Below are 50,072 nucleotides of genomic sequence, written 5' to 3'. Positions count from 1 at the left end.
GCCCGCGGGGCGCGACGCGCTCGTGGCGCTGCTCGGCGCGCCCGGCGGCGCGGGGCACGTCGAGGCGATCGAGGCCCTCGCCCAGCTCGCGGGGCCCGACGCGGGCCACGCGATCGCGGCGCAGCTCACGAGCGATCGGCCCGAGGTGCGCGCCGCCGCGGCGCGGGCGCTCGGGCGGATCCGTCACGAGGAGGCCGCGGCGCGGCTCGAGGCGCTCCGGAGCGACTACGCGGCGCGCGTCCGGCGCGCGGCGATCGAGGCGCTCTCGAAGCTCCCCGGCGGCCCGCCGCGGCCGCGGCGCTGAGGCGCTGAGCCGTCGTCCCCTGGCGCGGTACTAGAACACCCCGAGCCGCCGCTCGAGGAGCAGGATGCCCAGGCCCGCGGCGAGGGTCGCCGCGGTGACCGCGGCCCCGATCCGGAAGAAGCGCCAGAACCCGATCCGCCCCCGCGACCCGGCGAGCTCGAGGACGATGATGTTCGCCACCGAGCCGATCACGGTGAGGTTGCCGGCGAGGGTCGCGGAGAGGGCGGTGGCGAGCCACAGGAGCGTCGGGTCCGCGAGCCGCGGGATCCACCGCCCGGCGAGGATCACGAACGGGACGTTCGAGACGAGCTGCGACGCGGCGACGGAGAAGAGGCCGAACACCACCGCCTGCCGCGGGGCGCCGGCGCCCAGGGCGGGCGCGACGCCGTCGTACATCCTGGACGCGACGCCGGCGCGGTCGATCCCGGCGATGACGACGAACAGGCCCGCGAAGAAGACGAGGAGCGGCCAGTCCACGCGCTGGAGCGCCTCCCGGGGTGCCCGCCCGGCGATGGCCATGCAGAGCGCGCCGGCGAAGAGGCTCGTCCAGGCGAGATCGAAGCCGAGGAGGAACCCCGCCACCGCGACGCCGAGCGCGGCGAGGGCCTTGGCGAGGAGCGGCCGATCCACCTGGGGCGCGGCGAGCGCGCCGGCGAGCCGGCGGCGAGGCAGGTGCCGGTGGAAGATCGCGTGCAGGACGGCGGCGACGAGGACGAGCGAGGCGAGGGCGGGGAGGGCCAGGGCCGCGGCGAAGCGCGCGTACGAGATCCCCGACAGGGTACCGACGATCATGTTCTGGGGGTTGCCGGTGAGGGTCGCGACGCTGCCGGCGTTCGAGCCGAACGCGACCGCGAGGAGGTACGGGATCGGCGGCAGCTCGGCGTCGTCGATGATCCGCAGCACCAGCGGGGTCATCATCAGGCACACCGTGTCGTTCACGAGCAGGGCGGAGAGCGCGCCCGCGGTGAACACCAGCGCCCAGAGCAGGGAGCGCGGCGTGCCCACCGCGTGGATCACCCGCCAGCTCGCCCACCGGAAGAAGCCCGCCTCCCCGAGGTACGCGGTGAGGATCATCATCCCGAGGAGGAGGCCTAGGGTCTCCCCGTTCACCGCGGCGGCGCCCTGCGCCGGCGTGAGGACGCCCGCGGCGACCATCAGGACGGCGCCGAGGAGCGCCGCCGCCGGCCGATCCACCGAGAGCAGCGGGAAGCGCCCGGCCGCGACGGCGAGGTACGTCAGGGTGAAGATCACGAGGGCGGCGGTCACGCCCGTTTCTAGTACCGCGCGTCAGGAGTTGGAAACCGGAGCCGCACGCGCGGTACGCGGGTGGGGGTTCGGGGGAGGCGGCGCTCCGCCTCCCCCGGTAGGGCTCCGCGGGGAGGGCCCAGGCCTTGCCGCTCTTCTGCAAGGTCTGGAGCCTTCCCCGCGACGTACTGCGGAGCACATCGAGTCGAGCGGGCTCATGAGTTGTGCGGAGCAGTACGAGCACGCCCCCGCCGGGGCGAGCGGGGCGTCCGGCCCGCGCGCGCCCTTAACGGCGCCCCCGCGTCGCACTAGATTGGCCCGGTGCCCACCGACCTTCCGATCGTCATCGACGGCAGCGAGGGGGAGGGGGGCGGCCAGATGCTCCGGACCGCGCTGTCCCTCTCCGCGATCACCCGGAAGCCCTTCTCCATCGTGAACGTCAGGGCGAAGCGGCTCAAGCCCGGGCTCCGGCCGCAGCACCGCGAGGCGGCGCGCGCCGCGGCCCGGCTCGTGGACGCCGCCCTCGTGGGCGACGAGGTCGGCTCGGACCGGCTCGACTTCCGGCCGCGGCGGAGCGCGCGCGCGGGCGAGTGGGCGCTCGACATCGGCACCGCGGGCTCCACGCCGCTGCTGCTCCAGACCCTCTGCTGGCCGCTCGCGCTGACCGGCGCCCCCTCGACCGTGACGCTCCGCGGCGGGACGCACCAGGATCACGCGCCGAGCTTCCATTACCTCGCGCTCGTGTGGGCGCCGGCCGTGGCGCGGCTCGGCTTCCGCGTCGAGCTCGCGCTCCAGGCCGCCGGCTTCTACCCGGAGGGCGGCGGGGAGATGACCGCCCGGATCGCGCCGGCGCACTCGATGCCGCCGCTCGATCTGGTGCACCGCGGCACGGTGCAGGAGGTCGAGGTGGTCTCGATGGTCGCCGGGCTCGGCTACGACGTCGCCGAGCGTCAGGCGCAGCGGGCGATCCGGTCCCTGCGCGAGGCGGGCATCTCCGCGGAGGCGGAGCGCGTCCCCGTCCCGGCGCGCGGCTCCCGCGGTGGCCACGTGCTGGTGGTGGCCTCCTTCGAGCGCACGCGCGCCGGGTTCGGCGCGGTGGGGGGGCCGGATCGCGCGCCGGAGGAGACGGCGGACGTCGCGGTGAACGCGTTCCGCGCCTATCTGGCCGGTGGCGCCGCGGTCGATCCGCACCTCGGCGATCAGCTCCTGCTGCCCGCGTCGCTCCTCGCCGCCGGGATGGTCGCGCCGGCGCCCGGCGTCGTGCCGGCGACGCGGTACACCGTGGGTCGCGTGACGAAGCACCTCACGACCACCGCCGCCGTCATCCGTCGCTTCCTCGACGTGGACATCTCGATCGAAGGGCGTGAGGACGCCGAGGGCGAGGTGCGGGTCCAGCCGGGGACCGCGGGCGCGGTCGTGGCGGGGTGAGATCGGGCGGAGGAAGGCCCCGGGCGCCAGCCCTCGCGTCGCTCGACGCCAGCGGGTGGCGCATGAGGTAGCGCCGCCCGGCCGGATCGGGTAAGCGGTCCGACATGCGCAGCCCGCTCGCCGCTTGTCTCCTGACCACGGCCGTCCTCGTCGCCTGCGCCGGCGGCGGCGCGGCGGCGCCCGAGCCGCTCCCGCGCGCCTCCTCGGAGGACCCGCGAGCGGTCCTCTCGCGCTTCGTGGGCGCGGTCGAGGCGGGGCGCTGGGCGGAGGCCCACGCGCTGCTCTCGGCGCGGTGGCGACAGGCGTACACCTCGGGTCGCCTCGCCGCGGACTACGCCGGGGCCGGCCCCTCGGCGCGGGAGGCGGCCGGGCGCGCGGCGGCGCGGCTCGAGGCCGGGACCCCGCTCCGCGTCGCGGAGGGGCGCGCCGTCCTCCCTGTGGGGCCGGATCGCGAGGCGGTCCTCGTCGCCGAGGACGGCGGCTGGCGGGTCGATGCCCTGGAGTGAAGGCCGAGCGCCCGCGCCGTGCGGCCGCTCGCGCCGTTGAGAAGGCCGGGTGACCCCGCTATAAAGGGCCGGCATGCCGCTCGACAACACCGCCGCGCTCGAAGCGCTGAAGAAGGTCATGGATCCCGAGCTGCACCGGGACATCGTCTCCCTCGGGATGGTGAAGAACCTCGCCGTCGAGGGCGACGCGGTGAAGCTCAAGGTCGAGCTCACCACGCCTGCCTGCCCGCTCCGGGAGACCATCGGGAAGGACGTGGAGGCCGCCCTCCGCGGCGCGGGGTTCAAGCGCGTCGAGATCGGCTGGGGCGCCCAGGTGCGCTCGGCGCCGGGCGTCGCGCAGGCGCAGCTCACGCCGGGCGTGAAGAACATCGTCCTGGTGGGGGCAGGGAAGGGCGGGGTCGGGAAGAGCACGGTCTCCATCAACCTCGCCGTCTCGCTCGCGAAGCTCGGGGCGAAGGTCGGCATCCTGGACGCCGACCTCTACGGCCCCTCGGTCCCGATCCTCACCGGGCTCACCGAGCGCCCGACCTCCTCCGACGGCAAGCGGCTCGATCCGCTCACGGCCCACGGCGTGAAGGTCATGTCCATCGGCTTCCTCATCGACCCGGACCAGGCGCTGGTGTGGCGCGGGCCGATGGTCACCGGCGCCCTGATCCAGTTGCTCCGGGACGTGAGCTGGGGCGAGCTCGACTACCTGATCCTCGACCTGCCGCCCGGCACCGGTGACGTGCCGCTCACGCTCGCCCAGAACGTCCGGGCGGCCGGGGTGGTCCTCGTCTCGACGCCCCAGGACCTCGCCCTCGCCGACGTGATCCGCGCCAAGCTCATGTTCGACAAGGTCTCGATTCCGGTGCTCGGCCTGGTCGAGAACATGTCCTCGTTCGTCTGCCCGCACTGCCGTCAGGAGACGCCGATCTTCGACAAGGGGGGCGCCCGGGCGGCCGCCGAGAAGATGGGGATCCGCTTCCTCGGCGAGGTGCCGATCGACCTGGCGATCCGCGAGGGCGGCGATCGCGGCGTCCCCGTCGTCGCGGGCGCGCCGGACAGCCCGCAGGCGCAGGCCTTCATCGCCATGGCCCGGAACGTCGCCGGCGCGGTGAGCGCCCAGGTGCTGAAGGCGCCGCGCCTGCCCGTCATCGGGGCGCAGCCGCGCGCCTGAGAGCTCGAGCGCCCGAATTCACTTCGGGCGCGAGGGGCGGGCAAGGGCCCGCCCCTCTGGCGTCGAGTGGGCGGGGAAGAAGTTCGACGAGCTCTCGGGACCGCCCCGCGTAGTGGGGCGGTGGGGTGGGGTGAAGCGCCCGAATTCACTTCGGGCGCGAGGGGCGGGCAAGGGCCCGCCCCTCTAGAATAGAGAGGAGTCGGCCGTGGAGGGGCGACCGCCGTTCGAGGACGAGGAAGCGGAGCTCCCACCGCTCGAGCCGGGGCCGGTCGGGGCCAGGCTCGAGGCAGAGGGCGGGCCCGAGGAGCTCCCGCCGCCCCCCGGCGGCGGGCGCGGCCTGATCCCCGACACCGTGAAGAAGGCCCTCCTCGCAGGGGTCGGCGCGCTCTTCATGACGGAGGAGGGCGCCCGGAAGCTCGCGCGCGACTGGAAGCTGCCGAAGGAGCTCATCGGCTTCATCGGCCAGCAGGCCTCGAGCGCGAAGGACGAGGTCCTGCGCGTCCTCTCCGAGGAGATCCGGCGCTTCCTCGAGTCGGAGTCGCTGCGCCGCGAGTTCTGGAAGGCGCTCTCGTCCACCGCCATCGAGGTGAAGGCGGAGATCAGGCTCGTCCCGTCGGGCGCGGAGGGGCGGCCGAAGCCGCGGGTCGAGGCCACCGTGCGCCCACGCCGCGTCCCACCGGAGAAGGGGACGCGACGCCGCCGGAGGAAGGCCCGGGAGTGAAGGCGCTCGCCCGCCTGGTCGCCGTGCTGGGGGCCGTCGGCATCGGCCTGTTCCTCTTCCGGGCCGCGCCGCGCGAGGTGGTCCTCGTCTACGATCTGTCGCGCGTTCCCGGATCGACCTCGGTCGCGGTCGAGCTGCGGCAGGGCGGCGAGGTGGTGCGCCGGGCCGAGCTGTCCGTCCCCGCCGCGGCCACCCAGGTCCGCCATCGCGTCCAGCTCCCGGACGGCGATTACGCCCTCGAGTACCGCGTCGCGACCTCGGCCGGGACGCTCCAGGGACGTCGCCCGCTCGCCATCGGGGAGAGCGGGACGATCGTCCTCCCCCTCGGGCCCTGAGCGGATGGCGACACGCTCGACGTGCCTTCCAGGCACGCCTGCGCTGCTCGCTCGTCGTGTGCCCACGCCCGGCGACGGCATCGTGTGCCTCGCGACGCTCAACGCAAGCGGGTGGCGCCATGGACGCCGCTCCGGGAGCGACCGGCGCGGCGTCCCGGGAGAGCCCGACCGTCGGACGCGGCGCTGCCCGGATTGCGTGGCGTGCCGCGGCACGCGCGCGGACGCAACGTACCGATCGTGATCGATCTGCACTTCATCGCGCCCGGGCTCGCGGTGGGCGCGCACTTCACCATGGAGGCCGCGGGCCGGCTCGCCCGGGTGCACGGGATCCGCCGGGTCCTCGACGTCCGGACCGAGGCCTGCGACGACGAGGAGGTCCTGCGGGCGCAGGGCATCCGCCTGCTGCACCTCCCGACCCAGGACACCTGCGCGATCTCGCAGGCGCGGATCGAGCTCGGCGTGGCTTTCGCGTCGGAGGGGCTCGACGGCGGCGAGCGCGTGCTCGTCCACTGTCACTGGGGCATCGGCCGGAGCCCGCTGCTCGCCCTCTGCACGCTCGTGGCGCGCGGGGCCGCGCCGCTCGAGGCGCTCGCGCAGGCGAAGCGCGTCCGGCCGGCCGTGAGCCCGAGCCCCGAGCAGCTCCAGGCGCTCGTGACGTTCTCCGCGCGGGTGAAGGCGCGCGCCGGCGCGACCTGGGAGGTCCCGACCGTGGACGAGCTCGGCGCCATCGCCTGGTGTCACCTCGCGCTCGAGCCGGAGGCGGTCGAGCCAGAGAAGGCGCGCGCCGCCTCGACGCGCTCCTGATCCCGGCCGTGCGCTTCTTCGGAGAGCGGAGCCGGCGGGTCGAGGCCCGGGCGGCGATGATCGCGCTCCGGGAGGAGGCGGCCGCCGTCGCGGGGGCGCCGGCGGGGCCGGGGCGGCACGGCGCCCTCGGCGGGCTGCTCGTGCGGGCGGGCTGCCTGGCGCAGGGGATCGCGGACGCGGAGCGCGGCGCCACCCCGTTCGACGACGCCGGCCCGGCGTCCGACCTCGCGCTCGCGGCGGTCGCGGAGATCGCCGCGGCGCTCTGGACGAGCTGGCGCGCCGGCGGGCGCGCGCCGGCCCCGCGCCTCGCCGGGCTCGAACGGCTCGCGGGGGCAACCTTCCCGGACTGCGTGGAGCTGCGCCGGCCGGAGGGCTTCGTCCTGTACGGCGCGTACCCGGAGAGCTGGGCCGCCGCGGGGAGCGCGCTCGCGGGGCAGGAGCCCGTCGTCCTCGGGATCCGGTCCATCGGGACCGCGCTCGCGGCGATGGTGGCGGCGGGCGCCGGGGGGCCCGCGCCCGCGGGCACCGTCCGGCCCACCGGGCACCCGTTCCGCCGGGAGGTGACGTTCGGCCCTCGCCTGGCCGCGGTCGTCGCCGCCGCCGGGCGCGAGCGGCCGGTCGCGGTCGCAGACGAGGGGCCGGGGCTCTCCGGCAGCTCCTTCGCGGCGGTCCTCGCCGCGCTCGAGGCGCTCGGCGTCCCGCCCAAGCGCGTCCAGCTGTTCCCGAGCCACGCCGGCGAGCCGGGCCCTCGGGCCACGCCGGACGTGCGGACGCGGTACGCGCGCGCGCGCCGGCACGTGGTGCCGTTCGAGGCGCTCTTCTTCGGCGATCATCCGCTCGCGCTGGGCCGCCTCGCGGAGGACGTGATCGGCCCCGCGGAGGAGCCGCCCGAGGACGTCTCCGCCGGCGCGTGGCGGCGCCACGTGGCCGGCGCGCCCGGCGGCTGGCCGCCGTCGCAGGGCTGGCGCGAGCGGCGGAAGCTCCTCATCCGCGCCGGTGGACGGCGCTGGCTCGCGCGCTTCGCCGGGCTCGGCGACGCGGGCGCCGCCGCCCTGGCGCGGGCGCGGGCGCTCGCCGCGGCGGAGCTCGCGCCGGCGCCGGTGGCGCTGCGGCACGGGTTCCTCTTCTCGCCGTGGCTCGCCGACGCGCGGCCCGCGGGGCACGCCCGGCCGGCGCGCCCGCTGCTCCTGAGGACCCTCCGGCGATACCTCTCGTTCGTCGCCGCCGCCTTCCCGGCGGGCCCCGACGACGGCGCGTCGCCGGCCGAGCTCCTCGACATGGCGCGGCAGAACGCGGGCGACGCGCTCGGCGGGGAGGCGCGGGCGGGGCTCGCGGGCGCCGAGCGGATGGTGCGCGAGGTCGAGGCGCGCGCGCGGCCGGTGGCGGTGGACGGGAAGGTGGACGCGTGGGAGTGGCTGGTGCTGCCGGACGGCCGGGTCCTCAAGGCCGACGCCCTGGACCACCACTGCGATCACGGGCTCCCGGGGTGCCAGGACGCGCTCTGGGACGTCGCCGGGTGCGAGCTCGCGTTCGACCTCGCGCCGGACGAGACGCGAGCCCTCACGGACGCCGTGCGAGCCGCCGCGCCCGGGGCGCCACCCCGCGTCCTGCCGTTCTATCGCGTGTGCCGCGCGGCGTTCGAGGTCGGCCGCTGGACGCTCGCGAGCGAGGACCCCGGGATCGACGAGCGCGAGCTCGCCCGGCGCCGCGCCGCCGCGAGTCGCGCCGTGCGCGGGCTCGAGCGCGCGCTCGCGGCGACCCACCCCGGATGAGGCGTCGCGCGGAGGTGGATCGCCCGCCGGCATGCGCCGTGCGTTGACAAGCCGGACGCCGCGTCGCTTACATGACGACACCGGCGGTCGAAACGACACGGAACCACCACACGGGAGCGCGCATGGGCATCGAGCGGATGGCGGTGATCGGTGCGGGGCAGATGGGGTCGGGGATCGCGCAGGTCGCTGCGCAGGCGGGGATCACGGTGGTCCTGGCGGACGCCTCCGCCGACCTGGCGCGGCGCGCGCTCGAGCGGCTCGGCGCGACGCTCGCGAAGCTGGTCGAGAAGGGGAAGCTCGGCGCGGCGGAGCGCGACGCGGTGCTCGGCCGGATCCGCCCGGCCACGCGCCTCGAGGATTGCGCCGGCGCCGACCTCGCCATCGAGGCGATCCTGGAGAACCAGGCGGCGAAGACCGAGCTCTTCCGCAAGCTCGACGCGCTCCTGCCGGCGCACGCGATCCTCGCCTCGAACACCAGCTCGATCTCGATCACGGCGCTCGCCGCCGCGACCCGGCGGCCGGGGCAGTTCGTGGGGATGCACTTCATGAACCCGCCGCCGGTGATGCAGCTCGTCGAGATCATCCGCGGCCTCCAGACCTCCGACGCCACCTACGATGCGGTGGTCGCCCTGGCGAAGCGGTTCGGGAAGACCACCGTCACCTCGAAGGACTCGCCCGGCTTCATCGTGAACCGGATCCTGATCCCGCTCCTGAACGAGGCCTGCTTCGCGCTGCAGGAGGGGCTCGCGTCGCCGGAGGACATCGACACGGCGGTGAAGCTCGGCCTGAACCACCCGATGGGGCCGCTCACCCTCGCGGACTTCGTGGGGCTCGACACCTGCCTCTACATCGCCGAGGTGCTCCACCGCGAGCTCGGCGACGACAAGTACCGGCCGGCGCCGCTGCTCCGGAACTACGTCGCGGCGGGGTGGCTCGGTCGGAAGACCGGCCGCGGCTTCTACGCGTATCCCTGAGGAGGCGCCGTGCCTTTCGAGAACCTGATCGTCGAGGTCGCGGACGGGGTCGCCACGGTCACGGTGAACCGGCCGAAGCAGCTCAACGCGCTGGACCGGAAGACGCTCGAGGAGCTCTCCGCCGCGATCGATCAGATCGGGCGCGACCGGGCGGTGCGCGCGCTCGTGATCACCGGCGCCGGCGACAAGGCGTTCGTGGCCGGCGCGGACATCGCGGCGATGTCGCGCCTCGGCGCCGCGGAGGCGCGCGACTTCGCGGCGCTGGGTCACCGGGTGTTCGCGCAGCTCGAGGCGCTGCCCGTCGTCACGATCGCGGCGGTGAACGGCTTCGCCCTGGGCGGCGGCTGCGAGCTCACCCTCGCGTGCGATCTCGTCTACGCGAGCGAGCGCGCGCGGTTCGGCCAGCCGGAGGTGAACCTCGGCCTGGTGCCGGGCTTCGGCGGCACGCAGCGGCTCACCCGTCGCGTCGGTCCGATGCGCGCGAAGGAGCTCGTGCTCACCGGCGACATGGTGGACGCCGCGACCGCGAAGGCGATGGGGCTCTGCCTCGAGGTCGTCGCGCCGGAGAAGCTCCTCGAGCACGCGCGCGGGAAGGCGCGGACCGTCGCGTCGCGCGGCCCGGTGGCGGTCGCCACGGCCAAGCGGCTCATCCAGCAGGGGGCGGACCTGTCGCTCGCGGAGGCGAACGGCCTCGAGCGCCAGGGGTTCGCGGGGCTGTTCGGCGGGGAGGACGCGAAGGAGGGGATGCGCGCGTTCCTCGAGAAGCGGCCGCCGCGGTGGAAGGGGATCTGATCTGAGCGAGGCGGCCGCTCGCTAGCCGGTCAGCCCCGGCCCGCGCCTCCCGGAGCGCGCCCGGAAGACGGCAGGGCGCTCCAGGGGCTCGGCGGAGGGCTCGCGCGCCTCGTCGTCGGTCTGGATGAGGTGGCCGGTGCGCTCGCGCTTCGTCCGCAGGTACTCGATGTTGAACTCGTTGGCCGGCGAGGGAAGCTGGATCCGCTCCTTCACCGGGATGCCGGCCTCGGCGAGGCCGGAGAGCTTGTCGGGGTTGTTGGTGATGAGCGCCACGGAGCGGACGCCGAGGAGGCGGAGCATCTCCGCCGCGACGTCGTACCGCCGGAGGTCGTCGGGGAACCCGAGCAGGCGGTTCGCCTCGTAGGTGTCGTGCCCCTGGGCCTGGAGGGCATAGGCGCGGATCTTGTTCCCGAGCCCGATCCCGCGCCCTTCCTGTCGCAGGTAGAGCAGGACGCCGCGGCGGCGCGCGGCGATGAAGTCGAGGGCGCGGTCGAGCTGCGCGCGACAGTCGCACTTGAGCGAGCCGAGCACCTCGCTGGTGAGGCACTCCGAGTGGATGCGCGCCGGCACGTCCTCGCCGGCGACGTCGCCCATGAGCATCGCCACGTGCTCGAGGCCGGAGTCCACCTCGCGGAACACGATCGTCCGGAACAGGCCGCGGGCGGTGGGGAGGGCGGCCTCTCCGTAGAGCTCGACGCGGATCTTCCTGGGCCCTGTACGCGCCGCCACCGCCACGACGTTCTTCATCCTCGGCTGCTCCTCGCGGTCCGCCCGGCGACCCGGACGCGTGTCCTTAATCGCCCCCGCTGACGCGGGTCAAGACGATATCGTGTTACCACCTGGACGGAAAAAGTGGGTCTGGGTGAGCGTTGACATGCTCGCCGCCGCCGATTAGGTGAGCGGAGCGATGAGGGCCCATCTCTCGTCTGGTGATCTCGCCCGAGCGACGGGAAACACGGTCCGCACGATCCGCTTCTACGAGGAGGAGGGGCTCCTCACGCCCGCGGTGGTGAGCGAAGGTGGTCACCGTCGCTACACCGAGGACGATCTCGAGCGCCTCCAGCTCATCACCGATCTGCGCGAGCTCGGCCTCGCGCTCTGCGAGATCCGGTCGATGCTGGACCTGCGCTCCGGCTGCTACAGCGCCGCCGAGTTCGCGCTCCGGTTCCAGGAGGTGCTCGCGGGGCACCTGGAGCAGGCGCAGCGCCGGCTCGAGCGCCTCAAGCGGCTCAAGGAGGAGCTGCTCCAGGGGCTCGCGGCGATCCAGGTCCGGCTCTCGTCGTCGGGCACCGAGCAGTGTCCGTGCGCCGTCGCCGAGGCCGCGAACGCGCCGCGCATCGTGAAGGTCCTCGCGCGCCAGCAGGGCTGCTGCGGGCACCATCACGGAGAGCACCACGCGCACGCGGGCGACGCGCAGCCGCGGATCGCCGGCGGCGCCGCTTCGACGGAGCCGAGCGACGTGGGCTCCGGGCCCGCCGCCGCGACGGCCTCCGGGCGGAAGCCGCCGTCGGCCTGAGCCCGGCGCGATCCGCGGAGCAAGCGGTCCGCAGTGTTCGTCAGCGTTCGTCGCCGCAGGGGCGGGCGTTCCCGTCGCGGTCGTCCGGGCATCGAGTCCTCGAAGCGCGCGTGAAGAGCCGTCCAGGGCATGGCGCGAGCCGCGTCTCTGCGGGAGAGACCGTCACACGCTTCTAGTTTCCATAATCTATATTATCGGACGTCCTATGGGGCCTCGGGGAACCCGCCGGAACCACGCCGATCCGGGCCGAATCCTGCTTGGACGGCCCGGAGCCGCTCCGTGACCCATGCCACCAGGCGATCGCGGTCGTCCCGCGTCAGCTGGATCACCTCCACCCCCGGCAGTCGCTTCGCCTCCGCGATGAAGCCGGCGCCGATCAGCGCGACGCTCCCGAGCACCGGCACCGGACCGCTGAGCGCGCGTCGCGCCGCACGCACGAACGCCGCCGCCATGCACTCCATCTTCCCGATCTCGTCGATCACGACGAGGTCGACGCCCAGCCTGGGCTCGAGCGCATCCGCCCCGATCGCGTCCAGCGCCTCGACATGGACACCGTACCGTCCGACCCGCGGCCCGCCGCGCCCGCCCGCCGTCGCGAGCTGCCCTTGTCCGGCCGTTGGCGGGCCCGTCACCAGGATCCTGGGCGGAGATCGTGTCTCCGGGCGCGGCCCGAACGTCACCTCAGCCTGGGGGCGACGCGCGCGCGCATGAAGGACATGTACTCGCGCTCGGAGGTCTGGCGGCGCGCCTCGACGAGCGGGAGAATGTCGCTCGTCGCGACGTACCGGAGCTGATCCGACTCGTCCGTCGTCGCCTTGAAGATGACCTCGGCGACGTGCTCAGCCGTCGAGTCCTTGGCGCCGCTCCGGGACGCACGCAGGCCCGCGAACACCTCGTCCGCCGCGGCGACGAAGGCGTCGTAGTCGTGGATGTCCGAGGAGAAGGCGATGGCTTCCCGGGCAGAGCGTTCGCCGAACCGCGTCGTCAGGACGCCCCCCGGCTCCACGAGCTTCACGCGGATGCCGAGCGCGACCGCGACCGACCGAGCTCGGAGCCGGAGGGACTCGTGGAGAGTCCGCTCGGAGACGAGGTCTCGCCAGTACCGCAGCGCGAGGGGTGCCGCCGCCTTCCACTCCGGGAGCGCGGCGGCGAGCGGGGGCTGCGGCGTGTACCGTCAAGAACAACCAGGTCGACATCGCCGCCGAGCTTCACCTCCCGATCGTTCCGGCCCGGTCGTTCCGCGTCGGCTGGAGCGCCTCCACCCCCGGCAGTCGCGTCACCTCCGACATGGGCGGGTCAGCCGGCGTGATCCCGTCGGTCCCTGTCAACGGATCGAACACGTGTTCCCTTCTTCGATGGTGCCGCCAAAGTGAGCGACGCGGCCGACTTTGGCCGCCGAGACATCGCACTGGATGTCCATCTTCGAACCAGGCCTGCCGATGCCGCCCTGTGTCAACAGGACCTTGCGTCCGCCTGGCGTGTCCACACAGAGCGTCCAGCCCGCGACCGGGTCCCCGTATACGAACTCGATCCACCTGAATTCCTCGACCGGACCGACGGCGAACTCTCCGTTCCGATCCGCCACCGCGGAGAGTTGATAGGTGTGGCAATCCTCATCATGGAGGCTCGCGTTCAGGTAGACGGTGGCGCCGCCCACCGGCGTGGCGCCGCTCCGAACCGCGCCGGTGATCGCCGGGGCGAGGAGATCGTGATGCGGTCACGGGATGCAGCCGGAGAGGAGGAAGAGCGAGGCCGCAAGCACGAAGGACGTTTCGCGGTGATGACGATTCATGATGACCTCGGCCCAGCATCGAGAGGAAGACCCGGGGTGCCTGCTGCTGCGATGGTGAACATATCGCTTCCCTGGTGCTGAGAGTGAAGCCATCCAGAACCATCACGAGTCTGGCTCCGCAGCCGACGCAGCCGACGGGCAACAGCATCGGAACGAGCGGCGAAAGAGGTGTTGCCGCGCGGGCACCGTGAGCTGATTCCTGAAACGATACGAGCCAGTAAATGGGTGCGGTTTTCAGGAGCTTGGGCCGCTTCGCCCGAGCGCACCTGAAACGATGCGCGACGCGACTCCGACAGGTACGGCGCGGCGGATGACCTGCCCGTCAGGTCGCGGGCGTAGCCCGGACGGACGTGGGACCCGGCTCGCGTCGCGACGGGAGGTCCGGGCACACGACGAGCTTGCCCTCGAGACCGCCCGCCTCGAGCCTGCGGTGGGCCTCGGGGACCTCGTCCAGGGAGATCCGCTCGGCGACGCGCGGCCGGATGGCGCCGCTCGCCAGCAGCCCGAAGAGGCGCTCCAGGTCCTCCCGGAACCAGGCGGGATGTCGTGCCCGCATCACGTTGATCGAGTAGCCGCGGGCACGCTTGCCGCCCGGCAACCAGCCCCACAGATACAGGCGCGCGATCCACCCGAGCATTGGGAGCATGCGGCGTCGCGCCTGCACGCCCGCCGTGTAGCCGTAGGCGCAGAGCAGGCCGCCCCGCTTGAGCGCCGCGAACGATCGGCGATAGCCCTCCTCGCCGATGCCGTCAAAGACGACGTCGAACCCGCCCGGCAGGACCCGCGTGAAGTCCTCGCGCCGGTAGTCGATCGGTGTGGCGGCGAGCTCGCGGAGCAGCGCCGCGTGCTCGCCGCGCGCGGTGCCCCATAGCTCGACGCCAGCCTGCCTGCCGAGCACGAGCAGCGCCAGGCCGACCCCGCCGGCGGCTCCCTGCACGAGCACGCGCTGGCCGCGCCGAATCCGGGCCGCGCGGTGCAGGAGCTGGTACGCGGTCGTCCAGCTCAAGATCAGCGTCGCCGCCTCCGCCGCGTCCACGCCCGCCGGCACGCGGGTCACGCGGTCGGCCCGGAGCGTGCGATAGGCGGCGTTCGACCCGAGGACCGTCATGTCGGCTACGCGGTCGCCGATCTGGAAGCCGCTCACGCCGTCGCCGAGCTGATCGATCTCTCCGACCACGTCGTAGCCCAGCACGAACGGCGGCCGGCGGAGCACCCACGGGTAGAGGTGGCGCCGGATCGTCACGTCCGTGTACTCCACGCTCGAGGCGAGCACGCGGACCCGCACCTCGCCCCGGCCGGCGGTCGGCAGGGGCGCGTCCACGACCTCCAGACCCTCGGGACCACCGAAGCGCTTGACTCGAACGACCCGGTTGCGCGGCTCTCTCATGGGCGGAGTCCTTACTGGTCGCCTCGAGCGCGAGCCAGGCCATTCCAGCGGGGCGCGTGCAGCCGGCCGCGTCGGCCGACCAGGCGGAATTCGTAACGCCGTGCCCGCTCGTCGAGCCGCGAGGAAGCTCCGGATTCGCTGTGGGGGGCAGCTCGGGTGCGCCCTCACCGCGCCCGCGTCGTCACGACGACCCCTACGCTCCCGGTGGCCCGTTCGCGCCGCACGTCGAGCTGCACCACCTCGACGGCGGTGAACTGCCCCGGCCTCAACGCGCTCCCGAGCTCCACTTGCAGGTATACCGGCCGCCGGGCGCCGCCCTCCAGCGCGAGCTGGAGCCTGCCATCCCGCCGTTTCTCGTCCGCGCCCGCGCGTCCGGGCGCGAGCATTTCCCCCGCCTCGCGCAGGGCGAGCCGGACCTCGGTTCGCACCGGCTCTGCGCGCACGATCCGTGCGACGCTCACCAGCGCCTCGTGGGTCACCTGTCGCACGCGGACCTCGAACACGGCCTGCTGCCGGTACGGACTGACGGCCCAGAACGAGAACCCGATCATCGACTGCCCCGGCTGGACGGTCACCACCGCGAGGTTGTGCTGCGCCCAGTGGCGATCGCCGATGGGGTCCGGCAGCGAGCCAGCCTGGTCGTCGGGATGGCTGACGCACGCGAGCAGGCAGACGTGCGGCGGAGCCGTCGGGGGGATCGCCGTCGTCATCGCCGGGGTCGAGGCGGTCCCGCCGCGCGGATCCACCGGGACGACGCACAGGCCGACGCGGTTGGACGGTCCCATCGCCGCGAACCCGGTCGACGGATCCATCCACCAGACCGTCACGATCGGCAGAGCGGTCGCGTTGCCGAGCCCCCAGTTCACGATGTCGACCTGGACGGTCAGCTCCGCTCCGGGCTCATACGGCGTCAACGCGCGGATGGCGGGGCAGAGCCACGACACGACGGGCGCGGACAGCGGCCGCTGCGAGCCGTCGTCCGGCGGGCCGCCGGGAACGAGCGGCGCTGTCCAGTACGGGATCACGAGCGCCGGCCGATCATCGACGGGGCCGACGTCGGATGGCTGATTCTCGGGCATGACCATCCTCAGGTCGCAGCGTACGGGAGCACGTCCACGGCGAGCGGCACGTCGTCGATCGACCCGCCCGTGCTCCAGCAGGCGTGGTGCCATCCGCGATCGGCGTCGAGATCGAGGTTGTTGGCGTCGAGGACGCCGCGCGCGAGCTGGTCCCAGACGCGGAGGGCGGTGTCGCTCGCCGTCTCGAGCGGCGCGCCGGCGACGCCGAGCAGCACGGCGTCCGGCGTGGCGCCGGCGGGCAGCGGCGACGCCGCCGCGGCGGGCTGCTCGATCGGCGTCGCCGGGAACAGGTGAACGGTCGGCTCCGGATCCGGCACCGGCACGTGCGGCCACGACCCCGGCGGCGGGATGGCCGTGAACTCCTGGTAGAGCGGCCGCGCGAGCAAACCGTCCGGGTAGATGATCCCGTACACCGCGAGGAACGTGTACGCTTGATCGAGCCCCTCCCAGACGCGCCGCTGGAGGTCGAACAGATATCCGACGAGCGCCGTCACCTGGTCGACCTGCGCGGCGGCGGCGAGCTCACCGGCGGTGAGCTGCTGCTGGCTGGAGCCGACGAGCGCGCCCTGCCCGGCCCCGCCTCCCGCCGCGAACGCGGTGTTCCAGTCGTTCACCATGTTGTCCCAGATCTCGCAGCGCTCCTTCTGCCCCCACTTGCCGATGCAGTAGATGAACCCGCCCGCGAGGAAGACCACGGCGAGCAGGATCAGCTCCCAGAACGATCCGCACCGATCGCCGGTGCTCGGCGGGCTGTCGGTCTTCGCGGGCTTTCCGCTGCTCGTCCACTGGGGCTTCACGCCGCCCGCGCCGGGCCCCCCTCCTGCCCCGGCGGGCGCCGGGACGAGCGACGGCGCGGGCCGGGTCGGATCGCCGTAGAGCGCGGTCAGGAAGGGCTCCATCGGCGGGACCGGGGCCGGCGGCATGGCGAAGCCGTCCAGCAGCTCGAGGTGGCGGATCAGCCGGCGATACCCGAGCTGCAGATCCGGCAGCGGCGGCGTGCGCGAGAGATCGTACGTGCTCGTGAGCGCCTCGGTGACGAGCTGCTCGACCGCGGCGGGCAGCGCCGGCGTCGCCCCACCGCCCGGCCGCATCGCGTTTGCGAGGTCGGAGAGGCTCCGGAGCGTGGGCCGGGACTGCGCGAGCCAGCTCCCCATGGTGTTCCGCGCGAGCCGGTCCCGGTGTCGGTGGCAGCGGCGCGGCCCACCGACGACCTGGCCGAGGTACGCGGAGCCGCAGGCGTTCGCGCCGTAGCTCGAGAGCGCGCCGAGCGCGAAGGCGCGCGTCGGCGGATCGGAGGCGCGCGCGTGGAGCGCCCGCGCGAGCGCGTCCGTCCGGCGTGCGAGGAACACGTCTGCCCAGGTCCAGTCATGCAGCTTCCGATCCTGCTGGCGCGGATGCGGCGGGAGGTGGGTGAGCGCCTCGATGTCGGCTCGGAGGGCCCCGAGCTCCCCCTGCCCGAGCGTCATGCCGTCGGCGAACGCCTTCATGTTGGCGCTGGCTGCGCTGAACTTCGCGACGGACGAGGGATCGGCCGGACTGGCGAGCGATTCCTCGAGGTCGGCGCGCACCTGCCCGAGCGCCGCGTACAGCGTCGCGCCCTGGCGCCAAAGGCTCGCGGACCGCTCGAGCAGCGCGAGCTCGGTCCCGTCGCTGGCGGCGTGCCACACCAGGTGATCGACGAGCGCCCCGAGCAGCGCGACGTCCGGTGCGGACGCGAGGTCCTGCATCGCGCGATCCCGGGTGCTCGCGAGCTTCGGATCCGAGATCGTCTGTGCGGCGAGCGCCGCGCGGAACGCCTCCAGCGCGGCCACGTGCGTGCGGTAGTCGACCATGCGGGCTCCCCTGCTCGGTCTGGCGCCGGTGAGACCGAGTTCCACCAACGGTAACGATGGCCGAGGCCGTTTCAAGGATGGCCGATCGGAGCCCCCACCAAGACGGAGGCGTACCCTGCGTACGGTGGCCCGTCAGCGTGGCAATCGCTCGGCGTGCGGCGGGAGAGCCGGTGCGTGTGCGCGCGGGCGATGCGGCGAGCCGACGGGCGGCGCGCATCGGCGTCAACGGCTCGAAGGATCCCGGCTTGCGCGCGCAGCGCCAGCGCGGAGCCGCTCCGCGATCGTCGTCGGCAGCGAATCCCGGTTGTCCCGGGACAGCGGGATCACCTCCACGCCGGGGAGTCGCTTCGCCTCCGGGATGAAGCCACCGCCGACCAGCGCGACGCTCCCGAGCACCGGCACCGGACCGGTGAGCGCGCGCCGCGCCGCGCGCACGAACGTGGGGGAGAGGCACTCCATCTTCCCGATCTCGTCGATCACGACGAGGTCGATCCCCGGCCCGGGCTCGAGCGCCTCCGCCCCGAGCGCGTCCAGCGACTCGAGGTGCACGCCGTACCGGCCGACGCGCGGACCGCCGCGCCCGCCTGCGGTCGCGAGCTGCGCCGACCGACCGTCGAGCGTCGAGAGCCGGAACCCGGTTCGGCCCGCGCGACCGCGGATCTCCCCCGTGTAGAACCCGGTAGCGCGGACGTCCGGGATCAGCTCGAGCACCCGCCGAACGAACGTCGTCTTGCCGACGCCCGGCGGACCCGTCACCAGAATCCGGGGCGGCGTCGTCATCAGGGCTCCCGGCTCGCCGCGCCCGCAGGCGCCACGTCGCCCCGGATGACGAGCGTGGCCGAGCGTGTCTCGCCCGCGCTGCAGCCGATCAGGAGCCCGGCCTGGCCGCTCGTCCGGACCCCCGGGGCATCGGCCGGAGGCGGCGGCACGGGGCGAGGCTCCGGGAGCGGACCGCACGTCGGCGCCGCCCCGGAGCGGACCGGGATCACCCAGCCGTCCACCGTCCTCGACGACGCGTCACCGTCCAGCCCGGAGAACGTGGACGTGAAGACGAGCGGCGCGCTCGAAGGCGCGCACAGGAACCCGACCTGGAACACGACGAACCCGGACCCGCTCGAGTCGAACCCGACGAGGACCTGCGCGGGGAACGTCGTCGCGACCTGGACCGTCGGCTCGACCCTGACCACGACCAGCAGCTTCCCGTCATCGTCGCCGCCGCAGGCGAGCGACGCGAGGACGAACCCGAGCAGCACACGCGACCGCACCCGCGGCTCCAGGGCGACCTCCGGCAGCCAGAGGCGCCTCGATCATGGCGGCGGAGCGCGACCTGCGCCTGCCCCCGTGCAGCGACGCCCGGAGGCGGGAGCGCCCGCTCGACCGCGCGCGGCCGGCGGCGGCGCGGCCGGACCTTGGCGAGCGCCATCGAGCGTGCGCGCGTCACGGGCCCTCCCGGTACCCGAGGTCGGCGCACGTCTTGTCGCCGTACAGCGTGCCGGCGCAGCTCCGGTAATCGACCGAGAGATCCGTGAGCGGCGCGTCCTCGACGTCGAGGCAGAAGGTCTCCGTCCACGACATGGTGAAGCAGGTCCCGGTCGCGTCGAGGCACGCGTCGTGGTGGGTGTTCTCGTAGCAGCACCCCGCGGCAGACGTGACGAGGATCGCGGTGATGGCGAACAGGCGCACGCGCCTTCGCTCTTGCCCGAACCATGCCAGACGCCTGGTCCATGAGCGTCGCATGATCCGGCCCGGCGACCCCGTGCCGGCGCGTCACAGCGTCGCTGGAGCGCGACGGTGCCTCGACGCATTCGTCGCCCTCCCCGCCTTTGCGGAGCGCAACCGCGTCTGAACGTGAACATGGCCGTGCACGGATCCTCGACGGTGCGTTACGATGCGGAGGGGACGTGAATCGAAGGATCGGGGCGTTGCTGGCGGCGCTCGCGATCACGGCGAGCGGCTGCAAGATCGGCGAGAACCTCAAGGCGAGCTGGTTCGACTGTTCGCGCCAGTGCGTGGACTGCTCGATCAAGAACGCCGACGGCACCTGCGCGGGCGGGGTCACCTCGAACACCTCGCGCGTCTGCTCGGGCGACTACGGGAGCGCGGAGCAGCTCTGCACCGCGGCCTGCGACGCGAGCGAGCAGTCGGGCGTCGTCGGGGTGAGGCACAGCCACTCGACGCCTGCCTCACGGCGTGGTGGCGGACCCAGTACGGTTCGTGCGCGATCGTGCCGGAGTGCTCCGGCGCGACCGGCGATCTGCAGCAGGCTTGCGCCGCCTCCGACTGCCATTGGGTCGCCTTCATCGGCTACCGTCGTCTCCGCGGCCCTGTCGAGCCGGGCCGCGTCCGCCTCCTGGACGGCGTGCGGGTACTGAGGCGCGCTCGCTGACGATCGGGTGAGGGGCCGCCTCCCGGCGGCTTCCGACTGACCGTCGCCACGCCGCGCCCGTTGCGCCCGACCACGACCGCGTCGGTCGGGCGCGGTGCCGGCCGGCGGCTTCACCGTAGCCCCGCGCGTGCCCCGAGCGGCACCTCCACGAATGTCCTGAAGACGTCGCGGGGCGGCGGGTCGCGGACGATGATCGGAGCCGCTCGGTGCTCGAGCTCGAGCGGGGCACGTGCCCTGCCCTGCGGGCGATCTCATCGACGCCGCTCGACGGGGGCCGGGGTCCCGGGGGGCGCCGGCCGCGTTCACCGTGGCCAGGTTCCGGCGGTGCCACCCCCTCGCGTTCTCCTCACCGGACCACCGGGGTCGGGCAAGACGACCGCGATCCGGCGCACGATCGCGCTGCTGCCCGGCCTGCCGATGGCGGGCTTCTACACGGAGGAAGTCCGCGGCGCGACCGGCAGGACGGGCTTCCGGATCGTCACGCTCGGCGGACCGGACCGCGCGCCTCGCGACCGCGGGAGCTCCCGGCGGCCCGCGGGTCGGACGCTACACCGTCCACGTCGCGGAGCTCGAGACGCTCCTCTCGCAGCTCGAGCCGTCATCGGACGTCGGGCTCCTCGTCGTCGACGAGATCGGGAAGATGGGTGCCTCTCGCCCGCGTTCGTCACCACCGCGCGACGGGCGCTCACCTCCGCCGTGCCCTTCCTCGGAACCGTGGCGCTCCTCGGCGGCGGCTTCATCGCGGAGGCGAAGCGGTCGCCGGGGGTCCTGGTGCTCTCCTTGTCGGCGGAGCGCCGGGACCTCCTCCCGGCGGAGCACGCCGCTCGGTTTCGAGCGGCGTGCTCCTAGCCCGCTGTCCCCGCGCGCCGCGCCTCGGCATATTCCGGCAGGCGCCGGCGGAGCACCGTGATCGCCTCCTCGGCGGTGTCGACACCGAACACCTGATCGTCCGGGATCGACGCGAACCGGACCCGGTCGTCGACGCGGGTGCCGGCGAGCCGGCCGCTCCATCCGTCGATCCGGTAGGCGACGAGCAGCCGGCGATGGATCCAGGCGAGCGCGATCTCGGAGAGTGTGCCGGCGCCGCCTCCGATGGCGACGATCGCATCAGCATGCGCGACGAGCGCGTTCCGTAGGTGCCCGAGCCCGGTCGGGAGTGAGACGTCCACGTGCACGTTCGCGCCCGCCGCGTCGTCCCCGGGCAGGATGCCGATCACGACGCCGGGCGCGTACGCCGCCGCGCGCCTCGCGCCGCGGCTCGCCGCCTCCATGACGCCGCCGAGCCCGCCGGTCAGGATCCGATGGCCGGCGTCGACGAGCCGCTGGCCGAGCGCCTCGGCGAGCCGCCAGGGCCGCGAGCCCTCGGAGGCGGTCCCGTCACCGATCACCGCGACGAGGTGAAGCCGCGACGCCATGCCCCGGATCCCGAGCTGTGCATTTCACGGAGGTTGCTCACGCGCCTGCGTCCAGGCGCGTCGTCGGGCTCAGCCGGGGTCCGTACCAGCTCTGGCTTACGAGAGCCCCGGTCCGTGACGAGCCTCGGTCCGTGACGAGCCTCGGTCCGTGACGAGCCTCGGTCCGTGACGAGCCTCGGTCCGTGACGAGCCTCGGTCCGTGACGAGCCTCGGTCCGTGACGAGCCTCGGTCCGTGACGAGCTTCGGTCCGTGACGAGCTTCGGTCCGTGACGAGCTTCGGTCCGTGACGAGCTTCGGTCCGTGACGAGCTTCGGCCCCCGTGAGTTGACGGTCGGGGCGTGGCGATGCGTGACCCGAGCACGGAGCACACCCGCTCGCTCGGACGCCGCTGGCGAGATCGCTCGCTCGCGGGGCCCCGAGGCTCCCTGACCGAGAGGGCACGGCTCCGGTAGCTTCGCTCAGGGTGACGTCCGCGAGGGCCTGACGGGCTCGCGTTCCGTGCGCACCGAGCGAGGGAAGGAAGGGACACGACCATGACGCCGAGGCGGGGAACGTCGCTCGCTGTCGCGGCTCTGCTGCTCGCTCCGGCGCTCGGTGATGCGCAGCCTGAGCGGCGCGCTCGCGGGGAGGACGCGTATCTCTCCGGGCCGAACGTGGAGGTGACTCAGGACCTCCCGGGCGATCTCGTCGCGACAGGCGGCACGGTGCACGTCGGCGCGTCGGTGGCCGAGACGGCGATCCTCGCGGGCGGCAACATCACGGTCGACGGTGCCGTTGGCGACGACCTCATCGCGGCGGGCGGCGAGGTCGTGCTGCGAGGCCACGTGGGCGACGACGCGCGGCTCGCCGGAGGGACCTTGAGGATCGCCGGACGCGTCGAGGACGACGCGACGCTCGCGGGTGGAACGGTCCGAGTGGAGCGCGACGGCTTCGTCGGCGGGCGCGCCTGGCTCGCGGGCGGCGAGATCGTCGTGGCAGGGACCGTCGGGAGGCAGCTGCGCGTAGCTGGCCGGCACGTGTCGATCGAGGGCACCGTGCATGGCGACGTCCAGGTCGACGCGGAGTCGCTCGACATCGGACCGGCGGCCCGGATCGACGGAGACGTCGTACATCGTGGTCCGCGCGAGCCCCGGATCGCCACCGGCGCTCGCGTCGGCGGGCGGATCGAGCACCGGCCACCGGCTGAGGCCCGCTGGGCGCCTGCGTTCGCGGTGCTCGTCTGGATCCTGCTCCTGGCCGGGCTCTTCGTGACGGGCGCCGTGATGATCCTCCTCTTCCCGCGGTTCACGCCCGCTGCGGCACAGACCATCCGGACGGATCCCTGGCGGTCGCTCGGCGTCGGCACACTGGTGCTCCTGGGCGCGCCGGCCCTGATGGTCGCGCTCTTCGTCACCGGGATCGGCGTCCCGCTCGGCCTCGTCCTGCTCGCGGCGTACCTCGTCGCGCTGCTCGTCGCGTACCTCCTGACTGCCCTGTCTCTCGGCATGGCCGGCATGAGGCGCCTCGCCAGCGAGCCCGCGCCGTCGAGGGGGACGCTCGTGCTCGGGCTGCTCGGCGCGCTGGTGGTCCTCGGACTCCTGCGGCTCGTGCCGGTGCTCGGCGGCCTCGTCTCCCTGGCGGCGCTCCTCTTCGGGAACGGCGCGCTCGTCACGGAGCTCCACCGTTCGTATCGCGGCGATCGGCGCTGACACCGTGAAGAACGCCGACCTGAGGACCTGACCAGCGTGTTTCGCGATTCCCGCGGCGGCCGCTTGAGCGGCGAACCGCCTCCGCCTCGCACAAGTACGCACCGGTTACTGCGCGAAGGACCTCCTGACCGGGACGTGGTCGGTCTGCGCCCTCACCAGAACCGCCACCACGGCCGAGCGGCCCTCGACACGGCACCGCCCTTGGCGGCCCGCAGCACCTCGAAGCCGGGGCTCCCGGGCACGAGCGCGTCGTGCCGGAAGCCGGTGAGGCCCCTCGCGAGCTCGACCGGGATCTCGAAGAAGAAGTCCACCTCCGCCTCCTCGCCGCCCTCCCCCGCCTGGCTCACGGCGCAGGACCGCCGGACCTCCTCCAGCTCCACGGGCGGATCGCCCGAGACGTCGAGATCGCCGATCGCGAGGTCTCCCTGGTGCCGGACCGTCCACCGCTTCGCGCCACCGCGCCAGAGCGTGGCGGAGGCGAACATGACGTGCTCCTCGATCGAGCAGCCGACGGCGGTCCCGCCTGCAGAGGCGAGCTTCAGGACGTCTTCCGACACGATGGCGTGGTCGCAACCGGCCGCGACGACGAGATACCAGCCGTCCGGGAGCGAAGCGCCCACCACCGGCGCTTCGCCGGGCTCACCGGGATCACCCGTCCCGATCAACCCGAGCTGCCGCCGGACCAGCTCCGGCTCGGCCCCGCGGAACGCCAGCCACGACACTGATTGTCCCATGCAGCTCCAGGCTCCCGTCTACTCGGGTCGGCCCGCCGAGCTTACCGTACGTCGCGCGCCCGTGGGCTGCGCTGCTCTCCCGGGCGCCCTCGGGTGCGAGGGCCAGCGGACCCGCTCCGCTCCCGCGTGGGCGGACGAGGCGGCCTCGCCTCCGCCGGAAGGCGCGACATCCTCGAACGCTGGCGCCGACACGCGGCACGCTCGCTCAGAGCGCTGGCCCAGCCCCCGCTCCCCCGCCTTCGCGCCCACCTCGACGAAGGATGCCGTGCCCCGCACGTGTTAGGCTCTCGGCATGCCGAAGCCGCCGCGCGCCGCGTGCGCGCTCCTCGCCTCCGGCCTCCTCGCGGCGTGCTCGCCGGGGCCGGATTCCAGCACCCCACCCGCCCCTGCGGCCGGGCCGGCAGCCCCGCAGCCCGGACCGCCCACGCCGGCGGCCGCGCCCGCCTCGCCCCCGGCCCAGCCCCGGACGGAGCCGCAGGAGCCCGTGCCCGGCCCCTCCGCGCCGCAGGCCGACGCTGCGAGCGCGCCGGCGGTCGCCACGCCACCGTCCCACGCCCTGCCCCTCTCCCTGGTCGTGCGCGAGGTCGCCGCGATCGGCCCCGGGGGCGCCGCCCTGTCGCTCGCGCGCGCCGGCGAGACAGTCGTCGATCCGGCCGCGCGGTTCCGCGTCGTGCTCGCGGTGGCGAGCCGCGACGTGCGGGTCGTCCTCGTGGACGGCGACGACGCCCTGGTGGCCGCCTCCAGCTCGCGGGAGGTCGGCGCCGCGGCCACCCGCATCATCGTCACCCCATCCGTGCCCCTGGACGCGGGGAGCCGCTACACGTTCCGGATCGAGGGCGCGGTCACGCGCGAGCTCCACGACGTCAGCGGGAAGGCCTACGCCCCGACCACCCTGGCGCTGCGCGCGGCGGGGCAGCCGGCCGCCGCGGAGCACAAGGAGCACAAGCACAAGCAGCACAAGGCGAAGGCCAAGCGACGGCACCGCTGACCCCCGCGCCCGGGGCGATTTTCGACGATCAGCTCCGGGCCGCGCTCGCGCGGGCGAGCTCGGGGAGCACCGCGCGGTCCGCCTCGAGGAAGTCGTAGCCGCCGAGGGCGTCGGCGGCCGGCCAGGCGATCTCCGCCACGCCGAGCGTCCGGGGCGCCGCGCCGTCCGGGAGCCGGCCCGCGTAGAACGCCAGCTCCACCTCGAGGTCCGGGTACGCGTGGGCGTGCCGCAGGAGCAGCGGCCCGACCTCGATCGCACAGCCGAGCTCCTCCGCGATCTCCCGCCGGAGGGCCTCGGGCTCGCTCTCGCCGGGCTCGACCTTCCCGCCCGGGAACTCCCACTGCCCGGGGCGGCCGGGCCGGTCGGGCCGGCGGGTCACGAGGAGCGCGTCCCCGCGCCGGACCACCGCCGCGACGACGAGGAGCCGCTTCACGACAGATCGAGGGCGAACAGCGTCCCGCCGTTCGAGAGGACGTACATCCGCCCGCCCAAAACGCCGGGCTCGCTCGACACGCCGGTGCCGGGATCGAAGACGCGCAGCGTGCGTCCGGTGGAGGCCTCGAGGAACCGGAGGCCGCCCCGGCCGGCCGGCACCGCGATCCACGCGCCGACGAACACCGGCGCGCTCGCCGGCGCCCCGACGAGCGGCGCCGTCCACCGCGGCGCCCCGGTGTCGCGGGCGAGGCCGTACACCGAGTTCGTGCTGACGGCGACCACCATGCCGGCGTTCACCGCGACCCGCGCCGCGCCCGGGGCCCGGAACGTCCAGACCGTGTCGCCCGTCTTCGCGTCGAGCGCCAGGACGGCGCCCGAGTACGCCGCCGCGTAGAGCCGCCCGTCCTCCACCTGGAGCCCGTCCACGTCGAGGTAGTCGCCCGGGGGCGCGACCGCGCGCTCCCACAGGACGCGGCCGTTGAGCGCGTCGAGCGCCGCGACCCAGCCATCCGAGTAGCCCGCGTACGCGACGCCGCCCCGCACCGCCGCCCGCGCCGCGCCGCGGATGGTGAAGCCCGAGCGCGTCTCGCGGCGGTGGTGCCACTTCCACGCCCCGGTCCGGGCGTCCACGGCGAAGAGCGTGTCCGCCAGGCTCGCGACGAGCACCGTGTCCTCGGCGACGACGGGCTGCGTCCCGAGCTCCTCCCGCGCCTCGTAGCGCCAGCGCTCCTTGCCCGTGGCGAGCGCGATCGCGTACAGCCGGCCGTCGCTCGCCCCGGCGTAGACCGTGCCCTCGGCGATCGCCGGCGGCGCGTTGAACGCGCCGGCCGCGTGGAACTCCCAGGCGATCTTCCCGTCCGGGCGGAGGGCGTGGAGCCACCCGTCCCGCGTCCCGAACACGACGACGCCCGTCTCGGGATCGACCGCGGCGCCCCCCGACTCGAGCGGGTTCACCTCGAGCGGCTCCGCCGGCGCGATCCGGCGCTCCCACGCCACCGAGTAGAGCGCGAGCGGCGCGGGCGGGAGCCGGGACGAGAGGCCCGCCGGCGCCGCGGCGAGCGCGAGGGCGAGCGCGGCGGCGCTCGTCATCTACTGGCCACCCAGCCCGGCGAGCCGCTGCGCGGCCTCGGCGACGAGCACCGACTTCTCGTGGTTCTTGGCGAACCCAGCCAGGATCGCCTTCGCCTCGGCGCCCTTCCCCGCCTGCTGGAGCACGCGGGCCCGCTCGAGGTCGGCGCGGTCCGCGAACCCCGGCGCGTCCTTCGCCATCCGCTCGTAGGCCTTGGCGGCGCCGTCGAGATCGCCCTTCGCCTCGGTGATCAGCGCGAGCCCCTCGAGCGCGCCGAAGCGCAGCGAGTCCTTCCTCGGCGCGGCCGCGAGGAACTTCTCGTACGCGTCCTTCGCCGCGTCCCACTCGCGGAGGGCGTAGTGCGCGTCGCCCTTCGAGAGGAGCGCGAGGTCGCCGGGGCCGGTGCCGGGGTGGCCGGCGAGGAGCCGGTCCGCGGCGGCGACGATCGCGCGCTGCTTCGCCTCGTCCGTGGGGAACGACGGTCCCGGGGCGCCCGGGACCGCGTCCGGGCCGACCGGGGCCGCGAGCGTCACGAGCAGCTCGGCCCCCGCGGAGCCCGCAGCCGCCTGGCGACGCCCCTGGACGAGCGCGGCGATCGCCACCACGAGGATCACCACGACGGCCACGGCGCCCGCGACGAGCACGTGCCGCTTGCGGGACGCGAGCCAGCTCGCCGCCTGCGTCGCGGCCTCCTGGAACTTGTCCGGCTCCTTCATGTCCTTGCGGGTGATGACCGTGCTCTTCGACATGGGACCTCTCCGGGGACGTCTCGGGACGCGAAACGGGAGAAACCTGAGGAAAACCGCGCCAATCTAGGCGGGCAACCGGGGGTCGTCAAGCGAAAGCCGGCCCGCGGAGGCCTCGCCCGCAGGTCACCTGGGGGCTCGGCTCCGGCGCTTGCGCTCCCGGAACACCAGCCGCATCGGGACCTCGAGGCCGAACGCGTCCCGGAACCGGTTCTCCACGTACCGCCGGTACTGGTCGGCCATGTCCTCGGGGTGGCTCGACTGGATGACGAAGGTCGGCGGGGCGTAGGCGACCTGGGCGACGTAGTAGAGCTTCACCCTGCGGCCGTGGACGATCGGCGCGGGGTGCTCGTCCTGGAGCGCCTCGAGGAGCTCGTTGAGCTGCGGCGTCGGGAAGCGCGCGCGGTACTGCTCGACCAGCCGGGCCGCCTGGTCGAGGACCCGGGCCACGCCGCGCCGCTCCTTGGCGGAGACGAACACCATCGGCGCGAAGGCGACGAACGGGAGCCGCTTCGTGAGCTCCTGGCGGTACCAGTCCTGGGTCGCGCCCTCTCGCTCGGCGACGTCCCACTTGTTCACGACGACGACGAGGGCCTTGCCCTTCTCCACGACGAGGCCGAGCAGGCGTGCGTCCTGCTCGACGCCCGCCTCGGTCGCGTCCAGCACGCACGCGACCACCTCCGCGTCGTCGATGGCCCGCATCGCGCGCACGACCGAGTACGCCTCGACCTCGAGGGCGATGGAGCGCTTGCGCCGGATCCCCGCGGTGTCGGTCACGACGAACCGCTGGCCGCGGTGCTCGACGATCGAGTCGATGGCGTCGCGGGTCGTGCCCGGCACGTCGGAGACCACGAAGCGCTCCGCGCCGAGCAGCGCGTTCACGAGCGTGCTCTTGCCGACGTTGGGGCGGCCCACGATGGCGATCCGGACGTCCCCGCGCGGCTGGTCCGCCTCCTGGACCTCCTGCGGCTCCTCCCGGTCCTCCGGCGGGGGCGGCGGCGCCGGCAGCGCGAGCGCCGCGACGACCGTGTCCACGAGCTCGCCCACGCCGCGGCCGTGCTCCGCGGACACCGCCTGCACCTCCCCGAAGCCGAGCTCGTAGAAGTCGGCGAGCGGGATGGCGCCCTCCGTCGCCGCGGTGTCCACCTTGTTCACGGCCACGAAGAGCGGCTTCCCCGAGCGCCGGAGCAGGTCCGCCACGGAGCGGTCGATCTCGGTGAGCCCCTCGCGGCCGTCCACCACGAGCACCACCGCGCTCGCCTCCTCCACCGCGAGCTGCGCCTGCTGCCGGACCTGCGCCATGAGCCGGTCGCGCGACTCCGGCTCGAACCCGCCGGTGTCCACCACCGAGAGGGAGCGCCCGTCCCACACGAAGTCGGCGTAGTTCCGGTCGCGGGTGACGCCGGGGACGTCCTGGACGATCGCGGCGCGCCGGCCGACGATCCGGTTGAAGAGCGTGGACTTGCCGACGTTGGGTCGGCCCACGAGCGCGATCAGCGGTCTCGTCATCGCTGCCCCTGGCCGGGCTCGGGGCGCCCCCGGGCGGCGTGAGCTCCGTGGCGGTTCATAGCCCCAGCCTCCTGATCGTCGCGTCGCTCTCGCTCCAGCGCTCGTCCACCTTCACGACGAGGGAGAGGAACACCTTGCAGCCGAGCAGCCGCTCGAGCTGCTTGCGGGCGCCGGTGCCGATCGCCTTCAGCATCGCCCCGCCCTTCCCGATCACGATGGCCTTCTGGGACTCGCGCTCGACGGAGATCACGGCGGAGATCCGGACGAGCCCGCCGCCCTCGCGGCGCTCGGACTCGTCGAACTCCTCGACCGTGACCGCCGCGGCGTACGGGATCTCCTGGCGCGTCAGGAGCATCACCTGCTCGCGGACGTACTCGGCGGCGAGCTGGCGCTCGGCCTGGTCGGTGAGGACGTCCGGCGGGAAGAGCGGCGCGTCGGACTCGGGCAGGTGCGCCGCGATCGCCTCGACGAGCCGGTCCACGTTCTCGCCCGTCAGGCCCGAGAACGGGACGATCTCCGTCCACGCGTGCAGGTCCTTGTACGCGGCGATCACCGGCAGCAGCGTCGGCCGCGGCGCGCGATCCATCTTGGAGACGCCGAGGATCGCGGGCTTGCCGGACCGCCGCACCTCCTCGATCGCCCAGCGCGTCGCCTCGCCGATCTCGACCCGCCCGTCCGGCCCGGTCCCCGCCTCGACCAGCATGAGGACCGCGTCCACCTCGGAGAGCGTCTGGAGCGCGGTCTCCACCATCCGGCGGTTGAGCACCCCCTTCGCGCGGTGCAGCCCGGGGGTGTCGAAGAAGGCGAGCTGCGCCCCCGCGACGTTGTGGACGCCGAGGATCCGGGTGCGGGTCGTCTGGGGGCGCGGCGAGACGATGGCCACGTGCTCGCCGAGGATCCGGTTGAGCAGCGTGGACTTGCCGACGTTGGGGCGCCCCACGATGGCGACGAAGCCGGCGTGGAACGGGGACTTCCTGTTCTTGGTCATGAGGTGATCGCGCCCGGACGCGGAGGGGGTCTCCGGGTCCGGGCGTCTGGGAGTGTGGACGGCAGGCGTCCGGCCGCTCAGGCCGGCTGCGCGCCGCGGGTGATGACGACCTTGTCGAGCTTCACCTTCGAGTTGCCGGTCCGGGCGATCTTGGCGACCAGCTCGCCGCCCTTCACGACCTCGCCGAAGATGGTGTGGTGGCGGTCGAGGTGCGGCGTCGGCACCTCCGTGATGAAGAACTGCGAGCCGTTGGTGTTCGGCCCGGCGTTCGCCATCGCGAGGAGGAAGGGCCGGTCGAACCGGTTGTCCGGGCCGAGCTCGTCCTCGAACCGGTAGCCGGGACCGCCGGTCCCGTTCCCGAGCGGGTCGCCGCCCTGGATCATGAAGTCCGGGATGACGCGGTGGAACGCCGTGCCGTCGTAGAGCGGCGTCTTCACCTTTTGCCGGGTTCGCGGGTCGGTCCACTCCCGCGTGCCCTCCGCGAGCTCCACGAAGTTGGCCACCGTCTTCGGCGCCTTCTCCGGCAGCAGCTTCACCACGATGTCGCCGAGGGACGTCTTGAACGTCGCGTAGACCTGCTCCGCCATCGCTTCCTCCGCCGGCCCCTGCGGGCCGCTCGAGGGCGGCGCGCGCGCGCCGCCCGGGGATCGCCTTCCCTACCTGCAGGTCGGCGGCTGGCTCTGGATCGTCACCTTCACGAGCCGGGTCTGGGAGTTGCCCGCGCGGGCGATCAGCCCGACGAGCTCGCACCCGCACACGCCGCGGCCGAACCGCGTGTACCCGCACACGCCGGACCGGGAGCCGCAGGCCCGCGGCTCGAGCTGCGGCACGCTCGCCCCGGAGCCCTCCGTGATGAAGAACTGCGAGCCGTTCGTGTCGGGGCCGGAGTTCGCCATCGCGAGCACGCACGGCTTGTCGAAGAGGATCGTCCCGGGCGCCGGGAGCTCGTCCTCGAACTTGTACCCGGGGCCGGACACGCCGAACGGCACGCCCTTCGCCGACGAGGCGCCGAGCGGCGCCTCCCGCGTCGCCGGGTCGCCACCCTGGATCATGAAGCCGGGGATGACGCGGTGGAACAGCGTCCCGTCGAAGTACGGCCCGCGCTTCTCGGCCTGCGTGATCGGGTCGGCGTAGGCCTTCTTGCCCGTCGCGAGGTCCACGAAGTTCGCGACCGTCCGCGGCGCCTCGCCGGGGAGGAGCTTCACGCCGATCTTGCCGCGGGAGGTCTCGAAGACCGCGTAGAGCTCCCGGGGGGCGGGCGCGCGCGCGGCGGGCTTCGCGCCCTTCGCCGCCTGCCCGGGCGCCTGGGCGCTCGCGGCCGAGGCGATCGCGCACAGGCCGAGCGCGATCGCGGAGAGAGTCGATCTCGTCATGCGGCGGGATGCTAGTCGCGACCCCCCGACGCGGCAAATGGAAAGCGCCGGCGTGGTGCGACCGGCCACGCCGTCAGCGCTTGGCTCGCGACCCCTTGCGGGCCTTCGCGGCCCCGGCGCGCTCCCCCGCGCGAGGGCTGTCGGCGGGTGTGGGCTCGCCGGCATCCGGCGCCTGGGGCGCCTCGGCCGGCGGCGCCGGCGGCCCGTCCGGCTCCGCGGGAGCCGGCTCGGCGAACCGCGCCGCGAGGGCGTCGAGGGCGATCTTCGCGGCGGCCTGCTCCGCATCCTTCTTCGATCGTCCGGTGCCCTGCCCGAGCACCTCGCCGCGGAGGTCGATCGAGATCTCGAACGTCTTCGAGTGGTCCGGGCCGTGCTCCGCGACGACGCGGTAGCGCGGCGTCGCCCGGAGCCGGCTCTGGGCGAGCTCCTGGAGCTGGGTCTTGTAGTCCCGGTCGAGCGTGCCGGCCGCGGCCCGGGCGAAGGCGTCCTGGAGGAAGCGGTCCACGAACTGCAGCACCGGGGCCAGCCCCGACTGCAGGAACACCGCCGCGATCACCGCCTCCATGGCGTCGGCGAGGAGCGACGACTTGTTCCGGCCGCCGGTGAGCTCCTCCCCGCGACCGAGGCGGAGCAGCTCCCCGAGCTCGATGGCGCGCGCCATGTCCGAGAGGCCCTGCTCGTCCACCACCGCGGCGCGCATCTTCGAGAGCTCGCCCTCGCGCGCGGCGGGGAAGCGCGCCATGAGGCGGTGCGACACCGCGAGGTCCACGACCGCGTCGCCGAGGAACTCGAGCCGCTCGTTGTCGCGGAGCCCCTCCTCGTCGCGGTGCTCGTTGACGTACGACTTGTGCGTGAGCGCCCTCAGCGCGAGCACCCGGTCGGGCAGCGCGAGGCCGAGGCGGCGCTCGAGCGCGGCGACGGGATCCGCGGCGTCGGGGGGCTGGGCCGCGTCGCTCACGGCGTCCCCTCCGCCGGACCCGCGAGCCGCGCGGCGAGCTCCTCCGCGAGCTGGTACGGATCCGCCTCCCGCGCGGCGATCCGCGCCGCGACGGCGTCGAGGTGGCCCATCTCGGCCTCGAGGCGGGCCAGCGCCCCGGCGAGCAGCCGCTCGCGCAGCACCGTCACGAAGCCGGCGCGCGCCCGCGCCACCTCGCGGGCGCGCAGGCCGCCGGAGCGCTCGAGGAAGGCGCGGTGGGCCTCGACCGCCCGGGCCAGCTCCTCGACGCCCTGGTCCTTCACCGCGACGGTCCTCACGATGGGCGGCTCCCACTCGCCCTCCGGGAGCGCCGCGGCGGCGGGGGTGCCGTGGAGCCGGTGCGCCGCGTCGTGATCGTGATCGACGGGGCGGCCCAGCACCGTCCGGCGCAGCTCGAGCATGACCTGCAGGTCGCGCACGGCCCGGTCGGCACCGTCGCGGTCGGCCTTGTTCACCGCGAACACGTCGGCGATCTCGAGGACGCCCGCCTTGATGGCCTGCACGTCGTCGCCGAGCCCGGGCACCGAGACGACCACGACGGTGTGGGCGAGGGAGGCGACCTCGATCTCGTCCTGGCCCACGCCGACGGTCTCGACGAGGACGACGTCCTTGCCCATGGCGTCCATCACCTGGACCAGCTCCGCGGTGGAGCGCGACAGGCCGCCGAGGTGGCCGCGGGTCCCGAGGGACCGGATGAACACGCCCTCGTCGAGGGCGTGGTCCTGCATCCGGATCCGGTCGCCCAGGATCGCGCCGCCGGTGAACGGGCTCGTCGGGTCCACCGCGACGACCCCCACGGTCTTGCCGGCGCGGCGGTAGTGGGCGATGAGGCGATCGGTGAGGGACGACTTCCCCGCCCCCGGCGCGCCGGTGAGCCCCACGACGTACGCGTGGCCGGTCCGCGGGAGGAGGCTGCGGAGCGCCGCCTCCGCCGCGGGCAGCCGATCGTCGAGGTCGCGCATCAGGCGCGCCGCCGCGCGGACGTCGCCGGCGAGGATCCGGGCCGCGAGATCTCCGGCGGCCATCAGTACGCCGCCCCCTCGGGCACGAAGTTCGCCACGAGGATCGCCGTCGACATCTTGCGCGGGCCGCCCATGGGCTGCCGCTGGCGATCGAGCTGCCGGTAGATCACGTTGCCCTCCTGCACCTGGTCGATCTGGACGAGGAGGCGCCACCCGCCCCGGTCGTTGGTGAACACCGCCTCGAAGTCCGAGCGCTTCAGGACCCGCGCCGCGCCGTAGGGCTTCCCGTCGATGTCGGTGCCGACGTAGCGGACCTCGGTCGGCCCCGCCTCCTCGACCACGACGCTCATCACCCAGATCTCGCCCGGGTGCGGCATGAGGTGGCTCGGCACGCTCGCGGCGCCGCCGCCCACCTCCACCGCCGGGCCGACGTCCGGCGGGGGCTCCACCTCGGGGGCGCCGAGGGCGCGGGCGACGACGTGGCTCGTCCCGGGGAAGCTCTCGAGATCGAAGCGGTCCGCCCAGACGTCGCCGTTCGGGCCGATGAGCCGCCCCTTGAACCGCGTCCCCATCTCGCGCGTCGCGACGAAGCGGAGCCGGGTGTTGCCGTAGACGAACTCCTGGACCAGCTCGACCATCGCGTTCGGCGCGAGGATCGCCTCCTCCCCGAACACGCGGGCGAGGGCGGCGAGCGTGAGGGCGTTCCGCGGCGGCGGCGTCGCGACCACGCTCGCGCTGCCGGCGGCGGACCGCGGCGCGGCGGGCGCCGCCTGCATCCGCCCCACCGCGCTCGCGAGGTAGCGCTCGAGCTCGGCCGGCGTCGCGTACTCGGCGAGCGCGAGCGGCGGGAACGTCGCGGCGACCTCGAACGGCTGGCCCTGCACCGGCGCGACGCGCGAGACACGCACCGCGTCCACGCCGCCGAGGATCTCGAACGCGTGAGCGGCGGTCTTCACCACCGCCCGCACGGCGAGCCGCTCGGGATCGAACGCCGCCTCGAGCCGGAGCGCCCGCATCCGCGCGGCGACGTCCTGCAGCGCCGCGGCGTGGCGCCCGCACGCCTGCGCGACGGCCTGCTCCAGGGAGGCGCTCCGCTCGTGCTCGTAGAAGCTCACCTCGCCGAGGACGGCCAGCGGCAGGTCGAGGAACCGGAGCTTGTCGTGCCCGGCGACGACGAACCGCGCCCGCGGGATCGGCTGGCCGGTGGCGGGGTGGACGACCCGCCCGGAGAAGGCGAGCTCGCCCTCGAGCGTCTCGCGATCCGCGGCGAGGCGGACCGGCACGCCGAGCGCGGAGAGCTTGCGGGAGGCGATCTGGTTCAGCCGCTCCCGGGGGATCTTGCCGATGATGGTGTGTTCGCCTTCGGACATTTCGTTCCGGGGGAGCTCGCCCCGGGGGCCACCGAGCACTGCCCCCCGCGCGCGCCGGCCTCGAGGCCGCCGCGCCCGCGCCCTCCTGTTCGCGCGAGAGACTACCTCAGAATCTCGCGGCTGATGACCATCCGCTGCACCTCGCTCCATCGGAGGCCCACCGGTTGCCTGCCCTTCCGCCTCGTCGCTCGGGTGACGCACGCCGGGCACGGGCAGAGCGCGGGGTCGCCAGGCGAGGACCGTGACCAGCGCGCCCTCGGATCGGACGCTTGTCAAGCCCGCCCCACGGTCGTCGCGATCCGCAAGTGTTCCGCGCCCAGCGGGGCGCCGCCTAGCCCTTCCGGCAGGCCGCTCCGAACGCGGACTCGAGCCGCCGCACCGCCTCGGCGAGCTCCTGCTCGTCGTGGCGGCCGAACCCGAGGCGCACGTTCGGGCGCGGGCGGCCGTCCGCCGCGAAGACGCGGCCGGGCTGGATCGCGACGCCGCGCGCGAGGGCCGCGGCGGCCCACGCCTCCGGATCGACGCCGCGGTCCACCTCGCACCAGAGAGCCATCCCGCCGGGTGGCATCCGGAACCGCAGCCGGTCGCCGAACGTGGCGCGGAGGCGGTCCGCGAGCGCGGCGCGCCGCCCAGCGAGGATCCGCCGCGTCCGCCAGACGTGCCGCTGGAGCTCGCCCTCCTCGAGGAGCTCCGCGACCGCGGCCTCCACCGAGAGATCGCCCTGGCGATCGAGATAGGCGCGGTGCGTCGCGATCCGATCGAGCGCGTCGGGTGTCGCCGCAAGCCATCCGACCCGGAGCCCCGGCGCGAGCACCTTCGAGAGCGTGCCCACGTAGACGACCAAGCCCCCGGCGTCCGCGCTCGCCAGCGGTAGTACCGGTCGGCCGTCGTAGTGGAACTCGGCGTCGTAATCGTCCTCGACGACGAGGAGGCCTTCGCGGCGCGCGAGGTCGAGCAGCGCGAGCCGACGGCCCGGCGCGAGCGTCACGGTGGTCGGGTACTGATGGTGCGGGGTGACGTAGACCGCGCGGACCTTCTCCGCGCGCACGCGCTCCGCGAGCGCCGCCACGTCGAGCCCCTCCGCGTCGATCGGCACGGCGACCAAGCGCAGGCCCGCGAGCCGGAACGTCTCCCACGCCATGTGGTACCCGAGCGCCTCGACCGCGACGGTGTCGCCCGGCCGGAGCAGCGCGCGGGCGATGAGCGAGAGCGCGCCCTGCGAGCCGGGCGTCACCACGAGCCCGTCCGCCCCCGACACGATCCCCCGTGTCGACGCGAGCATCGCCGCGAGCGCGGCGCGGAGGCGTGGGTGACCGCGCGGGTCGCCGTACGAGAGGCCATCGCGCCGGCGCAGCGCGCGACGGTAAGCACGAGAGAGCGCGGCGGACGGGACGAGCCTCGGATCGGGTGTCCCTCCGAGGAGCATGTACTTCGCGCTCGAAGCGATCTCGTCCGCCGCGAGCGGCGCCGGTGCGGGGGGAAGCGGGAAGCCCGCTGCGCGCGCCGGGCCGGCTGGCGCCGGCGCGAACCGGCGGGGTGGCCGCGCCGGGATCGTCTCCGTGACGAATGTCCCGCGCGCGGCGAGCGTACGGATCCAGCCCTCGGCGACGAGCTCCGCGTACGCGGCCAGGACCGTGTTCCGGTGGACCCGGAGCGTCGCGGCGAGCGCGCGCGACGACGGGAGCGGCGCTCCCGCCGGCAGCGCGCCGGCGCGGATCCGGCCCGCGATGGCGCGAGCGATCTGGAGGAACACCGGGGTGGGGTCGCCCCGGTCGAGCGCGAGGGTGGTCTCGAAGCGGCGCACTGGTCCATCCAGCTTAACGGAACTGGACCTTTTCGGTAGGCCAGTTCGGCGGCAACCTCGGGGCATGCGCAGGGAGATCTTCCGGATGCCGCGGGACCGCGCGCTGGCGCTCCTGCGCCGCGCGCCGCTCGTCCACCTCGCCTCGACCACCCCCGACGGCTCGCCCGTCCTCCGGGCGCTCGACGTTGCCGTGCTCGACGACGGGATCGCGTTCCACGGCTCGCCCACGGGGGAGAAGACGCGGTGCGTGGGCCGCGCGGCGGTCGTCTCGGCCGAGGAGGTGATCGCGCACCTCCCGAGCTACTTCACGGATCCCGAGCGCGCCTGCCCCGCCACGACGCTCTATCGCAGCGTCCAGATCCACGGGACGGTTCGCGCCGTCGAGGAGCCGGCGCGCAAGGCGGCCGCGCTCGAGGCGCTCGTGCGGCGGTGGCAACCGGAGGGGAGCTACCGCCCCATCGACCCGACCACGCCCATGTACCGCACGGCGGTCGCGGGAGTGCTCGTCCTCGAGGTGACCTTCGACTCCGTGGACGGGAAGGAGAAGCTCCTCCAGCACCGCCGTCCAGAGGAGATCCGCACGATCGTCGCGCGGCTGCGGGAGCGGAACGCGCCCGGGGACGCCGCGGCGATCGACGCGATCCTCCAGGCAAGCCCCGCCGCGTTCGCGCCGACCGCCGCCTCCCAAGCGCTTCCCTGCGCCTCCGCGCGCCCCTCGCGGTGAGGGGCTTCCGCGTCATCCGCTCCAGGGCCCCTGAACGCCAAGCCGCGCATCGCGACCGGACACGTCTGGTGCGGGATGTGACGTATAGTCTCGTCTGATGTCGCTCGCCCTCGTCCTCTTCGCCCTCCACGTCGCGGCCGCGCCCGCGCCCGCGCTCTCCGCGTCCGAACGGCGGTACCTCGATGCCCGCGCCGCGGCCAACGCCCGCTTCGCGGACGCTGACACGGAGAGCCCCGACGAGGGGGACCGGGCACGCGCCGAACTGGCTGCCCAGCTTCGGACGATCGTGGGTCCGGTGCGGCTCGCCGGGATCGAAGGTCCGGGCGAGCCCGCTTACGAAGGATTCTGGGGCGTCGGCTCACAGGAGATGGCGGACGGCCTGTCATTCAAGTGGCGCGGGAGCAATCTCTTCGTCACGACCCCGGCCTTGTTCGCGCGCACAGCGGTCACCACCCAGCCCATTGACGACCAGACCGTGGACGAGATCCTGGTCAGCAGGACCGTGATCGTCGACGCGGCCTACACCACCTTCACTGCGGTCCCGGTACGGCACGGACCGTCAACCCTGTTGGCCCGAGCGTCCGTCGGCCTGGTGGCACAGGACATCGGCCCCTGGCCTCCCAAGACCCTGGTGGTGCACGTTGAACGGGGCGGCCGGGTCTACGTGGTGGGCACGGACCTGAGCCCGGGTCTCGAACAGGTCGCGGCCTGCAAGGCGAAGTGGGACCCACGTATGCGCGAGGCAGCCTTTGCCCGCTATCGCCGCTGCGTCGGAGCTGTGCTCCCCACGCGCCCGTCCTTCGCTGCGGTGATCCGCCGGGCCCAGGCGATCGTGGACGCCCTGCAAGCGGACGATCCGCCGGGGCTGGCCGCTGAGCGACGGCCCGAGGCCAAGTAGGCAGAGCCTTGGCCGGCCAGGTTGGCCGCCACAATCCCGTGCCGGCCCATCGTGGACGAGCAGACGCGGGGAGCGGCTCGCGGTCATGCTGTTCCCGCGCGGCGACGACCCGTGGGGCCACCTCCATCAGGACACCGCGAACGAGGGGCGATCAGCGCAGAATCTCGCGGCTGATGACCATCCGCTGCACCTCGCTCGTCCCCTCCCCGATCTCGCAGAGCTTCGCGTCGCGGAGGTACCGCTCCACGGGGAAGTCCCGGAGGTAGCCGTAGCCGCCGTGGATCTGGATCGCCTTCGAGGTCGCGCGCATCGCGGCCTCGCTGGCGAAGAGCTTCGCCATCGAGGCCTGCTCGGCGAAGGGCAGGCCCGCCTCGCACCGCAGCGCGGCCCGCTGCACCAGCAGCCGCGCCGCGGCGAGCTCCGTGGCCATGTCCGCGAGCATGAACCGGATCGCCTGGAACTCGGCGATCGGCCTCCCGAACGCCCGGCGCTCCTTCGCGTAGGCCAGCGCCTCCTCGAGCGCCCCGCGGGCGAGGCCGACCGCCAGCGCCCCGATGGTGATCCGACCCCGGTCGAGGATGCGGAGGGTGTCCGTGAACCCCTCCCCCACCGCCCCGAGCCGCTGCGCGTCCGGCACCTCCACCTCGTCGAGGTGCAGCTCGGCCGTGTCGGAGCTGCGCATCCCGAGCTTCCCGTGGATGGCGCGCTGCGTGAAGCCGCGCATCCCCGGCTCGAGGACGAAGGCCGTGATCCCGTGCTGCCGGCGCGACGGATCGGTGCTCGCGAGGACGACGTACGTGCCGGCGACGGTCCCTTGCGTGATGAACGTCTTGGTCCCGGTCAGCACCCACCGGTCGCCCCGCCGGACCGCGGTGGTCCGCAGCGCCGCGGCGTCCGACCCGCTCCCGGGCTCCGTGAGCGCCCAGGCCGCGAGCTTCTCCCCGCGGGCGAGCGCCGGGAGGTACCGCCGGCGCTGCTCCTCGGTGCCGAAGTGCACGATGTGGCTCGTGCCGAGCCCGTTGTGGCTCGCCACCGTGAGCGCGAGCGAGCCGTCGAACCGCGCGACCTCCTCCACCACGGTCGCCACGGCGAGGGCGCCGAGCCCGGCGCCGCCGTACTCCTCGGGGACCGCGATCCCCATGATCCCGAGCCCGCCGAGCCGCGCGACCAGCTCCCGCGGGAAGGCCTCCGCCTCGTCCCACGCCCGCGCGTGCGGCTTCACCTCCGCCTCGCAGAACGTCCGGACCGTGCGCTGGATCGCGACCAGCTCCTCGGGCAGCTCGAAGTCCATGGGCTCCTCCTCCGGCGTCCCCCGCCGCGCGTCGAGCGCGCGAGGGGGCGGGCCGTCACACGGGGGGCACGCCGCGCTTCCGCCGGCGCGGCGGCTCGTGGTTCTCGGCGTAGAACCGGAACCGGCGCGCGAGCTCGTCACGCAGCCGCGCGCCCGGGACGACCGCGTCCACCGCGAGCTCGCTCGCGAGCTTCACGAGGTCGATGTCCCGCCGGTACTCCTCGCGGAGCGCGGCGACGTACGCGGCCCGCTCCCCCTCCGGCCGCTCCTGGACCTTGTTGAAGTAGACGGCGTTCACCGCCGCCTCCGGCCCCATCACCGCGATCATCGCCTGCGGGAGCGCGAGCGTCGCGGACGGGCCGAACCCCGGGCCGTCCATCGCGTAGAGGCCGGCGCCGTACGCCTTGCGGACCACCACGCAGATGCGGGGGACCGTCGCCTCGGAGACGGCGCTGATCATCTTCGCGCCGGCGCGGATGATGCCGGCCCGCTCGACCTTCGTCCCGATCATGAACCCCGGCACGTCGGCGAGGTAGAGGAGCGGCACGTTGAACGCGTCGCAGAGCCAGATGAAGCGCGCCGCCTTGTCGGCGGAGTCCACGAAGAGCACCCCGCCCTTCACCCGCGGCTGGTTCGCGAGGATCCCCACCACCCGGCCGTCGATCCGCGCGAGCCCGGTGAGCAGCTCGCCCGCCCAGAGCCGCTTCACCTCGAGGAAGGACCCCTCGTCCACGATCGCCTCGACCAGCTCCGCCATGTCGAACGGCTTGTTCTGATCCGGCGGGACGATCTCCTCGATCGGCCGGGCGCCGGCGCGCGGCCAGCGGGCCGGCGCCGCCGGGGGCAGCCGAGCGTGGTTCTGCGGCAGGTACGAGAGCCAGCGGCGCGCGAGCGCGAGGGCCTCCTCCTCGGAGCGCACGAGGAAGTCGCCGCACCCCGAGACCGTGCAGTGCATCCGGGCGCCGCCCAGCTCCTCGAGGCTCACCTTCTCGCCGATGACCATCTCCGCCATCCGCGGCGAGCCGAGGTACATCGAGGCGTTCCCCTCGACCATGACGACCACATCGCAGAACGCCGGGATGTACGCCCCGCCCGCCGCCGACGGGCCGAACAGCAGGCAGATCTGCGGGACGAGGCCGGAGAGGTGCACCTCGTTGTGGAAGATGCGCCCCGCCCCCCGCCGCCCCGGGAACATCTCGACCTGATCGGTGATCCGCGCCCCGGCCGAGTCCACCAGGTAGAGCAGCGGGAGCTTCCGGTCGGCGGCGACCTCCTGGATCCGGAGGATCTTCTCGACGGTGCGGGCGCCCCAGCTCCCCGCCTTGACCGTGGAGTCGTTCGCCATGACGCACACGGCGCGGCCGTCCACGGTGCCGAGGCCGGTGATCACGGCGTCCGCGGGCAGCTCCGGGTCGAGCGCGTTCGCGAGCGCGCCGTCCTCCACGAACGAGCCCGGGTCGAGGAGGAGGCGGAGCCGCTCGCGGGCGAAGAGCTTCCCCTGCTCGGCGTTCTTCTGGTGGTACCGCGGGGCGCCGCCCCGCTCGATCCGCGCCAGCTCGCGCGCGATCCGCTGGTCCGCGCTCTCCTCGGGCTGCTCGGCGGCAGGATCGGGCGTTCCGTCCGCGTCCATGTCGGCCTCCCCCGCGGGGCCGGCTCACTCGCCGGTGAAGACCGGCGCCCGCTTCTCGGCGAACGCGCGGAGCGCCTCCACGCGATCCTTCGTCCTCATGCAGTCCTGGTACAGCCGGTGCTCGAGGTCGAGCGCCTCCTCGAGCGGCAGGTGGAAGCCGCCGTCGATGGCGCGCTTCGCCTGGCGCAGCGACACCGGCGCGTTCCGGGAGAGGCGCGCCGCGAGGTCGAGCGCGTCCGCCAGGAGCCGCTGCGGCGGCGAGAGCCGGCTCACGAGCCCCATCGCGAGGGCCTCCGCCGCCCCGCACCGCCGCGCGGTGAGCACGAGGTCCTTGGCGCGGGCGACGCCGATCAGGCGCGCGAGGCGCTGCGTCCCGCCGCCGCCGGGGATGATCCCGAGCGACACCTCCGGCAGGCCGAGCTGCGCCGCGTCCGACGCGATCCGCAGGTCGCAGGCGAGGGCGAGCTCGAGCCCCCCGCCGAGGGCGGCGCCGTTCAGGGCGGCGACGAAGGGCTGGGGCGCCTCCTCGATGGCGCGCAGGGCGCGGCGGAGGCCGTCGTGAAAGGTCTGGACGTCGTCCGGGCTCATGCGCGCCCGCTCCTTGAGATCCGCCCCCGCGCAGAACGCCTTGTCCCCGGCGCCGGTCAGGACCACGACGCGCAGCGCACGGTCGGCCGCGGCGCGGGCGAGGTGATCGCCGAGCTCGCGCAGCATCGCCATCGAGATGGCGTTCCGGCGGTCCTCGCCGTCGATCGTCCAGACCTCCGCCTCGCCCCGCCGCTCGATCCGGAACTCCATCCCGTCACCCTCCCGCCCGCGCGAGCTCCGCCTGGAGCGCCTTGCCCGGCAGGCGGCGCCCGACGAGCCGCTCCGCGAGCGCCCCCGCGGCGACGAGCTCCTTCCAGCGGACCCCCGTCTCGAACCCCATCCCGTCCAGCATGTAGACGAGGTCCTCCGTGGCGAGGTTTCCGGACGCCCCCGGCGCGTACGGGCACCCGCCGAGCCCGCCGATCGCCGCGTCGAACGTGCGGATCCCCGCCTCGAGGCCGGCGAGCACGTTCGCGAGGGCCGCGCCGCGCGTGTCGTGCATGTGGAGCGCGAGCTGCTCCGGGCGCGCCCGCCGGAGGAGGAGGTCGAGGATCCGGCGTGTCTGATCCGGGTTGCCGACCCCGATCGTGTCGCCGAGCGACACCTGCTCGCAGCCGAGCGCGAGGAGGCGATCGACGATCCCGGCCGCGCGGGCCGGGTCCACCGCCCCCTCGTAGGGGCAGCCCCACACCGTGGACACGTAGCCCCGGACCTCGAGCCCGTGACCGCGCAGGGCGGGGACCAGCGCCTCGAGCTCGGCCAGCGTCTGCGCGATGGTCCGGTCGAGGTTCTTCCGGTTGTGCGTCTCCGAGGCGGAGAGGAACACCGCCGCCGTCACGGGCGGATGGCCCGGCCCCGCCCTCCGCAGAGCGTCCTCGAGCCGCTCGAGCCCCTTCGCGTTCGGGACGAGCGCGCCGTACGTGACGCCGGGGACGGCCGGGAGCGCCGCGACCACGTCGGCGGCGTCGGCGAGCTGCGGGATCCAGCGGGGCGACACGAAGCTCGTCGCCTCGATGCGGGGGAGCCCGGCGCGCGCGAGGGCGGCCAGGAGCGCGAGCTTGTCGCCCGTCGCGACGACCTTCGCCTCGTTCTGCAGGCCGTCCCGCGGTCCGACCTCGTAGACCGTCACCCGCCGCGCCATCGCGCGGGATCCTTAGCTGGACGCCGCGCGCGCTCGCGATCCCGCGTGGGGCGACGGCCTGCACGGCGCCCGGCCGAGCGGGGCGCCGCCGAGGGGGCCGGCCGGACCGCCGTGGGGCGGCTACGAGGCGGTCTGCGAGGAACCCCCGGCGCGGAGGGCCTCGGCCTGCTCACGATCGGGGCAGTCCGCCGCCGCGGCCGCCGCGAGGTGCCCGTGGATCTTCATCGAGCAGAACTTCGGGCCGCACATCGAGCAGAACTCCGCGGACTTGAACGCCTCGTGCGGGAGGGTCTCGTCGTGCTTCGCGCGCGCGGTCTCGGGGTCCAGCGAGAGCTCGAACTGCTTCTTCCAGTCGAACGCGTAGCGGGCGCGGGAGAGCGCGTCGTCGCGGTCGCGCGCGCCCGGCCGGTGGCGGGCCACGTCGGCGGCGTGGGCGGCGATCTTGTACGCGACGATCCCCTCGCGGACGTCGTCCACGTCGGGGAGGCCGAGGTGCTCGGCGGGCGTGACGTAGCAGAGCATCGCCGCGCCGTGCTGGGCGGCGACCGCCGCGCCGATCGCGCTGGTGATGTGGTCGTAGCCGGGCGCGACGTCGGTCACGAGGGGCCCGAGCACGTAGAACGGGGCCTCGTCGCAGAGCTCCCGCTCCTTCTCCATGTTCATCGGGATCTGGTCGAGCGGCACGTGGCCCGGCCCCTCCACCATGACCTGGACGTCGTGCTGCCAGGCCTTGCGCGTGAGCTCGCCGAGGACCTTCAGCTCGGCGAACTGCGCGGCGTCGGAGGCGTCGGCGAGGCAGCCGGGGCGGAGGCCGTCGCCGAGGGAGAACGTCACGTCGTACTTCGCGAAGATCTCGCAGATCGCGTCGAAGTGCGTGTAGAGCGGGTTCTCCGCCTTGTTCGCGAGCATCCACTGCGCCATGAGCGCGCCCCCGCGGGAGACGATCCCGGTGACGCGGTGCGCGGCGAGCGGGATGAAGTCGCGGAGCAGCCCCGCGTGGATCGTCATGTAGTCCACGCCCTGCGCCGCCTGGGCCTCGATGATCTCGAGGAGCTGGGACGGCGTGAGGTCCTCCACGTCCTTCACGTGCTGGAGGCACTCGTAGATCGGCACGGTGCCCACCGGGAGCGGGCTCGCCCGGAGGATCGCCTCCCGGATCTGCGGGATGTCGCCGCCCGTGGAGAGATCCATCACGGTGTCGGCGCCGTACTTCAGGCAGACGCGGAGCTTGGAGAGCTCATCCTCGATGTTGGAGACCACCGCGCTGTTGCCGATGTTCGCGTTGATCTTGCAGGTGGCGGCGACCCCGATCGCGGCCGGCTCGAGCTCCGGGTGGCGCACGTTCGCCGGGATCACCATCCGCCCGCGCGCGATCTCGGCCCGGACGAGCTCCGGCTCGAGCCGCTCGCGGGCCGCGACGAAGGCCATCTCCTCCGTGATCACGCCCTGCCGCGCGAAGTGCATCTGGCTCTGGTTCGAACGGTCCCGACGCTTGGCGATCCACTCCGCGCGCATGCACACCTGCCTTTGTCCGGCGATGTAAGGGACGCGAAACGTAGCGGGCGACCCGCGGCGTGTCAACGCGCCACGCCCGCTCCGGCCGGGGGAGATCGCCCGGCCCGCCGGCGGAGGACGCGCCGACGACCGGCGCGTCCTCCTGGCCGAGCGGGAGCCCGCCCGGCCGCCGACCTACCGCAGCGCCGCGAAGGCGCTCCGGCCGGCGTACCGGGCCTGCTTCCCGAGCTCCTCCTCGATGCGGAGGAGCTGGTTGTACTTCGCGATCCGATCGGTGCGCGACGCGGAGCCGGTCTTGATCTGCCCGCAGTCGCAGGCCACCGAGAGGTCGGCGATGGTGGTGTCCTCGGTCTCGCCGGAGCGGTGGCTCATCACGCTCGTGTAGCCGGCGCGGTGCGCCATCCGCACCGCCTCGAGGGTCTCGGTGAGCGAGCCGATCTGGTTCACCTTCACGAGGATCGAGTTCGCGACGCCGGCCTCGATGCCGCGCGAGAGCCGGGCCACGTTCGTGACGAAGAGGTCGTCGCCGACGAGCTGGACCTTCCCGCCCAGCCGCTCCGTGAGGAGCTTCCAGGTCGCCCAGTCGTCCTCGTCGCAGCCGTCCTCGATCGAGACGATCGGGTACTTCTTCACGAGCCCCTCGTAGAAGTCCACGAGGCCCTTCCCGTCGAAGGTCTTCCCCTCGCCCGCGAGGACGTACCTCGCCTTCGCCTTGTCGTAGAACTCCGACGAGGCGCAGTCGAGCGCGAGGCCGACCTGCTTGCCGGGCTCGAGGCCCGCGGCCCGGATCGCGTCCATGATGACGGCGAGCGCCTCCTCGTTCGAGGAGAGGCTCGGGGCGTAGCCGCCCTCGTCGCCGACGCCCGTCGCGGCGCCCTTCCCCTTCAGCACCTTCTTCAGCGCGTGGAAGATCTCCGCGCCGTAGCGGAGCGCCTCGGCGAAGGTCGGGGCGCCGAGCGGGACGACCATGAACTCCTGGATGTCCACGTTCGAGTCGGCGTGGGCGCCGCCGTTCAGGATGTTCATGAGCGGCACGGGGAGCGTCCGGGCGCCGACGCCGCCGACGTAGCGGTAGAGCGGCAGCTCGTGCGCCTTGGCGGCCGCCTTGGCCGCGGCGAGCGAGACCCCGAGGATCGCGTTCGCGCCCAGCTTCGACTTGGTCGGCGTGCCGTCCAGCTCGATCATGCGGGCGTCGAGCGCCGCCTGATCCGACGCGTCCATCCCGACCACCGCCGGCCCGATCGCGTCGAGCACGTTCGAGACGGCCTTGCGGACGCCCTTCCCCAGGTAGCGGCTCTTGTCGCCGTCCCGGAGCTCGAGCGCCTCGTGCTCGCCGGTGGACGCGCCCGACGGCACCGCCGCCCGGCCCACGTCGCCCGTGCCTACCGCCACCTCGACCTCGACCGTCGGATTACCTCGGGAGTCGAGGATCTCCCGCGCGGTCACGTTGATGATCTCGGTCACTGGAACCCTCCTCCGGTCGGCGCGACGCCTGGTGCGCCGCAGGTCCGCCGAGGTCGGGGAATGTGCCCGGTGCCGCGCGGCGCCGTCAAACGATTTCCACCCGGGGGAGGCCCCGAAAAGAAACGAGCGCGAACCCGCAGGTCCGCGCTCCGCGCGCCGCTTCGCCGCTGGCGAGCGACGTCTGCTAGCTCGAATAATCGATGATGACGACCCCGCGGTCGCGATCCTGGGAGGGCTCCTCGTTCCGCCGCGTCGGCCGCGACGGGGCGCGCGGCACCGGGAGCTCGGCGACCGGACGATCGTCCCGCTCCTTCCGGCGTTCCCGCCGCCTGATCTCCTCGATGACGTAGGCGTCCAGCATCGTTCTCTCCATGCCTCGTCTCGCCGATCCCTTCCGATTCACTCCTTGCGCTGCAAGCCCCGTTCCCTCGCCGGTTTCCCTCAGCCGCGGGAGAGCCACGAAAGCGTGCGCCCTTCAGTCATAACGACGCCGCGCGGCCCTGCATCATTCATTACGACCCCTTCGAGCCGCCATGGGTCCTGCGAAGCTCATCCGGGGGCCGCCGGCAGGGGCTGCGCACGCCCCCGTCCAGCTCCTCGCGGACGTGCAAACCTTGCTGGCCATCGTGACGCCCGGGCCCACCGTGCTGCCCGGGCCCACCCACACCGCCGGCGGGAGATCTCAGCCGCGCTCGGCGCGTTGCTTGAAGGCCTGCAGGGTGCGGGGAAGCTGCACGCGTGTCAGCTCGTCGCTCACCCGGTCGAGGACCGCCTGGGGGACGAGCGGCGGCTTCGAGAGCTGCACCTCGACCGAGTACCTCGCCCGCGTGCCCGCGCCCTCCGGGGCCAGCTCCCACGAGCCGTTCGAGACCTTCATCAGCTCGCCGGAGACGAGCGACCAGCTCACGCGCGACGGCCGGCTCTCCTGGTGGCGGAGCACGTAACGGATCCGCTTGATGCCGAGGTCGAGCTCGTACTGGACGTCTCGGACGCCGGCCCGCTCCGCACCCGGGCGGCACGCCTTGATGCCGGGCACGAACTCCGGGTAGCGCGCGTAGTCCACGACGACCTCGTAGAAGCGCTCGATCGGCACGCCGACCACGATCTCCTGCGACACCACCGCCATCATCCGCTCCTCGCGCCCTCCCCGGGCGCCGTTCACCCGAAACTACGCGATGGCGTCCGGCGCGCCCGCCCGGCCGCCCGCTCCACCGCGACCACCGGGAGCGCCCACCGCCTGGACTCACGGAGCGTCCACGCCCTCCGCGCGCTTCCTCTGGGGTGCGGCCTCGCCCTCGGTCAGCCGCTCGAGCAGCTCGCGGGGCATGCGCTGCAGCCGCCCCTCGAGATCGACGCAGGCGTGCACGGTGAACCCCGTGGCGAGGAGCGTGTCCTCCCTCAGGAGCCGGTACTCGAACCGCGCCGAGGCGCGCCGCGCCTCGACCAGGGAGACCTCGAGCGCGAGCAAGTCGTCGTAGCGGGCCGGGCTCCGGTAGCTCACCCCCGCCTCGACCACCGGGAGCAGCAGCCGGTGCCCCTGCTCGAAGTCGCGGTAGCGGAGCCCCTTCGCGCGGATGAACTCGTTCCGCCCCGCCTCGAAGAAGCGGAGGTAGTTCGCGTAGTAGACGACCCCCATCTGATCGGTGTCGCCGTAGATGACCCGGAGCTCGGTGCGGACCACGGATCCCTCCCCGCGCGCGCCGCCCGGGCTACGCGACCTCGATCCGGATGAGCCGCGTGGGGGCGAGGATGGTCGAGTCGTGGTCGATGTCCGCGATCGCGGTCCGGAGATCCTTCTCGCGCGCCGCGTGGGTCACGATGACGAGCGGCACCGGCTTGCCCTGGTCGTTCTGCTCGCGCTGCTGCACCGCGGCGATCGAGATGTGGTGGTCGGCGAGCCGCGAGGCGATCCGCGCGAGCACGCCGGGGGCGTCCTTCACGGAGAAGTTCAGGTAGTACGCGCAGCGCACCTCGTCGTGCCCCTGGACCTCGACGAGCGGGTGCTCGGGCGGCAGCGGCACGCGCCCGGGGCTCCCGGAGAGGATGTTCCGGGTGAGGTCGATGATGTCGGAGACGACGGCGCTGCCGGTGGGCATGGCGCCGGCGCCCTGGCCGTAGAGCATGGACGGGCCGAGGGCCTCGGAGTGGAGCACCACCGCGTTCATCGCGCCGCGCACGCCCGCGAGGAGCGAGCCCGCCGGGATGAACGCGGGGTGGACGCGCGCCTCGATCCGGTCCGGTCCGCCGTCCGTGGTGGTGCGCCGGGCGATGGCGAGGAGCTTGAGCGCGTAGCCGAACTCCTTGCCCCACCGGAAGTCCTCCGGCTTGAGCCCCATGATCCCCTCGGTGAGGACGTCCTGCGGCCGGAGCCGGGCGCCGAAGGCGAGCTGGGCGAGGATGCAGAGCTTCTGGGCGGCGTCGCCGCCGGAGACGTCGAGCGTCGGGTCGGCCTCGGCGTACCCGAGCCGCTGCGCCTCCGCGAGCGCGACCTCGATGGGCTCGCCGCGCTCGGCCATGGCGGAGAGGATGAAGTTGGTCGTGCCGTTCACGATGCCGTGCAGGGCGGTGATCCGGTCGGAGGCGAGCGCCTCCCGGAGCGTCCGGATGATGGGGACGCCGCCGCACGCCGCGGCCTCGTAGTAGACGTCCACGCCCTTCTGCCGCGCGAGCCGGAAGATCTCCTCGCCGCGCGCGGCGAGGAGCGCCTTGTTCGCGGTGACGACGTGCTTGCCGCGCTCGAGCGCGGCCTTGACCAACTCGAACGCCTGGTTCACTCCGCCGATCAGCTCGACCACCACGGCGATCTCCGGATCCTCGACGAGATCCATGAGCCGCGTCGTGAGGATCGCCGGGTCCACGTCCACCGGGCGCTCCTTCTCCGGGTGGCGCAGGCCGATGCGGCGGACGACGATCCGCGCCCCGAGCCGCTCCTCGAGCTCTCCGGCGTGCCGCCGGAGGATGGAGAGCACCCCGCCGCCCACGACCCCGAACCCGGCGATCCCGATCCCGACCTCGCGCATCACTTGCGACCCCCGACCTCGTAGGACTGGAGCACCGCCCGGACGAGCGGCGTGACCTCACCCTTCACCAGCGCGAACGTCTCGAGCCGCACCGGCCCGACCCCGGGCGCGTAGGCGATCTCGAGCACGTGGTCCGTCTCCGCGCTCGCGCGGTTGTGGGCGCGCACCCGGACGCACCCCTCGAACGTGCCGGCCGGCGTCGCGACCGTCTCGCCCACGCCGACGATCTCGAACCGCTCGGTGGAGCCGAGCGCGACCACCGACGACCACGACCTCCCCTTCTCGAGCGGCGCGCACAGGAGCCGGCGGAGCCGGTCGTGGAGGCAGTCGCGGTCGGCGCGCAGCTCGCCGCGCTCGTTGTCGCGGAAGTAGCCGTCGGGGGTCCGCGCGAGGATGCGGACGGTCCGCGTCGTGCCCCGGCCCTCGGGCGGCAGCGCGGGGGACTCGTCCACGTAGGTCCACGAGCGACCGACGGCGAGCGGGAAGTAGTCTGCGGGCGAGCTCTTCGGCGTGGCGGCGGCGGGCGCGGACGGCCCCCCGTGGGCGCAGGCGACGGCGAGCGCGAGGAGCGGGAGCGCGGAGCGGGGCGTCATCACCGCCGCATCTTAGCGGAAAACCGGGCGCGAGCGGGCGCGGCCGGGCCTCACCGTCCCGCTGCGACCCGCCCGGCGGCCTCCTGGCGCTGCCGCGCGTCCATCTCCTCGAGCGCCTCCCGCGCGGAGCGCTGCACGCGCGGGTCCAAGTGCCCGGCCTCGACCGTGAGCAGGTACCCGCGCGCCTCCGGGCCGCCGATGTCGCCGATGACCCGCGCGAGCCGGGCGGTGAGCGCGGGATCGCCCTTGCGCGAGAGGTCGATGAGCGGTCCGACCGCGCGACGATCGCGGAGCTGCGCCAGGGCCCCCACCGCGCGCATCACGATCTCCGGATCCGGGTCCTCGAGCCGCGCCACCAGGGCGGGCAGCGCGGTCGCGTCGCGCCGCTCGGCCAGCGCCCGCACCGCGTGTCCCCTCACCCGCGCGTCCTGCGAGGACAGATCGGCGATCACCTCGCCGGTCGGCTTGGCGGCCTCCTTCCGGGCGAGCGCGAGCCCTGCGGCGGCCCCGCGCGCGGCGCCTGCGAGGGCGCGCGACCAGGCCTCCGCCGGGGTCGAGCCGGCGAGCGGCGCGCTGCCCGTCCCGGTCTCGCGCGCGTCGAGCCCCGCGGCTCCCTCGGGGGGCACGAGCTGGATCTCGACGCTCACCTCGACCGCCGGGCGATCGCCGCTCGGCGCCGAGAGGCGCACGGCGAGCACGTCGACCCGCGCCGTGTGCGCCGCGCGGACGTCCGCCCCCTTGCGGAAGCCCTCGGCGACGAGCGCGTCACGCGCCGCACGCTCCAGCGCCGCCTCGTCCAGCCCGGCCTCCCGCAGCGGCTCCGCGAGCGCGCCCTGGGCGACGCGGACGGCTCCGACGTCGATCCTCGGCCCTCGCTGGCAGCCCGCGCCGGCGACGGACAGCGCGCCGGCGAGGCAGAGGATCGCGTGACGGAGCGCGCGCATCGCTTTACCGGGAGTCCTCGCCACCCTGGGGCGGCGGTGGAAGCGGCGGTGGCCGCTCGGGCGAGCGCTCGGGAGCGGGGCCGGGCGGCGCGGCAGCGGCGGCCGGCGCCGGCTCGGACGGCGCCGCGGAAGCTGCCGGCGCGGGCGCCGGTCCGGCAGGCATCGCGGACGCCG

52 protein-coding genes and 2 pseudogenes are annotated in these 50,072 nt (G+C 74.1%); 18 read left to right on the top strand and 36 right to left on the bottom strand.

What is annotated here, in order from left to right; genetic code table 11:
* The coding region (locus MNZ27_RS12730; protein WP_242394454.1) for a HEAT repeat domain-containing protein at positions 1-304 on the top strand (304 nt) is incomplete at its 5' end.
* A 30-nt stretch (positions 305-334) separates the two neighbouring features.
* On the opposite strand, the gene MNZ27_RS12725 is transcribed toward MNZ27_RS12730, so the two are convergent.
* Positions 335-1,570 carry an ArsB/NhaD family transporter gene (locus MNZ27_RS12725; RefSeq protein WP_242394453.1) on the bottom strand — a complete coding sequence of 412 codons (1,236 nt, stop codon included), beginning with the start codon at positions 1,568-1,570 and terminating at the stop codon, positions 335-337.
* A gap of 300 nt (positions 1,571-1,870) precedes the next feature.
* On the opposite strand from MNZ27_RS12725, the gene rtcA reads away from it, so the two are divergent.
* The 9 genes from rtcA (at position 1,871) to MNZ27_RS12680 (ending at position 10,040) form a co-directional block, all read left to right on the top strand.
* Complete coding sequence (gene rtcA, locus MNZ27_RS12720) at positions 1,871-2,977, top strand: RNA 3'-terminal phosphate cyclase (protein ID WP_242394452.1); 1,107 nt, start codon at positions 1,871-1,873, stop codon at positions 2,975-2,977.
* A 104-nt stretch (positions 2,978-3,081) separates the two neighbouring features.
* Positions 3,082-3,483, top strand: a complete 402-nt coding sequence (locus MNZ27_RS12715) for a hypothetical protein (RefSeq protein ID WP_242394451.1) — start codon at positions 3,082-3,084, stop codon at positions 3,481-3,483.
* A 73-nt stretch (positions 3,484-3,556) separates the two neighbouring features.
* Entirely contained in the window at positions 3,557-4,642 is a 1,086-nt protein-coding gene (locus tag MNZ27_RS12710; RefSeq protein WP_242394450.1) for an Mrp/NBP35 family ATP-binding protein, read from the top strand.
* A 205-nt stretch (positions 4,643-4,847) separates the two neighbouring features.
* Complete coding sequence (locus tag MNZ27_RS12705; protein WP_242394449.1) at positions 4,848-5,363, top strand: hypothetical protein; 516 nt, start codon at positions 4,848-4,850, stop codon at positions 5,361-5,363.
* Positions 5,360-5,698 carry a hypothetical protein gene (locus MNZ27_RS12700; protein WP_242394448.1) on the top strand — a complete coding sequence of 113 codons (339 nt, stop codon included), beginning with the start codon at positions 5,360-5,362 and terminating at the stop codon, positions 5,696-5,698. The genes MNZ27_RS12705 and MNZ27_RS12700 overlap by 4 nt, the downstream gene beginning before the upstream one ends.
* A 237-nt stretch (positions 5,699-5,935) precedes the next feature.
* Positions 5,936-6,502 (top strand): protein-tyrosine phosphatase family protein, encoded by a 567-nt coding sequence (locus MNZ27_RS12695; RefSeq protein WP_242394447.1) that lies wholly within the window; start codon positions 5,936-5,938, stop codon positions 6,500-6,502.
* 8 nt (positions 6,503-6,510) lie between these two features.
* Positions 6,511-8,274: a hypothetical protein gene (locus MNZ27_RS12690; RefSeq protein ID WP_242394446.1), complete on the top strand. Its 1,764-nt coding sequence runs from the start codon at positions 6,511-6,513 to the stop codon at positions 8,272-8,274.
* Positions 8,275-8,396: 122 nt separating this feature from the next.
* Positions 8,397-9,248 carry a 3-hydroxyacyl-CoA dehydrogenase family protein gene (locus MNZ27_RS12685; RefSeq protein WP_242394445.1) on the top strand — a complete coding sequence of 284 codons (852 nt, stop codon included), beginning with the start codon at positions 8,397-8,399 and terminating at the stop codon, positions 9,246-9,248.
* A 9-nt stretch (positions 9,249-9,257) separates the two neighbouring features.
* The gene (locus MNZ27_RS12680; RefSeq protein WP_242394444.1) at positions 9,258-10,040 is read left to right on the top strand and encodes an enoyl-CoA hydratase-related protein; all 783 of its coding nucleotides are present in this window, start codon (positions 9,258-9,260) and stop codon (positions 10,038-10,040) included.
* A gap of 21 nt (positions 10,041-10,061) precedes the next feature.
* Here the strand turns inward: MNZ27_RS12680 and ribA are convergent, their stop codons facing one another.
* Positions 10,062-10,787 carry a GTP cyclohydrolase II gene (gene ribA, locus MNZ27_RS12675; protein ID WP_242394443.1) on the bottom strand — a complete coding sequence of 242 codons (726 nt, stop codon included), beginning with the start codon at positions 10,785-10,787 and terminating at the stop codon, positions 10,062-10,064.
* Between the two features lie 160 nt (positions 10,788-10,947).
* Here ribA and MNZ27_RS12670 point away from each other — a divergent pair, with 160 nt between their 5' ends.
* Positions 10,948-11,556: a MerR family transcriptional regulator gene (locus MNZ27_RS12670; RefSeq protein WP_242394442.1), complete on the top strand. Its 609-nt coding sequence runs from the start codon at positions 10,948-10,950 to the stop codon at positions 11,554-11,556.
* 203 nt (positions 11,557-11,759) lie between these two features.
* Here the strand turns inward: MNZ27_RS12670 and MNZ27_RS12665 are convergent, their stop codons facing one another.
* From MNZ27_RS12665 to MNZ27_RS12625, 9 genes are all read right to left on the bottom strand, one after another.
* Entirely contained in the window at positions 11,760-12,188 is a 429-nt protein-coding gene (locus MNZ27_RS12665; RefSeq protein ID WP_242394441.1) for a nucleoside-triphosphatase, read from the bottom strand.
* Between the two features lie 44 nt (positions 12,189-12,232).
* Positions 12,233-12,571 carry a Rossmann-fold NAD(P)-binding domain-containing protein gene (locus tag MNZ27_RS12660; RefSeq protein ID WP_242394440.1) on the bottom strand — a complete coding sequence of 113 codons (339 nt, stop codon included), beginning with the start codon at positions 12,569-12,571 and terminating at the stop codon, positions 12,233-12,235.
* A gap of 309 nt (positions 12,572-12,880) precedes the next feature.
* A complete protein-coding gene (locus tag MNZ27_RS12655) occupies positions 12,881-13,213 on the bottom strand; it encodes a hypothetical protein (protein ID WP_242394439.1) in 333 nt (110 codons plus the stop codon).
* Positions 13,214-13,670: 457 nt separating this feature from the next.
* Positions 13,671-14,735: a medium chain dehydrogenase/reductase family protein gene (locus MNZ27_RS12650; RefSeq protein WP_242394438.1), complete on the bottom strand. Its 1,065-nt coding sequence runs from the start codon at positions 14,733-14,735 to the stop codon at positions 13,671-13,673.
* A gap of 164 nt (positions 14,736-14,899) precedes the next feature.
* Positions 14,900-15,814 carry a hypothetical protein gene (locus tag MNZ27_RS12645; protein WP_242394437.1) on the bottom strand — a complete coding sequence of 305 codons (915 nt, stop codon included), beginning with the start codon at positions 15,812-15,814 and terminating at the stop codon, positions 14,900-14,902.
* 8 nt (positions 15,815-15,822) lie between these two features.
* A complete protein-coding gene (locus MNZ27_RS12640; protein WP_242394436.1) occupies positions 15,823-17,646 on the bottom strand; it encodes a hypothetical protein in 1,824 nt (607 codons plus the stop codon).
* Positions 17,647-17,868: 222 nt separating this feature from the next.
* Complete coding sequence (locus tag MNZ27_RS12635; RefSeq protein ID WP_242394435.1) at positions 17,869-18,426, bottom strand: nucleoside-triphosphatase; 558 nt, start codon at positions 18,424-18,426, stop codon at positions 17,869-17,871.
* A complete protein-coding gene (locus MNZ27_RS12630) occupies positions 18,426-18,911 on the bottom strand; it encodes a hypothetical protein (protein WP_242394434.1) in 486 nt (161 codons plus the stop codon). The genes MNZ27_RS12635 and MNZ27_RS12630 overlap by 1 nt, the downstream gene beginning before the upstream one ends.
* Positions 18,912-19,083: 172 nt before the next feature.
* Positions 19,084-19,329 carry a hypothetical protein gene (locus MNZ27_RS12625; RefSeq protein ID WP_242394433.1) on the bottom strand — a complete coding sequence of 82 codons (246 nt, stop codon included), beginning with the start codon at positions 19,327-19,329 and terminating at the stop codon, positions 19,084-19,086.
* Positions 19,330-20,221: 892 nt separating this feature from the next.
* Here MNZ27_RS12625 and MNZ27_RS24285 point away from each other — a divergent pair.
* The 3 genes and pseudogenes from MNZ27_RS24285 to MNZ27_RS12620 all read left to right on the top strand — a co-directional run.
* Positions 20,222-20,509 (top strand): annotated as a pseudogene (locus tag MNZ27_RS24285) (nucleoside-triphosphatase); the annotation flags it as partial.
* 25 nt (positions 20,510-20,534) lie between these two features.
* Positions 20,535-20,666: pseudogene (locus MNZ27_RS24280) on the top strand (hypothetical protein); the annotation flags it as partial.
* A 62-nt stretch (positions 20,667-20,728) separates the two neighbouring features.
* Complete coding sequence (locus tag MNZ27_RS12620; RefSeq protein WP_242394432.1) at positions 20,729-20,881, top strand: hypothetical protein; 153 nt, start codon at positions 20,729-20,731, stop codon at positions 20,879-20,881.
* Here the strand turns inward: MNZ27_RS12620 and MNZ27_RS12615 are convergent.
* A complete protein-coding gene (locus MNZ27_RS12615) occupies positions 20,878-21,447 on the bottom strand; it encodes a TIGR00725 family protein (protein WP_242394431.1) in 570 nt (189 codons plus the stop codon). The genes MNZ27_RS12620 and MNZ27_RS12615 overlap by 4 nt on opposite strands.
* A gap of 660 nt (positions 21,448-22,107) precedes the next feature.
* Here MNZ27_RS12615 and MNZ27_RS12610 point away from each other — a divergent pair.
* Entirely contained in the window at positions 22,108-23,136 is a 1,029-nt protein-coding gene (locus MNZ27_RS12610) for a bactofilin family protein (protein ID WP_242394430.1), read from the top strand.
* Between the two features lie 152 nt (positions 23,137-23,288).
* On the opposite strand, the gene MNZ27_RS12605 is transcribed toward MNZ27_RS12610, so the two are convergent.
* Positions 23,289-23,870, bottom strand: a complete 582-nt coding sequence (locus MNZ27_RS12605; RefSeq protein WP_242394429.1) for a hypothetical protein — start codon at positions 23,868-23,870, stop codon at positions 23,289-23,291.
* A gap of 292 nt (positions 23,871-24,162) precedes the next feature.
* Between MNZ27_RS12605 and MNZ27_RS12600 the strand changes: the two genes are divergently transcribed.
* Positions 24,163-24,858, top strand: a complete 696-nt coding sequence (locus tag MNZ27_RS12600; protein ID WP_242394428.1) for a hypothetical protein — start codon at positions 24,163-24,165, stop codon at positions 24,856-24,858.
* 28 nt (positions 24,859-24,886) lie between these two features.
* Here the strand turns inward: MNZ27_RS12600 and MNZ27_RS12595 are convergent, their stop codons facing one another.
* The 11 genes from MNZ27_RS12595 to pdxR all read right to left on the bottom strand — a co-directional run bounded on the left by MNZ27_RS12595 (position 24,887) and on the right by pdxR (position 36,090).
* On the bottom strand, positions 24,887-25,291 hold the full coding sequence (locus MNZ27_RS12595; protein ID WP_242394427.1) for a (deoxy)nucleoside triphosphate pyrophosphohydrolase: 405 nt from the start codon (positions 25,289-25,291) through the stop codon (positions 24,887-24,889).
* Entirely contained in the window at positions 25,288-26,382 is a 1,095-nt protein-coding gene (locus MNZ27_RS12590; protein ID WP_242394426.1) for an outer membrane protein assembly factor BamB family protein, read from the bottom strand. The genes MNZ27_RS12595 and MNZ27_RS12590 overlap by 4 nt, the downstream gene beginning before the upstream one ends.
* On the bottom strand, positions 26,383-27,111 hold the full coding sequence (locus MNZ27_RS12585) for a tetratricopeptide repeat protein (protein ID WP_242394425.1): 729 nt from the start codon (positions 27,109-27,111) through the stop codon (positions 26,383-26,385).
* Positions 27,112-27,234: 123 nt separating this feature from the next.
* The gene (gene der, locus MNZ27_RS12580) at positions 27,235-28,617 is read right to left on the bottom strand and encodes a ribosome biogenesis GTPase Der (RefSeq protein ID WP_242394424.1); all 1,383 of its coding nucleotides are present in this window, start codon (positions 28,615-28,617) and stop codon (positions 27,235-27,237) included.
* A 55-nt stretch (positions 28,618-28,672) separates the two neighbouring features.
* Positions 28,673-29,605: a GTPase Era gene (era, locus tag MNZ27_RS12575; protein ID WP_242394423.1), complete on the bottom strand. Its 933-nt coding sequence runs from the start codon at positions 29,603-29,605 to the stop codon at positions 28,673-28,675.
* A 77-nt stretch (positions 29,606-29,682) separates the two neighbouring features.
* Complete coding sequence (locus tag MNZ27_RS12570; protein ID WP_242394422.1) at positions 29,683-30,192, bottom strand: peptidylprolyl isomerase; 510 nt, start codon at positions 30,190-30,192, stop codon at positions 29,683-29,685.
* Between the two features lie 69 nt (positions 30,193-30,261).
* On the bottom strand, positions 30,262-30,978 hold the full coding sequence (locus MNZ27_RS12565; protein ID WP_242394421.1) for a peptidylprolyl isomerase: 717 nt from the start codon (positions 30,976-30,978) through the stop codon (positions 30,262-30,264).
* Positions 30,979-31,051: 73 nt separating this feature from the next.
* On the bottom strand, positions 31,052-31,936 hold the full coding sequence (gene rnc, locus MNZ27_RS12560; RefSeq protein WP_242394420.1) for a ribonuclease III: 885 nt from the start codon (positions 31,934-31,936) through the stop codon (positions 31,052-31,054).
* The gene (meaB, locus tag MNZ27_RS12555) at positions 31,933-32,979 is read right to left on the bottom strand and encodes a methylmalonyl Co-A mutase-associated GTPase MeaB (protein ID WP_242394419.1); all 1,047 of its coding nucleotides are present in this window, start codon (positions 32,977-32,979) and stop codon (positions 31,933-31,935) included. Before meaB ends, rnc begins: the two co-directional genes overlap by 4 nt.
* Complete coding sequence (locus tag MNZ27_RS12550) at positions 32,979-34,286, bottom strand: hypothetical protein (protein WP_242394418.1); 1,308 nt, start codon at positions 34,284-34,286, stop codon at positions 32,979-32,981. The genes meaB and MNZ27_RS12550 overlap by 1 nt, the downstream gene beginning before the upstream one ends.
* Positions 34,287-34,617: 331 nt before the next feature.
* Complete coding sequence (pdxR, locus tag MNZ27_RS12545) at positions 34,618-36,090, bottom strand: MocR-like pyridoxine biosynthesis transcription factor PdxR (protein WP_308197956.1); 1,473 nt, start codon at positions 36,088-36,090, stop codon at positions 34,618-34,620.
* 85 nt (positions 36,091-36,175) lie between these two features.
* Here pdxR and MNZ27_RS12540 point away from each other — a divergent pair, with 85 nt between their 5' ends.
* A complete protein-coding gene (locus tag MNZ27_RS12540) occupies positions 36,176-36,814 on the top strand; it encodes a pyridoxamine 5'-phosphate oxidase family protein (RefSeq protein WP_242394417.1) in 639 nt (212 codons plus the stop codon).
* Positions 36,815-36,911: 97 nt separating this feature from the next.
* The gene (locus MNZ27_RS12535; protein WP_242394416.1) at positions 36,912-37,712 is read left to right on the top strand and encodes a hypothetical protein; all 801 of its coding nucleotides are present in this window, start codon (positions 36,912-36,914) and stop codon (positions 37,710-37,712) included.
* A 151-nt stretch (positions 37,713-37,863) separates the two neighbouring features.
* Here the strand turns inward: MNZ27_RS12535 and MNZ27_RS12530 are convergent, their stop codons facing one another.
* The 12 genes from MNZ27_RS12530 to MNZ27_RS12475 all read right to left on the bottom strand — a co-directional run bounded on the left by MNZ27_RS12530 (position 37,864) and on the right by MNZ27_RS12475 (position 49,898).
* Complete coding sequence (locus MNZ27_RS12530; RefSeq protein WP_242394415.1) at positions 37,864-39,003, bottom strand: acyl-CoA dehydrogenase family protein; 1,140 nt, start codon at positions 39,001-39,003, stop codon at positions 37,864-37,866.
* Between the two features lie 55 nt (positions 39,004-39,058).
* Positions 39,059-40,633, bottom strand: a complete 1,575-nt coding sequence (locus tag MNZ27_RS12525) for an acyl-CoA carboxylase subunit beta (protein ID WP_242394414.1) — start codon at positions 40,631-40,633, stop codon at positions 39,059-39,061.
* Positions 40,634-40,657: 24 nt separating this feature from the next.
* Positions 40,658-41,431 carry an enoyl-CoA hydratase-related protein gene (locus tag MNZ27_RS12520; protein ID WP_242394413.1) on the bottom strand — a complete coding sequence of 258 codons (774 nt, stop codon included), beginning with the start codon at positions 41,429-41,431 and terminating at the stop codon, positions 40,658-40,660.
* Between the two features lie 4 nt (positions 41,432-41,435).
* The gene (locus tag MNZ27_RS12515) at positions 41,436-42,362 is read right to left on the bottom strand and encodes a hydroxymethylglutaryl-CoA lyase (protein WP_242394412.1); all 927 of its coding nucleotides are present in this window, start codon (positions 42,360-42,362) and stop codon (positions 41,436-41,438) included.
* Between the two features lie 120 nt (positions 42,363-42,482).
* Positions 42,483-43,877, bottom strand: a complete 1,395-nt coding sequence (thiC, locus tag MNZ27_RS12510) for a phosphomethylpyrimidine synthase ThiC (RefSeq protein ID WP_242394411.1) — start codon at positions 43,875-43,877, stop codon at positions 42,483-42,485.
* A 174-nt stretch (positions 43,878-44,051) separates the two neighbouring features.
* A complete protein-coding gene (eno, locus tag MNZ27_RS12505) occupies positions 44,052-45,341 on the bottom strand; it encodes a phosphopyruvate hydratase (RefSeq protein WP_242394410.1) in 1,290 nt (429 codons plus the stop codon).
* Between the two features lie 184 nt (positions 45,342-45,525).
* Positions 45,526-45,714, bottom strand: a complete 189-nt coding sequence (locus MNZ27_RS12500) for a hypothetical protein (protein WP_242394409.1) — start codon at positions 45,712-45,714, stop codon at positions 45,526-45,528.
* A gap of 309 nt (positions 45,715-46,023) precedes the next feature.
* Positions 46,024-46,503: a type II toxin-antitoxin system RatA family toxin gene (locus MNZ27_RS12495; RefSeq protein WP_242394408.1), complete on the bottom strand. Its 480-nt coding sequence runs from the start codon at positions 46,501-46,503 to the stop codon at positions 46,024-46,026.
* An 81-nt stretch (positions 46,504-46,584) separates the two neighbouring features.
* Positions 46,585-47,022 carry an acyl-CoA thioesterase gene (locus MNZ27_RS12490; protein ID WP_242394407.1) on the bottom strand — a complete coding sequence of 146 codons (438 nt, stop codon included), beginning with the start codon at positions 47,020-47,022 and terminating at the stop codon, positions 46,585-46,587.
* Positions 47,023-47,050: 28 nt separating this feature from the next.
* Complete coding sequence (locus tag MNZ27_RS12485; protein WP_242394406.1) at positions 47,051-48,361, bottom strand: homoserine dehydrogenase; 1,311 nt, start codon at positions 48,359-48,361, stop codon at positions 47,051-47,053.
* A complete protein-coding gene (locus tag MNZ27_RS12480) occupies positions 48,361-48,954 on the bottom strand; it encodes a hypothetical protein (RefSeq protein ID WP_242394405.1) in 594 nt (197 codons plus the stop codon). The genes MNZ27_RS12485 and MNZ27_RS12480 overlap by 1 nt, the downstream gene beginning before the upstream one ends.
* Positions 48,955-49,004: 50 nt before the next feature.
* On the bottom strand, positions 49,005-49,898 hold the full coding sequence (locus MNZ27_RS12475; RefSeq protein WP_242394404.1) for a HEAT repeat domain-containing protein: 894 nt from the start codon (positions 49,896-49,898) through the stop codon (positions 49,005-49,007).
* Positions 49,899-50,072: the final 174 nt, after the last annotated feature.

This window comes from Anaeromyxobacter oryzisoli (assembly GCF_022690765.1).
In the GTDB taxonomy this organism is placed as follows: domain Bacteria; phylum Myxococcota; class Myxococcia; order Myxococcales; family Anaeromyxobacteraceae; genus Anaeromyxobacter; species Anaeromyxobacter oryzisoli.
This window is presented reverse-complemented; position numbering and strand designations above follow the sequence as displayed.

Coding starts and splice junctions, on each gene's coding strand:
- MNZ27_RS12570 (WP_242394422.1), bottom strand. CDS start 30,192: ATGGCGGAGCAGGTCTACGCGACGTTCAAGACGTCCCTCGGCGACATC.
- ribA (WP_242394443.1), bottom strand. CDS start 10,787: ATGAAGAACGTCGTGGCGGTGGCGGCGCGTACAGGGCCCAGGAAGATC.
- MNZ27_RS12500 (WP_242394409.1), bottom strand. CDS start 45,714: ATGGAGAGAACGATGCTGGACGCCTACGTCATCGAGGAGATCAGGCGG.
- MNZ27_RS12615 (WP_242394431.1), bottom strand. CDS start 21,447: ATGGCGTCGCGGCTTCACCTCGTCGCGGTGATCGGTGACGGGACCGCC.
- MNZ27_RS12485 (WP_242394406.1), bottom strand. CDS start 48,361: ATGCGCGAGGTCGGGATCGGGATCGCCGGGTTCGGGGTCGTGGGCGGC.
- thiC (WP_242394411.1), bottom strand. CDS start 43,877: ATGCGCGCGGAGTGGATCGCCAAGCGTCGGGACCGTTCGAACCAGAGC.
- MNZ27_RS12685 (WP_242394445.1), top strand. CDS start 8,397: ATGGGCATCGAGCGGATGGCGGTGATCGGTGCGGGGCAGATGGGGTCG.
- der (WP_242394424.1), bottom strand. CDS start 28,617: ATGACGAGACCGCTGATCGCGCTCGTGGGCCGACCCAACGTCGGCAAG.
- MNZ27_RS12525 (WP_242394414.1), bottom strand. CDS start 40,633: ATGGACGCGGACGGAACGCCCGATCCTGCCGCCGAGCAGCCCGAGGAG.
- meaB (WP_242394419.1), bottom strand. CDS start 32,979: ATGGCCGCCGGAGATCTCGCGGCCCGGATCCTCGCCGGCGACGTCCGC.
- MNZ27_RS12605 (WP_242394429.1), bottom strand. CDS start 23,870: ATGGGACAATCAGTGTCGTGGCTGGCGTTCCGCGGGGCCGAGCCGGAG.
- MNZ27_RS12540 (WP_242394417.1), top strand. CDS start 36,176: ATGCCGCGGGACCGCGCGCTGGCGCTCCTGCGCCGCGCGCCGCTCGTC.
- MNZ27_RS12645 (WP_242394437.1), bottom strand. CDS start 15,814: ATGCCCGAGAATCAGCCATCCGACGTCGGCCCCGTCGATGATCGGCCG.
- MNZ27_RS12530 (WP_242394415.1), bottom strand. CDS start 39,003: ATGGACTTCGAGCTGCCCGAGGAGCTGGTCGCGATCCAGCGCACGGTC.
- MNZ27_RS12650 (WP_242394438.1), bottom strand. CDS start 14,735: ATGAGAGAGCCGCGCAACCGGGTCGTTCGAGTCAAGCGCTTCGGTGGT.
- MNZ27_RS12715 (WP_242394451.1), top strand. CDS start 3,082: ATGCGCAGCCCGCTCGCCGCTTGTCTCCTGACCACGGCCGTCCTCGTC.
- era (WP_242394423.1), bottom strand. CDS start 29,605: ATGACCAAGAACAGGAAGTCCCCGTTCCACGCCGGCTTCGTCGCCATC.
- MNZ27_RS12600 (WP_242394428.1), top strand. CDS start 24,163: ATGCCGAAGCCGCCGCGCGCCGCGTGCGCGCTCCTCGCCTCCGGCCTC.
- MNZ27_RS12565 (WP_242394421.1), bottom strand. CDS start 30,978: ATGACGAGATCGACTCTCTCCGCGATCGCGCTCGGCCTGTGCGCGATC.
- MNZ27_RS12515 (WP_242394412.1), bottom strand. CDS start 42,362: ATGGCGCGGCGGGTGACGGTCTACGAGGTCGGACCGCGGGACGGCCTG.
- MNZ27_RS12585 (WP_242394425.1), bottom strand. CDS start 27,111: ATGTCGAAGAGCACGGTCATCACCCGCAAGGACATGAAGGAGCCGGAC.
- MNZ27_RS12520 (WP_242394413.1), bottom strand. CDS start 41,431: ATGGAGTTCCGGATCGAGCGGCGGGGCGAGGCGGAGGTCTGGACGATC.
- MNZ27_RS12710 (WP_242394450.1), top strand. CDS start 3,557: ATGCCGCTCGACAACACCGCCGCGCTCGAAGCGCTGAAGAAGGTCATG.
- MNZ27_RS12590 (WP_242394426.1), bottom strand. CDS start 26,382: ATGACGAGCGCCGCCGCGCTCGCCCTCGCGCTCGCCGCGGCGCCGGCG.
- MNZ27_RS12550 (WP_242394418.1), bottom strand. CDS start 34,286: ATGTCCGAAGGCGAACACACCATCATCGGCAAGATCCCCCGGGAGCGG.
- MNZ27_RS12480 (WP_242394405.1), bottom strand. CDS start 48,954: ATGACGCCCCGCTCCGCGCTCCCGCTCCTCGCGCTCGCCGTCGCCTGC.
- MNZ27_RS12475 (WP_242394404.1), bottom strand. CDS start 49,898: ATGCGCGCGCTCCGTCACGCGATCCTCTGCCTCGCCGGCGCGCTGTCC.
- MNZ27_RS12635 (WP_242394435.1), bottom strand. CDS start 18,426: ATGACGACGCCGCCCCGGATTCTGGTGACGGGTCCGCCGGGCGTCGGC.
- MNZ27_RS12670 (WP_242394442.1), top strand. CDS start 10,948: ATGAGGGCCCATCTCTCGTCTGGTGATCTCGCCCGAGCGACGGGAAAC.
- MNZ27_RS12535 (WP_242394416.1), top strand. CDS start 36,912: ATGTCGCTCGCCCTCGTCCTCTTCGCCCTCCACGTCGCGGCCGCGCCC.
- MNZ27_RS12640 (WP_242394436.1), bottom strand. CDS start 17,646: ATGGTCGACTACCGCACGCACGTGGCCGCGCTGGAGGCGTTCCGCGCG.